The organism is Alkalilacustris brevis (assembly GCF_003350345.1).
Classification (GTDB): Bacteria; Pseudomonadota; Alphaproteobacteria; order Rhodobacterales; family Rhodobacteraceae; genus Alkalilacustris; species Alkalilacustris brevis.
In genome coordinates this window covers 1-45,672 of sequence record NZ_QNVJ01000028.1, presented here as the reverse complement: position 1 = coordinate 45,672, position 45,672 = coordinate 1, and the positions used below count along the sequence as shown (strand labels likewise).

At 64.2% G+C, this 45,672-nt stretch carries 40 protein-coding genes; 16 read left to right on the top strand and 24 right to left on the bottom strand.

What is annotated here, in order from left to right; all coding sequences use genetic code 11:
• Window positions 1–153: 153 nt before the first annotated feature.
• A complete protein-coding gene (locus DQ229_RS04210) occupies window positions 154–834 on the bottom strand; it encodes an ArsR/SmtB family transcription factor (RefSeq protein WP_114965024.1) in 681 nt (226 codons plus the stop codon).
• Between the two features lie 79 nt (window positions 835–913).
• On the opposite strand from DQ229_RS04210, the gene DQ229_RS04205 reads away from it, so the two are divergent.
• Window positions 914–2,209: an MFS transporter gene (locus DQ229_RS04205; protein ID WP_114965023.1), complete on the top strand. Its 1,296-nt coding sequence runs from the start codon at window positions 914–916 to the stop codon at window positions 2,207–2,209.
• Between the two features lie 181 nt (window positions 2,210–2,390).
• On the opposite strand, the gene DQ229_RS04200 is transcribed toward DQ229_RS04205, so the two are convergent.
• The 4 genes from DQ229_RS04200 to DQ229_RS04190 all read right to left on the bottom strand — a co-directional run bounded on the left by DQ229_RS04200 (window position 2,391) and on the right by DQ229_RS04190 (window position 5,936).
• Window positions 2,391–2,777, bottom strand: a complete 387-nt coding sequence (locus tag DQ229_RS04200) for a DUF302 domain-containing protein (protein WP_114965031.1) — start codon at window positions 2,775–2,777, stop codon at window positions 2,391–2,393.
• Window positions 2,778–2,794: 17 nt separating this feature from the next.
• Window positions 2,795–2,935, bottom strand: coding sequence for a hypothetical protein (locus tag DQ229_RS16455; RefSeq protein WP_162300737.1), 141 nt, complete (start codon window positions 2,933–2,935; stop codon window positions 2,795–2,797).
• Window positions 2,936–2,969: 34 nt separating this feature from the next.
• The gene (locus DQ229_RS04195; RefSeq protein ID WP_114965022.1) at window positions 2,970–5,474 is read right to left on the bottom strand and encodes a heavy metal translocating P-type ATPase; all 2,505 of its coding nucleotides are present in this window, start codon (window positions 5,472–5,474) and stop codon (window positions 2,970–2,972) included.
• 90 nt (window positions 5,475–5,564) lie between these two features.
• On the bottom strand, window positions 5,565–5,936 hold the full coding sequence (locus DQ229_RS04190) for a hypothetical protein (protein WP_155326439.1): 372 nt from the start codon (window positions 5,934–5,936) through the stop codon (window positions 5,565–5,567).
• 245 nt (window positions 5,937–6,181) lie between these two features.
• On the opposite strand from DQ229_RS04190, the gene DQ229_RS04185 reads away from it, so the two are divergent.
• The 3 genes from DQ229_RS04185 (at window position 6,182) to DQ229_RS04175 (ending at window position 8,759) form a co-directional block, all read left to right on the top strand.
• Window positions 6,182–6,553, top strand: coding sequence for a hypothetical protein (locus DQ229_RS04185; RefSeq protein ID WP_114965020.1), 372 nt, complete (start codon window positions 6,182–6,184; stop codon window positions 6,551–6,553).
• 74 nt (window positions 6,554–6,627) lie between these two features.
• Window positions 6,628–8,214, top strand: a complete 1,587-nt coding sequence (locus DQ229_RS04180) for a multicopper oxidase family protein (protein WP_114965019.1) — start codon at window positions 6,628–6,630, stop codon at window positions 8,212–8,214.
• Between the two features lie 65 nt (window positions 8,215–8,279).
• Window positions 8,280–8,759 (top strand): DUF411 domain-containing protein, encoded by a 480-nt coding sequence (locus DQ229_RS04175; RefSeq protein WP_114965018.1) that lies wholly within the window; start codon window positions 8,280–8,282, stop codon window positions 8,757–8,759.
• A 130-nt stretch (window positions 8,760–8,889) separates the two neighbouring features.
• Here the strand turns inward: DQ229_RS04175 and DQ229_RS04170 are convergent, their stop codons facing one another.
• Both DQ229_RS04170 and DQ229_RS04165 read right to left on the bottom strand, forming a co-directional pair.
• On the bottom strand, window positions 8,890–9,807 hold the full coding sequence (locus tag DQ229_RS04170) for a calcium/sodium antiporter (protein WP_114965017.1): 918 nt from the start codon (window positions 9,805–9,807) through the stop codon (window positions 8,890–8,892).
• A gap of 21 nt (window positions 9,808–9,828) precedes the next feature.
• Window positions 9,829–10,146, bottom strand: a complete 318-nt coding sequence (locus tag DQ229_RS04165) for a tryptophan synthase subunit beta (RefSeq protein WP_114965016.1) — start codon at window positions 10,144–10,146, stop codon at window positions 9,829–9,831.
• A 574-nt stretch (window positions 10,147–10,720) separates the two neighbouring features.
• On the opposite strand from DQ229_RS04165, the gene DQ229_RS04160 reads away from it, so the two are divergent.
• Window positions 10,721–11,956: a metallophosphoesterase family protein gene (locus DQ229_RS04160; protein WP_114965015.1), complete on the top strand. Its 1,236-nt coding sequence runs from the start codon at window positions 10,721–10,723 to the stop codon at window positions 11,954–11,956.
• The gene (locus tag DQ229_RS04155; RefSeq protein WP_114965014.1) at window positions 11,956–15,390 is read left to right on the top strand and encodes a YhaN family protein; all 3,435 of its coding nucleotides are present in this window, start codon (window positions 11,956–11,958) and stop codon (window positions 15,388–15,390) included. Before DQ229_RS04160 ends, DQ229_RS04155 begins: the two co-directional genes overlap by 1 nt.
• Before the next feature lie 296 nt (window positions 15,391–15,686).
• Here the strand turns inward: DQ229_RS04155 and DQ229_RS04150 are convergent, their stop codons facing one another.
• The 15 genes from DQ229_RS04150 to DQ229_RS16735 all read right to left on the bottom strand — a co-directional run bounded on the left by DQ229_RS04150 (window position 15,687) and on the right by DQ229_RS16735 (window position 29,957).
• Window positions 15,687–17,063: an L-serine ammonia-lyase gene (locus DQ229_RS04150; RefSeq protein WP_114965030.1), complete on the bottom strand. Its 1,377-nt coding sequence runs from the start codon at window positions 17,061–17,063 to the stop codon at window positions 15,687–15,689.
• A 177-nt stretch (window positions 17,064–17,240) separates the two neighbouring features.
• On the bottom strand, window positions 17,241–17,969 hold the full coding sequence (locus tag DQ229_RS04145; protein WP_114965013.1) for a GntR family transcriptional regulator: 729 nt from the start codon (window positions 17,967–17,969) through the stop codon (window positions 17,241–17,243).
• A gap of 17 nt (window positions 17,970–17,986) precedes the next feature.
• A complete protein-coding gene (locus DQ229_RS04140) occupies window positions 17,987–18,679 on the bottom strand; it encodes a DUF2848 domain-containing protein (RefSeq protein WP_114965012.1) in 693 nt (230 codons plus the stop codon).
• Window positions 18,680–18,772: 93 nt separating this feature from the next.
• Window positions 18,773–19,471, bottom strand: coding sequence for an ABC transporter ATP-binding protein (locus DQ229_RS04135; protein WP_114965011.1), 699 nt, complete (start codon window positions 19,469–19,471; stop codon window positions 18,773–18,775).
• Window positions 19,471–20,223: an ABC transporter ATP-binding protein gene (locus DQ229_RS04130; RefSeq protein ID WP_114965010.1), complete on the bottom strand. Its 753-nt coding sequence runs from the start codon at window positions 20,221–20,223 to the stop codon at window positions 19,471–19,473. Before DQ229_RS04130 ends, DQ229_RS04135 begins: the two co-directional genes overlap by 1 nt.
• Window positions 20,220–21,185 carry a branched-chain amino acid ABC transporter permease gene (locus tag DQ229_RS04125; protein WP_202909502.1) on the bottom strand — a complete coding sequence of 322 codons (966 nt, stop codon included), beginning with the start codon at window positions 21,183–21,185 and terminating at the stop codon, window positions 20,220–20,222. Before DQ229_RS04125 ends, DQ229_RS04130 begins: the two co-directional genes overlap by 4 nt.
• Window positions 21,185–22,084: a branched-chain amino acid ABC transporter permease gene (locus tag DQ229_RS04120; protein ID WP_114965009.1), complete on the bottom strand. Its 900-nt coding sequence runs from the start codon at window positions 22,082–22,084 to the stop codon at window positions 21,185–21,187. Before DQ229_RS04120 ends, DQ229_RS04125 begins: the two co-directional genes overlap by 1 nt.
• A gap of 111 nt (window positions 22,085–22,195) precedes the next feature.
• Window positions 22,196–23,506: an ABC transporter substrate-binding protein gene (locus tag DQ229_RS04115; RefSeq protein WP_114965008.1), complete on the bottom strand. Its 1,311-nt coding sequence runs from the start codon at window positions 23,504–23,506 to the stop codon at window positions 22,196–22,198.
• 265 nt (window positions 23,507–23,771) lie between these two features.
• Entirely contained in the window at window positions 23,772–24,152 is a 381-nt protein-coding gene (locus DQ229_RS04110; protein ID WP_114965007.1) for a cupin domain-containing protein, read from the bottom strand.
• Window positions 24,153–24,168: 16 nt separating this feature from the next.
• The gene (locus DQ229_RS04105) at window positions 24,169–25,656 is read right to left on the bottom strand and encodes a 4-hydroxyphenylacetate 3-hydroxylase family protein (protein WP_114965028.1); all 1,488 of its coding nucleotides are present in this window, start codon (window positions 25,654–25,656) and stop codon (window positions 24,169–24,171) included.
• A gap of 65 nt (window positions 25,657–25,721) precedes the next feature.
• Window positions 25,722–26,258, bottom strand: a complete 537-nt coding sequence (locus DQ229_RS04100) for a flavin reductase family protein (protein WP_202909501.1) — start codon at window positions 26,256–26,258, stop codon at window positions 25,722–25,724.
• Complete coding sequence (locus DQ229_RS04095) at window positions 26,255–26,809, bottom strand: MarR family winged helix-turn-helix transcriptional regulator (protein WP_162300738.1); 555 nt, start codon at window positions 26,807–26,809, stop codon at window positions 26,255–26,257. The genes DQ229_RS04100 and DQ229_RS04095 overlap by 4 nt, the downstream gene beginning before the upstream one ends.
• Before the next feature lie 116 nt (window positions 26,810–26,925).
• Complete coding sequence (locus DQ229_RS04090) at window positions 26,926–28,329, bottom strand: amidase (RefSeq protein WP_114965005.1); 1,404 nt, start codon at window positions 28,327–28,329, stop codon at window positions 26,926–26,928.
• Between the two features lie 333 nt (window positions 28,330–28,662).
• On the bottom strand, window positions 28,663–29,160 hold the full coding sequence (locus tag DQ229_RS04085; RefSeq protein WP_114965004.1) for a hypothetical protein: 498 nt from the start codon (window positions 29,158–29,160) through the stop codon (window positions 28,663–28,665).
• The gene (locus DQ229_RS16735) at window positions 29,160–29,957 is read right to left on the bottom strand and encodes a response regulator transcription factor (RefSeq protein ID WP_238380954.1); all 798 of its coding nucleotides are present in this window, start codon (window positions 29,955–29,957) and stop codon (window positions 29,160–29,162) included. The genes DQ229_RS04085 and DQ229_RS16735 overlap by 1 nt, the downstream gene beginning before the upstream one ends.
• A 607-nt stretch (window positions 29,958–30,564) precedes the next feature.
• Between DQ229_RS16735 and DQ229_RS04075 the strand changes: the two genes are divergently transcribed.
• From DQ229_RS04075 to DQ229_RS04060, 4 genes are all read left to right on the top strand, one after another.
• Window positions 30,565–32,115, top strand: a complete 1,551-nt coding sequence (locus DQ229_RS04075) for a hypothetical protein (protein ID WP_114965003.1) — start codon at window positions 30,565–30,567, stop codon at window positions 32,113–32,115.
• Window positions 32,116–32,212: 97 nt separating this feature from the next.
• On the top strand, window positions 32,213–34,264 hold the full coding sequence (locus tag DQ229_RS04070; protein WP_155326438.1) for a hypothetical protein: 2,052 nt from the start codon (window positions 32,213–32,215) through the stop codon (window positions 34,262–34,264).
• A 24-nt stretch (window positions 34,265–34,288) separates the two neighbouring features.
• On the top strand, window positions 34,289–36,289 hold the full coding sequence (locus DQ229_RS04065) for a type I secretion system permease/ATPase (RefSeq protein WP_114965001.1): 2,001 nt from the start codon (window positions 34,289–34,291) through the stop codon (window positions 36,287–36,289).
• 1 nt (window position 36,290) lies between these two features.
• Window positions 36,291–37,634 carry an HlyD family type I secretion periplasmic adaptor subunit gene (locus DQ229_RS04060; protein WP_114965000.1) on the top strand — a complete coding sequence of 448 codons (1,344 nt, stop codon included), beginning with the start codon at window positions 36,291–36,293 and terminating at the stop codon, window positions 37,632–37,634.
• 192 nt (window positions 37,635–37,826) lie between these two features.
• Here the strand turns inward: DQ229_RS04060 and DQ229_RS04055 are convergent, their stop codons facing one another.
• The gene (locus DQ229_RS04055) at window positions 37,827–38,495 is read right to left on the bottom strand and encodes a GntR family transcriptional regulator (protein WP_114964999.1); all 669 of its coding nucleotides are present in this window, start codon (window positions 38,493–38,495) and stop codon (window positions 37,827–37,829) included.
• Between the two features lie 188 nt (window positions 38,496–38,683).
• Here DQ229_RS04055 and dctP point away from each other — a divergent pair, with 188 nt between their 5' ends.
• The 6 genes from dctP (at window position 38,684) to DQ229_RS04025 (ending at window position 45,441) form a co-directional block, all read left to right on the top strand.
• Window positions 38,684–39,676, top strand: coding sequence for a TRAP transporter substrate-binding protein DctP (dctP, locus tag DQ229_RS04050; RefSeq protein WP_114965025.1), 993 nt, complete (start codon window positions 38,684–38,686; stop codon window positions 39,674–39,676).
• A gap of 78 nt (window positions 39,677–39,754) precedes the next feature.
• On the top strand, window positions 39,755–40,303 hold the full coding sequence (locus DQ229_RS04045) for a TRAP transporter small permease subunit (protein WP_114964998.1): 549 nt from the start codon (window positions 39,755–39,757) through the stop codon (window positions 40,301–40,303).
• Complete coding sequence (locus tag DQ229_RS04040; RefSeq protein WP_114964997.1) at window positions 40,303–41,619, top strand: TRAP transporter large permease; 1,317 nt, start codon at window positions 40,303–40,305, stop codon at window positions 41,617–41,619. Before DQ229_RS04045 ends, DQ229_RS04040 begins: the two co-directional genes overlap by 1 nt.
• Window positions 41,616–42,899 carry a malonyl-CoA decarboxylase gene (locus DQ229_RS04035; RefSeq protein ID WP_114964996.1) on the top strand — a complete coding sequence of 428 codons (1,284 nt, stop codon included), beginning with the start codon at window positions 41,616–41,618 and terminating at the stop codon, window positions 42,897–42,899. Before DQ229_RS04040 ends, DQ229_RS04035 begins: the two co-directional genes overlap by 4 nt.
• A 50-nt stretch (window positions 42,900–42,949) precedes the next feature.
• On the top strand, window positions 42,950–44,464 hold the full coding sequence (locus DQ229_RS04030; RefSeq protein ID WP_114964995.1) for a malonate--CoA ligase: 1,515 nt from the start codon (window positions 42,950–42,952) through the stop codon (window positions 44,462–44,464).
• Complete coding sequence (locus tag DQ229_RS04025) at window positions 44,461–45,441, top strand: quinone oxidoreductase family protein (RefSeq protein ID WP_114964994.1); 981 nt, start codon at window positions 44,461–44,463, stop codon at window positions 45,439–45,441. Before DQ229_RS04030 ends, DQ229_RS04025 begins: the two co-directional genes overlap by 4 nt.
• 36 nt (window positions 45,442–45,477) lie before the next feature.
• Here DQ229_RS04025 and DQ229_RS04020 read toward each other — a convergent pair.
• A partial coding sequence (locus DQ229_RS04020; RefSeq protein WP_420796853.1) for a hypothetical protein occupies window positions 45,478–45,672 on the bottom strand: 195 nt, incomplete at its 5' end.

Here is a 45,672-nt window from a genome sequence, read left to right as displayed (position 1 = left end):
GTTCCAATGCGCCCTCCCAGGGTCGGGCGCGTCCCTCTTCGCCCCGTTCGGATGGTGGGACAGAAACAGTTTCCTCGCCGAGAACTGCCCGGTTTCCTTTTTCAGAAGCCTGTTAGAACGCGGATGCGCCAGCGCGATACGCTCCCCCGCCGGCTACGCCGACTTGCGGGGCGAGGCGTGAACCTGCACGGGCCGCCCGTCTTCACGCCATTCCGGCAGCCCACCGTCCAGCCGCCTTGCGTCGAGCCCACATTTGCGAAGGGTGGCGACGGCCTGATGTGCGAAAATGCAGTAGGGGCCGCGGCAATAGGCAACAATCTCGGCCTCGGGGCCAAACCTGGACGCCAGGCGCTCAAGATCAGCCAACTCGATATTCTGCGCGCCCGGGATATGCCCGATCGCAAACTCGTCTGCCGGGCGAACATCCAGAATCGTGACCGATCCCTGCGCCATGCGCGCGGCCAGTTCCGCCCGGCTGACGGCTTCGGGCGCATCAGTGCCACCCGACAGCCCGCGCAAGATGCGCCCGACCTGATCCAGGTTGCGCTCGGCAACCTTGCCGAGCAGTTCCATGAGCGAGAGCGTAACGGCGTCGCTGAGCCGGTAGAGAACGGATTTTCCGTCACGACGGCTGGTGACCAGCCCGGCGCGGCGCAGCTGCTGCAGGTGCTGCGAGGCATTGGCGATGGTCAGGCCGGTCTTTTCTGCCAGGCCTTCAACCCCGCGCTCACCCTGCGCAACCTGCTCCAGCAGCATCAGCCGGGCGGGGGCGGAAAGGGCACGGGCGATCAGCGCATATTCCTTGAGAAGCGCGGCCTTGGGGCTGATTGACATTGGGCGGCTCCTGCAGATATATCATTCAAGCGATCACTTGAATATCTCCGATCCCGCCCCTTTCCGCAAGGCCCCGGTCATGCCCGACACCACGCTCGCCCTTGGCATCCGCGAGAACCTGACGCAGTTCTCGCATCAACTGATCCAGGTGCTGCTGGTCGGTTTTGCCATCGGCATGACGCGCACGGTGATCCCGGCGCTGGCCGAGACCGAGTTCGGCGTGGCGCGTGGCTCGTTCCTGCTGCTGTCCGCCTTCGTCCTGGCCTTTGGCGTCGTCAAGGCGGTGATGAACTTCATCGCCGGGCGCTTGTCGGAACGCATCGGGCGCCAGCGGGTGCTGTTCTGGGGCTGGGTAATCGCGCTGCCCATTCCGGTGATGATCTGGGCCGCGCCGAACTGGGGCTGGATCGTTGCGGCAACGGTCCTGTTGGGCGTCAACCAGGGGCTCTGCTGGTCGATGACGCAGACCGCCAAGCTGGACATCACCCGCGCCGACCAGCGCGGGCTGACGATGGGCCTGAACGAATTTTCGGGCTATGTCGGCGTGGCGCTGGCGGGCATCATCACGGCCTATGCCGCCGAAGCACTGGGGGCGCGGCTAGGTCTTCTGGTTTTCGGCATGGCGGTGGTGGTGCTGGCGCTGGCGCTGACCGTGGTCTGGGTCAAGGACACGCTGCCCTGGGCCAGGGCCGAGACGGCAGCGCACAAGCGCAGCGCGCCGAAATTCCCGCCGCGCTATCCGCAAGGCGTGCCCGAGCAGCCCTCAACGCGCGAGGTCTTCGCGCTGATGAGTTGGCGCGACAAGCGGCTGGCGGCGCTGTCACAGGCGGGACTGGTCGAGAAATTCGTCGATGCGCTGGTCTGGGTGATCTTTCCGGTATTTCTGGTGGCGCAGGGCGCAAGCCTGACCGAGATGGGCTGGATCGTCGGGGTCTATGGCTTTGTCTGGGGCGGGTCGCAGTTGTTCACCGGGCGGCTGTCGGATCATGTGGGCCGGTTCTGGCCCAACGTGCTGGGGATGTGGACCTGCGGCGCGGGGGTGGCGATGGTGGTGCTGGGCAGTGGCGCGCTCTGGTGGTCGTTTTCGGCGGGCATTGCAGGCTTGGGCATGGCACTGCTCTATCCCAATCTGAGCGCGGCCGTGGCCGATATCACGCCCCCCGCCTGGCGGGGTTCGGCGATCGGCATCTACCGTTTCTGGCGCGACCTCGGCTATGGGGTCGGCGCACTGGGCCTTGGGATCGTCGCGCACCTGACAGGCGCGCTGGAGGCCGCCTTCTGGTTCGTGGCGCTGTCGATGTTCGCCTCCGGGGCGGTGCTCCTGATCTGGGGCGAGGAAACCCACCCGCGCCTGAACCCCGCACACGCCCTGTGACACGCCCCTGCCACATCCGGGCAAGCGTTTTCGCCCCCCCGGACAGGCCCGGCGGAAACTAGGAAGGGATAGGCGCCTGCCGGGTTCACTCCCCCCGTAAGCGCCCAAGCTCGTCGCCGGGCGCCAGTAAAGCACATTTCCAACAGACAGGCGCGCGCGGTTGTCTCGCTGTCCTGTCCGATCAGGCGGCCTCGACCACCTCCACCAGCATGGTGCGGACTTCGGCGGCGATCTTGTCGAGTTCGGCGTTTTCAATGGCCTGCATCGATGCAACCGGGTCAATGGCGCTGATTTCCACGCCGCCCTCCACCGCGCGCAGGATCACGTTGCACGGCAGCATCGCGCCGACCCGTGGCTCGACCTGGATGGCCTTGTAGGCCATGGCAGGGCTGCAGGCACCGAGGATGCGATAGTCATCGACCTCGGCGCCGATCTTGGCCTTCAGGGTCGCCTTGACGTCAATCTCGGTCAGCACACCGAAGCCCCGCTCGGCAAGGGCCGCACGAACCCGCGTGTCCACATCGTCGATCGACGCATCTTCGATGATCCGGTCATGTGTATAGCTCATGGTCTGTTCCTTTTGGTTCATTTCATCAAGTACTTGATCAGCGCGGCTATCACGAGGATCACGAGCACGAGGATCAGGATCGACCAGATCCCACCAAAGCCCATGCCCCAGCCATGCATCGTTTCCCATCCGTTCCACATGGTCGTTTCTCCTCTCATGTCCGGCATCTGGCCGGAAGTTGCGGGTGTTCCGTCATTTCTTCACCTCCAGCCTCGCGCGCTTGAGCAGCAGCGAATTGCCGATGACCGAGAGCGAGCTTGCCGTCATGGCGATGACGCCGATCATCGGGTGCAGCAAGCCGATGGCGGCGATGGGGATGGCGGCGAGGTTGTAGAACCACGCCCAGAAGAGGTTCTCCACGATCTTGCGGAAGGTGGCTTTCGACAGCCGGATCGCCTCGACCACGCGCGTGAGTTCGCCGGTGACCAGCGTCACGTCAGCGGCCTCGATCGCCACATCGGCGCCGGCACCGATGGCGATGCCGACATTGGCCTGTTTCAGCGCAGGCGCGTCGTTGATGCCGTCGCCGACCATGGCAACATGCTGGCCGTGTTTCGCCTGCAATTCGCGGATGGCCTCGACCTTGCCTTCCGGCAGCACCCCGGCCCTGACTTCGTCAAGCCCGACCTGCGCGGCGACATATTTCGCGGTGCGCTCGTTGTCGCCGGTGACCATGACGACATGGATGCCAAGCGCGTGCATCTCGGCGATGGCGGCCTTCGAATCCTCCTTGATCGTATCGGCCACGGCCACCAGCCCCGCAGCCCTTTCGCCAATGGCAACCAGCATCGCGGTCTTGCCTTCGGTTTCCAGCGCGCGCAGTTTCTCATCGAGATCGCCCAGGCTGATCCCGATCTCGTCCAGCAGGCGCCGGCTGCCCACGCGCACGGTTTCACCGTCAAGCTCGCCTTGCACGCCGCGTGCGGTGAGGGATTTGAACTGCGTCACCTCGGGCACATCGAGCCCGCGCTCGCGCGCGCCCATCACGATGGCCTGCGCCAGCGGGTGTTCCGACCCGGCCTCCACCGCAGCGGCGGCGCGCAGCACCGCATCCTCATCGAAACTCGGCAGGGCATGGACATCGGTCAGCGCGGGCTTGCCCTTGGTGATGGTGCCGGTCTTGTCGAGCACCACGACCTTGATGTCCTTCAGCGTCTGGATCGCCTCGCCCGAGCGGATCAGCACGCCGCGCTCGGCCCCCATGCCGGAGCCCACCATCAGCGCCGTGGGCGTGGCCAGACCCAGCGCGCAGGGGCAGGCGATGACCAGCACGGCGATCATCGCAAGGATCGCGCCCATCAGCGGCGAGATTTCGGGGTTGACCCAGGGCAGGAAGCCCGCGCCCCAGTGAAGGATCGGGCGGAAGATGTCGGCAAAGCCCAGCCAGACGCCGAAGGTCGCCAGTGCGATCACCAGCACGGCGGGCACGAAATACCCGGTCAGCTTGTCGGCCAGCTCCTGGATCGGCACTTTCGAGCCCTGCGCCTCCTCCACCAGCTTGATGACCTGGCTGAGGAACGTATCGGCGCCGACGCGGGTGGCGCGGACCTTGAGCACGCCCTCCTTGTTGATGGTGGCACCGATCACCGCATCGCCCGGCCCCTTTTCCACCGGCACCGATTCTCCGGTGGCGATGGATTCGTCGAGATGGCTGTTGCCCTCCACGATCTCGCCATCGGTGGGCACCTTGGCGCCGGGGCGCACCACCATGACATCGCCGGGCTGCAACTCGGCCACCGGCACCTCGACCTCCTCGCCGTCGCGCAAAACCGCGGCGGTCTTGGCGCCCATGGTGATCAGCCGCTTGATCGCCTGGCTGGCCCGCCCCTTGGCGCGGGCCTCAAGGTATCGGCCGACAAGGTGGAAGGTCATGATCGTGGCGGCCATCTCGATGAACGAGGTCATCGGCCAGATGAACCCCGCCAGCCCGATCAGATAGGGCGGCAGGCTGCCCATGGAGATCAGCACGTCCATGTTGGCGGTGCGGTTGGTCAGTGACCGCCAGGCAGAAACATGCGTGGCCCAGCCGCCGAACAGGAACACCACCGGAAAGGCCAGCACTGCAATGATGCCCAGATAACCGGGGATCGGCTGCCAGAACATGTGCGGCCCCATCAGCACCATGATCAGCGTGGTCGGGATGGCGGCGATCCACAGCCGCTTCCAGGCGCGGGCGAGGTAACGATCCTCCGACGCGGCATCACGGGCATGATCGGGCGCCTGGCCTTCCTCGGCCGTGTCCACCTCGTAGCCCGCGCGCTCAATGGCGGCGCGGATGGCCTGCGCATCGGTCTGGCCCGCGTCAAAGGACACGCGCACCCGGTGATTACCGATATTGGTGTCGAGCTTCCCTATCCCCGGCAGGCGGCGGATGGAATCCGCCACGATCCCGGCGCAATGATCGCTGCCCATGCCGGGCACCGTCAGCCGCACCTCGCGCGGGCCGCCCGCCCCTTCGACATCATCGACCTCGTAGCCGGCCCGCTCGACGGCGGCTTTCAGATCGGCCGGGGTCACGCTGCCCGCATGATACGTCACGCGGGCGCGATGGGCGGCGATATTGGTCTGGATCTCCTGCACCCCCTCCAGCCGCTCGAGCGATGTGCGCACGATCCCCGCGCAATGGTCGCTGCCCATGCCGGGAATGGTGAGCGTAGCGGTCGCGTCATCGCGCTGTGTCTTGGCTTCGGTGGTCATGTCGCTTCCTCCCGATCCGTGGTGGATTCCGGCCTTCAAGGGCGAAGACCGGGTGCTGGCGTCCCGCGCGGGGCGCCGGTTACCTCAGGATCAGATGGCGATCGGAGGATGCAGGATCGGGGGGCAAGACAGGCTCGCGAACCCCATCGGGCCTATCAGGGGCCTCATTGATGCGGTTGCCAGCGGAACATCGTGCGCGCCAACTTCGGCCAACACTGACAGGCTGCAACATATCGACAGGGCGCAGGCGGTATGCTGCGCACTCTGATCCGCCGCATGGCAGCACTCGTTCAGGGAGGCGATCCCGGAGGCCTGCGCGGCGACGGGTGAAAACGCGTCCCCCTGATGCGCCTGTGCGGTGGACGCGCTGGAAATGCCGACAAGCACGAACAGCACGAAGGCCCGCGTCAGCATGGCGAACGCGTTGGGCAGAAGCCGTGTTATCCGGATGGGCGCTTTCAACAGCGGGGTTTCCTCTCAAGACGATCTTAATCAATTGTCCCGAATTCACCAAATCCGGAATGACGTGGATCAAACACCGGAACCGGCATTCGGGCTACCATGTATCGCAGATGTGGGGATTCCAGTAACAGGAAGGTCAAGCCCCCGCCGCCAGATTTCTCCTGCGATCTGCCGGGCGATCAAATCTGCGCGCGCGGCATCAGGCCGCGTTGGACGTGGCCCGCGTTCGGGCATAGAAGGGACCAATGGCAAAGCTGCGCAACATGCTGGCGTTGATGGCGGTGGTTCTCCACCTCGCGGCACTGTTGGTGCCGGCGACCGCCCATGCCGCCATGGACCACGCGGCCGGCCCGCATGGCGAAGCACATGCCCAGGCAGACCGTCACGCGCTGCCCGATGACGCGTGTTGCGAAACCGTTGGGAGCGCCGCGCCGCACGCATCTGAGGGCTTCTGTGCCGTTTGCGCGCTGTCTTGCGCCGGGTTGCAGGCAACGCTTTCAACCATGGCGCCGGCGCCATTGCTGCTTCCCTTGACGCGCCATCTTGCGCAAGCGGACCGGACGCTGCGAAGCGCCACGCCCGAGGCGGCGCTTCGACCGCCACGAACACGCTCCTGAGCTGATCGAACCCGGCCCTGTCGCGGCCGGGCAGTCAACACCCGGCCACAGGCCGGATTTCAGGAGCTATCGCAATGACACGTTCATTCTCACGTCGCCGCTTTCTGGCGACCACCACGGCGGGCCTCGCGGCCACATCCCTCCCCCGCTGGGTGATGGCCGAGGGGCAGCCGCGCAGCCTTGTGGCCGGCACCCGCACACTGGAAATCAACGGCCGCGCCGCCACCGCCTTCGGGCTGGAGAACGCCGCGGGCGGTCAGGGGCTGATCCTTGAACCAGGCGAACGCTTCCGCGTCGCGCTGACCAACCGGCTGGAGGAGGACACCATCATCCACTGGCATGGCCAGATCCCGCCCAACGCGCAGGACGGCGTGCCAGATGCGCCCATGCCCGCGCTGACACCGGGCGAGACGCGGAACTATGATTTCGAGCCGCTGCCCGGCACATTCTGGATGCACAGCCATTTCCCGGTGCAGGAGATGCAGCTTCTGGCCGCACCGCTGATCGTGCGCTCGCGCGCCGATGTGGCCGCCGACCGGCAGGAGGTGGTGATGATCCTTCAGGATTTCTCCTTCACCTCGCCCGAGGAGCTGATGGAAAACATCGAGCACGCGCATGGCGATGGCGGTCATGGCGGGATGAATCATGGCGACATGGGTCATGGCGACATGGGGCGCGGCGCAGCGGACCATGGCAATGGCGCGATGGGCAACATGATGGATCGCATGATGGGCGGCATGGGTCATGGTGACGGCGATCACGGCACCATGCCCGGAATGGGCGGAATGCAGGGCATGGGGCAGATGCCCGGCATGCAGGGCATGGAGATGGATCTCAACGACATCGACTTCGACGCCTATCTGGCCAATGACCGCACCCTCGCCGACCCCGAGGTGATGCGCGTCGAACGCGGCGGCCGGGTGAAGCTGCGGATCATCAACGCCGCCGCGGCCACAGTGTTCTGGATCGACACCGGCACGCTTGAGGGCCGGCTGGTGGCGGTGGACGGGCACGACATCGAGCCCCTCACCGGCCGCCGCTTCGGCTTCGCCATGGGCCAGCGCCTGGATATCGAGTTGGACCTGCCCGCAGGCGAAGGTGCATGGCCCATCCTCGCCCTGCGCGAGGGCGAGCGCGAGCGCACCGGGCTGATCCTGGCCACATCCGGCGCGCGGGTCGAGCGGATCGCCGATCTGGGCAACGACGCCGCCCCGGCCTTCGACTATGACCTCGCGCAGGAATTGCGCCTTCGCGCCTTAGCGCCACTGCCCGCGCGGCAAGCCACCCGGCAGGAGAATGCCATGCTGGGCGGCACCATGTCGCCCTATGTCTGGACGATCAACGGCCGCACATGGGGCGAGCATACCCCCCTGCACGCCACCAGCGGCGAGCGGGTGGAGATCACCTTTCACAACATGTCGATGATGGCGCATCCGATGCACCTGCACGGCCATGTGTTTCAGGTGGTCGGCATCGGCGGGCGGAACATCGGCCCGCCGCGCCGCATCAACGGTGCCGCGCGCGATACGGTGCATATCCCGCCCATGTCGATGGTCACCATCGCACTGGACGCGGGCGAGGCAGCGCGCTGGATGCTGCACTGTCACCACATGCCGCATCTGATCACCGGCATGATGACCGAACTGGTCGTCGCATCGTGAACTGGTCCGGATGCGCGGATCGGTCCGGGCATCCGCATCACCTTTCTTGAAATACGGAGAACACCATGACCATCCTGACGCATCACCGCCCGATCCTGGCCGCGCTGGCGGTTGCTGCCGGCATCGCGCTGTCGCCGGCGGCCCATGCAGGGGCTATCGATACGCGCGCCGATGTCCTGCATGTCACCCTGACCCCCACCTGCGGCTGCTGCGGCGCCTGGGCCGAACTGGCCGAGGCGCATGGCTTTGAGGTCGAGATCACCGTCATCGAGGATTACGTCGCCATGAAGGAGGCAGGCGATGTCCCCGAGGCGCTCTGGTCGTGCCACACGGCCAGCATCGGCGGCTATACCGTCGAGGGCCATGTGCCGTTCGCGGCCATCGACCAGTTGCTTGCCCTGCGCCCCGATGTCACCGGCATCTCGGTGCCCGGCATGCCGGTCGGCTCGCCGGGCATGGGCGAGGATCCGAACGCCTCCTATGAGGTGATCGCCTTTGGCGGCGCGGCGGGCGACGGCGCGCTGTTTCACCGCGTCGGCGATTGATCGCGGCCCGCATGGGGCGCAGATATTGCTGAAAGAATGCCGGCGCCGGTCCCCTCCGGCGCCGGCGCGTTTCAGCGGGCGGGGTGCAACCCGTGTTTCATCCACCCCGGCGACCGGGCGCGGCGCGCCCTCATGCTTGCGCCGCCCAGACATAGGCCGCATAGGCCAGAAGCAGGCCAATGCCCGTCAGTCGGCCGATCCGGGGCCGCAGGAGCAGCAAGCCCGTCAGCACCAGCGAGGCCGCAATCATCACCGGCAGGTCGAAGATCAGGAAACGCCCGGCCACCGGGATCGGTGCGATCAGCGCGGTCACGCCGAGAATGCCCAGTACGTTGAAGATGTTCGAGCCGATGATATTGCCGATGGCGATTTCCGATTGGCGGCGAAACGCGGCAATCAGCGAGGTTGCGAGTTCCGGCAACGAAGTGCCCACCGCGACGATTGTCAGGCCGATGAAGGCCTCGGACACCCCGTAGCCGCGCGCGATGTTGACCGCCCCGTCAACCAGAAACCGTGCCCCGACCATCAGGGCGGCAAGGCCGAGCGCCACCCACAGCGCCGCCTGCCAGAGCGGCAGCATGGGCGCAGGGTCATCCTCGGCCGGTTCGGCTCCGGGCTTCAGGTAGGCCCAGACCAGATAGGCGATCAGACCCGCCACCAGAACCGCGCCCGACAGCCGCCCCATCGCGCCTAGCCAGAACACGGGGATCAGCACCAGCGCGGCGGCCATCATCACGCCGGTGTCGCGCTGCAAGGTGCCGCCCAGAGTGCGGACCGGCCAGACCAGCGCCGACAGGCCCACGATCAGCATAATGTTCCCGATGTTCGAGCCGACGATATTGCCGATGGCGATGTCGGGCACGCCGCGCATGGCCGCATCGACCGACACCAGCAACTCCGGCGTGGAGGTGCCGAACCCCACCACCGTCAGCCCGATCAGGAGCGGCGGAATGACCAGCCTGCGGGCGACGCCAACCGCGCCGCGCACCAGCGCCTCGCCGCCGAAAAACAACGCCACGAGTCCGCCAAGAAGAAACAGCCAGTCCAAATCGACATCCTGTTCGATAAATCAGTGTCTGTCGCGATTTCGGAAATTACGCTGCCAGAGCGCCCATTTGCGGCGCAGGCGTATGATGGCCGCCGAAACGGAAGGCCGCAACAGCGGCAGGTCGATGGCCAGCACGAGCAGCCCCAGCGGGATCATCCAGAGCCCGAAGATCGGCAGAATCGCGAGAAACCCGCCTGCGATCAGCATGAGGCCCAGCGGCAAGCGCAAAACGACACCCGGCCTGCCCTGAACGGCCGTGACGAGACGGCGCAGCCCAGGGGAACGGCTGGTCAGGGCGGCGAACTGGCGGTTGAGTCTGCGCCGATGCCGTTCGCTCATGATATGCGGCTTTCGCGGACCAGGGCGGAGATGCACGTTTCAGGACAAGGGGTTGCAGGACGGGATGGCGAAGATACCAGCAGCATGATGACGTGTCCGAAAAGGGCCGGGCGCTGTCTCGTCACGGGCGGCAATGCGGCCAGCACCCAGCACGCACGAACCGGTCCGACACCGCAACACCATGTTGCCAGAGAAACCCGCCCACACCGCCGACATGGGTGTTCCGCGCAGGCGTTCAATCCGGTCGGGCAGGTATATTTTCAGGCAAGGGATGAAAACCACAGTTGGCGCAGGTGAAGCGTAAGCCGTGGCTGTCATTTCACCCATGATCGATGCGATCCATCTCCCCACAGCCGCCACTTGACCGCCAAGGTGCGGATGCCGGTCGATTTTGTGGCCGGGCGCCATCGCGGCACACCGGCCTGCCCCGCGCACCTGCAACCCGGTGCGGCCACGTCGCTCGGGAAGGTCCCGATAGCGTTTACAGGGGCGTGAGGAAAAGCAGATCGCAATTGTCGGGTCGCGCTTGAGTTAGCCTCGCGCCAATGACATGTTTTCAACGGAAGGTAACGCATTGATCAGAATCCTGCATACCGCTGATGTCCATCTCGACGCGCCGCTCAGATCGCTGGCGCTGCGCGACGAGGACTTGCGCGCGACAGTCGAAGCAGCCACGCGCGCAGCTTTTATGCGGATCATCGATATTGCCTTGTCGGAAAGCGTGGCGGCGCTGCTGATCGCGGGCGATCTTTTTGACGGCAAGGAGCGCAGCGCACGCACCGCCGCGTTCCTGACCGGACAGCTGGACCGCCTCCGCGCTGCAGATATCCGGGTCTTCTATATCAAGGGCAACCACGACGCGGAAAACCCGATCACCGGCACGCTCGATCTGCCGGACAATGTGCATGTTTTCGACGCGCGCGGCGGCAAGGTGCAACTGGCCGAGGATATCTGGGTTCACGGCGTCAGCTTTACCGACCGCCATGCGCCCGAAAGCCTTCTGCCGCGCTTTTCGGCGCCGGTTGGGGGGGCGGTCAATATCGCCATGCTGCACACCTCCCTGGCCGGGGCGGCGGGCCATGACATCTATGCGCCGTGCAGCCTGGGCGATCTGCTGGGCATGGGGTTCGATTACTGGGCGCTCGGGCATGTCCACAAACGCAAGGTCCACGCAAAGGCCCCGTGGGTGGTGATGCCCGGCATGCCGCAAGGGCGAGACATCGGCGAGGTCGGGCCCAGATCGGCAAGCCTGCTGAGCATTGCCGATGGGAATATCCACGTCGAAGAGGTGCCAAGCTCGGTCGTCGAGTTCTCCACCTCCTCGCTTGATATCACAAGCACGGAGGGTGACGACGCCCTGCGCGCCCTGCTGCGCGATCATCTGAGGGCCACGGCCGAGGCATTGACGGCCGCCGCCGGGGTCTTGCGCCTGACCCTGAGAGGCGCGCCGGAGCGCCATTGGCATATCCTGCGCGACCGTGATTACTGGAGCGCGCAAATCGCAGAGCTTGCGCGGGAGACGGGGAACCTCTGGCTCGACAAGGTGATCTTCAACCTCGATGCGCCGGCTGTCGCTGATGGCACCGCCAGTGCCACCAATGAGCTGTCCGCACTCATTGCGGCCATCCGGGGTGAGCCGGGCTTTGCCAGCGCCGCGCGTGCCGAGGTCGACGAGATGATCCTGGATCTTCCTCCGGCGATCCGGGCACGCCTTCTGCCCGACCAGGCCACGGCCGAAGAGCTGACCCGGCGCCTGGCCGAAGCCGGCGCACAGCGTGTGCTGGCGCGGATGAAGGGATCGGAAAGCTGATGCGGTTGCGCAGCCTGTCCCTCGACCGGTTTGGCCATTTCACCGATCGGCAATTCGATTTCGGCAAGGCCGGGGACACGCCCGATTTTCACATCATCTACGGGCCGAACGAGGCGGGAAAGACCACCATTATGGAGGCTGCGTTACGCCTCTTCTACGGGTTTGCGCACCGCGAAGGCTATGCCTTCAAGCATCAGCGCGCCAACCTGCAGGTCTCGGGCCAACTGGAGATCGACGGGCAGCTGCGCCAGTTCACGCGCCTGCCCAAGCGCAGCGGTTCACTGGTGGATGCGGCGGGCACTGCCTTGCCGGAAACCGCGCTCTCGGCGCATCTGGCAGGCCTCTCCGAGGAAGATTACCGACAGCTGCTCTGCCTTGATGACGAGACGATCGAGCGGGGCGGCGAGGAAATCGTACAGGCGCGCGGCGACATTGGGCGTTTGCTGTTTTCCGCCGCGGCCGGGGTCGCGGATCTGAGCACCGTGCTGGAGGGGGTGCGGGACGACGCCGACGCGATCTGGCGCAAGCGGGCCAGCAAGACGCGCGTAGCCGAATTGAAGCGTGAACTGACACAGGTGGAAAAGGACATCCGCGAAAGGGATGTCTCGGCCAGCGCCTGGCGCGGGCTGAAAAAGGCGCTCGCCGATACACGAACCACCGAGGGCGCGGCAAGAGCCGCCCGCGATGCGTTGCATGAAAGGGCCGCGCAGATCGCCGCCATGCGCCGCGCCCTGCCGATGCTGGCCGGGATCGACGATCTCGCAGGGCGTATCGCGCCATTCGCGGCCTATCCCGAGCGGCTGGATTTCGACCCCGAAAGCCTCGTCAGGCTTCTTGCCGAGGAAACTCAGGCAAAGGCCGATATCCAGCGCCTGACCGGAGAAATCGAAGAGTTGACGGCCACCCGCGATGGTCTGGACCGAGCGCCCGGGCTGGTGGCATTGGCCGGGCATCTCGACGCTCTGGACGATTTGCGCAGTCGTGATGTGACCGCCGGGCTGGACCTCGATCGCAGACGCGAACAGGTGCGCGAGGCTGAGGCCGCAATGGCCCGCGCGGCGCGCGACCTTGGGGTGGCGGCGAATGCCGATCTGCAAAACCTCGTTCTGTCACCTGCCGAGATTGCGCGGCTGGACGCCGCGCGCGAGGCGTTGCGCAACGCTAGAGCCGCCGTAAAGGCCGAGGCGCACGAAGTGGGTGAACTCACCGAGCGACGCGACAGGGCAAAGGCCGCTTTCGACAGCACGGCATCAAGAACGCCTGCCGGGCACGGGGTCGGTGACATTCTGGCCCGCCACGATGTGGATCGTCTTGCCCCTGCGCAGGCCTTGGCCCGGCAGGCCATCGACGCGGCTGAAACGGCAGTGCGCCACGCGCTCGAGGCCCTGACGGTCGGAGCAATGCGGTTCAGGGCGCTTCCCGACTGTCCCACCAGCCTGATCAAGGCGCAGGCGTGGGCAGGCAGTCACGCCGACTTCACCGTGAAAATCAACAAGGCCGAAGACGCGCTCGCGCAGCATATCGTGGATGTCGCCGCCCGCCGCGCGCAGGCCGATCAGGTGATGTCAGGTGGCCGCCTTGTCCCGGACGCCGAGGCCGAAGCCCTCAAGGCCGAGCGCGACCGCCTGTGGCAGGCGCATCGGGCGACCTTGAGCGAAGAGACCCTGCGCCCGTTCGAAACCGCGATGCAGGCGCTGGATGCGACGATGCAGGCTCGTGTGGCCCATGCGCGGGATCTTGGGCAGTTGCGTCAGATCGAACAAGCGCGCGCCGAGGCCCAGGCGCGTGCCGATCAAGCCCAAACCCGCCTGACGACACTTCGTGACCAGCAAGCGGCGCTCGAGGACGCGGTAAATGCGGCCGCAGCCGCTGTCGGCCTGCCCGTCCCGCAATCGCCCGCGGAATGGTTGGACTGGGTGCAGCGCCACGGGGCCGCCGCCGAGGCGTCGAGAAAACTCGCGCAAACCCGAGATACCCATCACCCCGAAACGGAACGGGCCAGGCGGCTGCTCGCGGCGCTGGAGCCGCATCTGAACCTCGAGGCGCCGGATTTCGACGGCGCGCTCGCCGCCGCACGCGCTCTGGCCGAGGCCGAGCGCGAGACGGTTGCCGCCACCACCAGGGCACGCGATGCGCTTGCCGCACTCGAAGTCGATCTGACCCGGCGCGTGGAAAAGCACGAGACCGCGCAGCAAGAAGCAGAGCGGGCCGAGGCGGCATGGCGCAGCCTGGTCTCTGACGTCCTTGGTGATGCGGTCGCGCCATCGACCCTGCTTGGATCGCTCGACCCTTTGCGGACCCTGCGCGAACATGATGAAAAGCGCGCGGACGCCGCACAGCGCGTGGGCACCATGGAAACCGACCAGGCGCAGTTTGCCGAAAACGTCGCTGGACTCGCCGCCGCCCAATATCTGCCTTTGGCCGACACCACCGCCGCAACTTTCGCCATGCTGCGCAAACGATCCGACGCGGCCAAAGCCGCAGAAACGCAGGCGGAAGAACTGACAGCAGCCATCGAAAAAGCCCGGGATGCGCTGACGGAAAAACAAAGGCGCCTTGACGAGATCGGCCGCGAGATTGAGGCCATGGGCCAGTTCTTCCCGGACGAGGTGCCGGTTGACACGCTCGATGCGCTGCGGCGCGCCGCGACCCAGGCGCAACAGGTCATCGCCGACCGTAAGGAACAAGCCGGATTGCAGCGCGCGATCCTCTCCGAGCTGAGCGCCGGGAACATGACGCTCGCCCGCGAGATGCTCGAAGGCGCCACGGTGGCGGAACTGGAGGCCGAGGCCGAGGCCGTCAAAGCCGATCTGGCACGAGCGGAGGATCAACTGACAGAGGCGACCGAGGCGCGGGTAACCGCCAGTCAGGCCCTGTCCCGGGTCACCGGAGATGCGGATATCGCCGCGCTGACGGAACGCAAGGCCACGCTGGGGCTGGAACTGGAAGAGGCCGCGCTGGAGCATCTGGAACTCTCAATCGGCCACAGGCTGGCCGAAGAGGCAATCCGCCGGTACCGGGATACCCATCGAAGCGGCATGTTGGCCGCGACCGAACGCTGTTTTGCCGCGCTGACCCGAGGCGCCTACGCGCGCCTCACCACCCAACCCGATGGCGCTGATGAAACCTTGCTGGCGGTCGATGGTGATGGCACCGCCAAACGGGTGGCCGAAATGTCCAAGGGCACGCGTTTCCAGCTTTACCTGGCCCTTCGCGCCGCCGCCCATGAACAACTGGTTGCGCAAGGTACCCGCCTGCCCTTTTTCTGCGACGACATCTTCGAGACCTTCGACGAGGATCGCACCAGTGCCGCGTGCCGTATCATGGAACAGATCGGGCGGAGCGGCCAGGCAATCTACCTCACACACCATCGCCATGTCGTGGATATCGCACAGCAAGTTTGCGATACGGCACCGGTCATACACGAGATATGACCGAGAATTCGGAGTGGCCGCCCCGGATCAGCAATGGCAGGAGGCGGTCGGTATCGCCATACCCGGCGGCGCTGAGGCGGGTGTCATTTTCTGACACAGGGCACCATGGGATTTTTCCTCCACGCTCGATTAGAGTCCGGCCCAACCTGAGCACGGACAATGAAGCGAGCGAGATTCACGGACGAGCAGATCTTCGGCATCCTGGCCGAGCATGAGGCAGGCGCGAAGTGCGCCTGAACAGGGCCGCGAGCCAGTCGCACGCACGATTAGCTGTCGAGACTGGGAAAGCGAGCACCTCAGCAGTTCGGCACGTTCACGGCCAGCCCGCCCAGGGCGGTTTCCTTGTATTTCTCGCTCATGTCGGCGCCGGTCTGGCGCATCGCCTCGATGCAGTTGTCGAGCGGCATGAAATGCACACCATTGCCGCGCAGCGCGAGGCTCGCGGCCGAAACTGCCTTGATCGCGCCCAGGCCGTTGCGCTCGATGCAGGGCACCTGCACCAGCCCTTTCACCGGATCGCAGGTCATGCCCAGATGATGCTCCAGCGCGATCTCGGCGGCGTTCTCCACCTGCGCGGGCGTGCCGCCCAGCACGGCCGCCAGCCCCGCCGCCGCCATGGCCGCCGCGCTGCCCACCTCGGCCTGGCAGCCGCATTCCGCACCGGAAATTGACGCGTTGTGCTTGATCAGCCCGCCGACGGCCGCAGCCGTCAGCAGGAACTCCCCCACACGGGCGCGGCTGGCACCCGGCACATGCCCCAGCCAGTAGCGGATCACCGCCGGCACTACGCCCGCGGCGCCGTTGGTGGGTGCCGTGACCACCTGCCCGCCGGCGGCGTTTTCCTCGTTGACGGCCATGGCGTAGATGCTGATCCAGTCATTGATCACATGCGGCGCGGTCAGGTTGCGCCCGGCCTCGGCCTCAAGCGCGCGGCGGATCGCGGCGGCGCGGCGCGGCACATTCAGGCCGCCGGGAAGTGTTCCCTCGGCCTCGAGACCGCGCTCAAGACAATCCGACATCACCTGCGCGATCCGGCCCAGCCCCTTGTCCAGTTCGGCGGCACTGCGGCTCTGCAACTCGTTGGCGCGCTTCATCGCGGCGATGCTCTTGCCGCTCTCGCGCGCCATTTCCAGCATCGCGGCGGCGCTTTCGAAAGGGTAAGGCACGTCGCGACCCGGCGCAGAGCCACCCTGCTGCGCGGCCAGTTCCTCCTCGGTGACGACAAAACCGCCGCCGACCGAATAATAGATCTGCTGGTCGATCGTATCGCCCTGGGCGTCGACCGCCATCAGCCGCAGGCCGTTGGCATGGCCAGGCAGCGGCGGGCCGTAATCGAAGACCAGATCGCGCGCAGGGTCGAAAGCCAGCCGGCCAAGGCCCGGCGGCGAGACCAGCTTCGACTCGCGGATTTCCTTGAGCGCCGCCTCGGCGGCCGCCGCGTCGTAATCTGCCGGCGTGACCCCCGCAAACCCGAGTATCACCGCCCGGTCGGTCGCATGCCCCTGCCCGGTAAAGGCCAGCGACCCATGCAACGAGGCACGCAGCCCATGCACCGAAAAGGGCCTGCTCCGCAGCCGCTCCAGAAAGCGCGCGGCAGCGATCATCGGCCCCATCGTATGCGACGAGGAAGGCCCGATGCCAACCTTGAAGATATCAAATACCGACAGGAACATGCTGCGTCCTTTCATCCGGCCCAGCGACACCCTGACCGCAGGCCCCCGGAATTGTCCTGTCTGAATACGACCCTTCGCAACTCGTCGGGGTCATGGCGCGGCGGCTTCCCTGCAGCATGGTGCTTCTTACCATTTTCACGAAAGCGCCACAGCCGCAAACCAGCAGAGCGGCACATCTCAGGCTGAACGAACGCTCCCTGCGGGACGATTGCGCAGCACCTGATTGGTTATGTTGTGCTGGAAATCGGAGATATGGGCGCGAATCGCGGCTTCGGCCAGATCGGGATCATGCGCCTTGATCGCGGCAACTATGGCTGCGTGCTGCTCACACACGCGCGCATTGTGGTCCGGCGCGCGCAGCGACACGAACCAGAACCGCACCGAACGGTCATGCAGGTTGCTCATGAATTCGGCCAGCACCGGGTTACCGGCCGCTGCGCTGATCAGGCGATGAAACTCGCGATCGAGGTGGATCAGCCGCTCGATATCGCGCCCCTCCGAGGCAGCGCACATGGCGGTCAGATTGGCCTCCATCGCGGCGATATCACGCGCGGTGGCCTTGTCGGCGGCCCATCGCACCGCCTGACATTCGTTGAGGATACGCACCTCGATGATGTCGAAAATCTCATTAAGACTGATGGGCGAGACGACGATCCCCTTGCGCGGCATCACCTCGACCAGCCCGTCCGTCACCAGCCGGTCGACCGCCTGGATCACCGGCGTGCGGCCCAGGTCCAGATCCTCGGCCAGACTTGCGACGGTCAGCGCCTCACCCGGGCGCAACTCGCAGTTGATGATCTTGGTCTTGAGCGCCTCATAGGCCTGGTCCCGCAAGGACACATGTGCATCCGCACGGGTGCGCGCCTTGCGGCGGGACTTGCCGGTTTCGGCCGTCGTGGCGGGCATCGGCGGGTTATCTCCTGTCAGGGTTGTTCCTCCACGATTGGTAGAACGTCAATGTTGTAAGCCAGCATGATCGTTCGTGAAAGCACCGGATCGTGCAATTCGCATTCAAAACGCGCCGCCGGGCGGATTCCACCAATCGCTGGCATGGTGCCACACAACATCGCGGTGCCGTCCGGCAGGCCCCGGCCTTCTGAGTGGCCCTCAATCAGCGCGGCAGGAGGCAAAAGCTCGGCCAGCGGCCCCTCCTGATAGAGCACACGCTGCCCGTCGATCACCGCCCAGGCGCGCAGCATCAGGCTGTCCCAATGGGCGGCAACCTCGTCAAAAAGCCAGAAATCGCTGGAAATCGGCTTGTCGCACATCTGTTTCGAAACAGTGACTCCATAGCCCTCAACACGCCGGTCGGTGTGGTCGGACCCAAGCCCGACATAAAGCACCCCGTCCTGCGCCAGAAGGACCGCCTCGGCCTCGCCCGAGGAGGTGTCGCCGGTGTGCTGGATGGTGGCGTTCTGGTTCAACCGCGCCGCCGAGACGCGGTAATAGGTGGGCGTCGCGCGCGGGCGGGCCACGCCGAGCTCTTCCAGCTCGCGGATATGAGCCTCCATCTTTTCACGGTCGCGGCCGGCCCAACCGGCGATCACCAGCGAATCGACTGAGAATGCCCGCTCCTCCTTGCCCTTTGCGCTATCGATACGCGCCTTGATCTGCATGATGCCTGTCTCCTTGAAGTCGGTTGTCGGGTCGGGCGCAGGGGCATGGATGCCCCCTGCCCGCCAAGAATCGTGCCATCGGGTGCGCCGCGATCAGTGGTCCGGCGCCGGATCACGTGCCAGATTGCCCTCGGTTTCGGCCGGCTCGATCGCCCCGCGCTCGATGCGCAGCGTTTCATCGGCGATGGCGTCAAGCAGGTTGGGGCTCGATTCCGTGATGAGCAGCGCAAGGCCCGTGCGCGCCTGGCGCAACTGGGCCAGCGTCTTGGCATAGTCGAGCGCCAGCGCCGGCGCGAGGCCCTGAAATGGCTCGTCCAGCATCACAACCTTGCGCCCCACCATCAGAGCGCGCCCAAGCGCAACCATCTTGCCCTGCCCGCCCGAGGTCGCCCCGCCTGGCCGTTTGCGCATGTCGGCCAGCTGCGGCAGCAGGGTATAGACCTCATCCAGCCGCCGTTGCCGTTCGGCCGCATCGAGATTCAGCGCCAGCGCCGGCAGCAGCAGGTTCTCCTCGATCGTGAACCCGCTTATCAGCCGCCGGTCCTCGGGTGCATAGCCCAGCCCCAGCCCCGCGCGGGCATAGCTGGGCTGCTCGTGCAGTGGCAGACCTTCAAGGGTGACCGCCCCTGTCTTGATCGGCACCAGCCCCATGATCGCGCGCAAGGTCGTTGTCTTGCCCGCCCCGTTGCGGCCGATCAGCACCGTACAGATGCCGGGCCTGAGCGACAGGCTTACATCCCGCAGAACACGCACCCCGGCGATGGCCACATTCACATCCCTGAGTTCCAGCATCACATCGCCCCCAGCACGCTCTTGATGACCCGTTCATCGGCAAAGACCGTCTCGGGCAACCCGTCGGCGATGACCTGGCCAGTATCCCAGACCAGCACACGGTCGGCATAGCGGCGCACCACATCCATGTCGTGTTCGACAAAAAGCGCGGTGGTCTTGCTCTCACGCAGGGCGTTCATCAAGGTTTCCATGATCTCGAACCGTTCCAGCGCGCTGACGCCGCTGGTGGGTTCGTCCAGCAGCAAGAGCCGCGGCTTGAGCGCCAGTGCCAGCGTCACATCGGCCAGCTTGCGCAGCCCCTCGGGCAAGGTGCCGGTCAGGCTCTCGGCGACCTGCTCCAGCCCCACCAACGCCATCAGTTCATCTGCCTCGGCACGGTACTCGGGCCGGTCGAGCGGAGTGAAGCCCTGAAAGACCCCCTCGCGCGCGGCAATCGACAGCATCAGGTTGTCGCGCACCGTCTGGTCGGTAAACAGCTGCGGTATCTGGAATGACCGCGCGATGCCCTGCCGGGCGATGTCGCGCGGCGGCAGGGCGGTGATCTCGTGCCCCTCCAGATAGACAGCGCCGGCCTGCGGCTTCACATAGCCGGTGCATATGTTCAGGAAGGTTGTCTTGCCCGACCCGTTCGCCCCGATAATGGCCGTGAAATCGCCCTGATGGATCGACAGCGTCACATTGTCGGCTGCCTTGACCCCGGCAAAGGACACCTGGATGCCGCGGACGCTCAGCAGGCTTTGATCGTTGCTCATTGGCTGTCCTCCCCGTCCGTCAGCCCCTTGGCCGCGCGGCGGCTGGCGATCAGCCCGTAAAGCCCGCGCGGCAGGAAGAAGATCACCAAGAGCAGCGCGATCCCGTTGATCATGTTCCAGGCGTCGGCGGCATAGCCCACCGCAACGCTGTGCACGAGTTCGAGGAAGATCGAGCCAAGGAACGGCCCCGCGACGCCACCGATCCCGCCAAGAACGGCAGTCAGCACCAGATGGCCAGACTCGGTCCAGTAGGCGTATTCTGGCAGCACATGGCCCACCGCCACCGCGGTCAGCGCCCCGCCCAGCCCCGCCAGCGCGGCCGAAATCGTATAGGCGACCAGCAGCACGCGCCAGGCCGACACGCCCAGATATTCCAGCCGCACCTCGTTGGTGTGCACGGCCTCGAGCGCATGGCCCAGCGGGCTTTTCAGATAACGGTGCAGCAGATACCCCACCGCCACGATCAGAACGAGCGTGAGGTAGTAAAGGATCACGTCGAACTGCGCCTTGTCGAAACTGACGCCAAAGATGCTGGGCACCGGAACGCGCAGCCCGTCAGTGCCCCCGGTTATACGGTAGAGCTTGGCAAGCAGCGAGAACACCACCATCGACACCGCAAGGTTCAGCATCGCAAAGAAGATCGCGCGGTAGCGCACCATGAAGGCCCCGACCAGCGCCCCCACGACTGCCGAAACCGCGACCGTCCCCACCAGGATCACCGCAAGGTCGGTAATGCCGGCGTAGCGGGCGATGAAGGCCGCCGAATAGGCCCCGACCGCGATGAACAGCGCATGCCCGATCGAGATCATCCCCGCCCGCAGCAAGAGCGCCACGCCGAGCGCGGCAAAGCCCTTTGCCATGGCGATTGTCATGACGAACTGCTTCCAGGGCATCACCAACGGCAGCGCGGCCATGACCAGCACCCCCCCGGCCAGCAGCAACATGAGATTGGCAGTGCGCATCAGATCCTCCGTGTCTGGGTGGAGCCGAACAGCCCGAAGGGCCAGATCAGCAGGACCACAAGCATCACCAGATACGGCGCCACCGCATCGAGCGCGGGCACATAGTAGATCGCCAGCACCCGCGCGAGCCCGACGATCACCGCGGCCACCGCCGCGCCCTCGACCTGGCCAAGCCCGGCAATCGCGGCGACAGCAAACGCCAGCACCATCGTCTCGGCCCCAAGGCCTGGCGCGACGCCGGTGGTGGGCGTTGCCAGCGCGCCGCCGAGCGCGGCAAGAAACACGCCGAGCGTGAAAGCCATCATGAAGATCCGGCGGGTGTTGATGCCCAGCGCCTCGGACACCTCGCGATCCTCGACCACGGCCGAGATCAGCTTGCCGTAGCGGGTGTGGCGGATGAACATGCGCAGCCCGATCAGCACCAGCACCGCCAGCCCGATCAGCAGAAGCTGATAATTCAGATAGATGATCCCGCCGATTTCCGAGACACCCAGCAGTGCCATGGGCGTATCGGCATAGATCGAGCGCACGCCAAACACGATACGCTGCAGATCCTCAAGGATCAAAAACAGCCCGAAGGTGACAAGGATCTGCACCGCCTCGCCGCGACCATAGGTCCAGTGGACCAGCGTGCGTTCGATCAGCGGCCCCATCAGCGCCGCGACCAGCGCCGCGGACAGCAATAGCGCCGGAAAGCTCAGCCAGGGGTTCAACCCGCTGCCGATCAACCACAGCCCCATGCTGGCGGCCACATAGGCCCCGATGGAGTAAAAACTGCCATGCGCCACATTGAGGATGCGCAGGACGCTGAAGACGAGGGTCAGACCAACCGCGACAAAGAAGATAAGCGCAGCATTGGCCAGACCGTCTACGACAAGCGGTATGATCGCATAAAGCATCGTTCGGCCTGTTACTTGGGATTAGACTGAGATTGCCGCCCCTTGCGGCATCCTGCGGTCGGCGCGCAGGCCGCCCCCGAACAAGAAGGACAAGCTCGGGGGCGCGCGCAGTTACTCGTAGGACCCGGGCTTGGGCAGAGTTTCAAGCCACTCGGCCGACAAGGTGCCAAGCCAGGCAATCGGGTCCTCGCCCAGCGGCGGCATCAGCGCCTCGCCGGGATAGCGGACCATGTTGGTCATGACCGAAAAGCCCAGTTCATCGTCCTGCGCCGACATGCCCACGACCTGATCGACCAGTGCGTCGTTGTCCTCGCGCAGCACGGCGGTGCCGGTCAGCGACTCGAACGTGCGCCCTTCCATCGCGGCGGCGATTTCGTCGCGGCTGGGCCAGGCCCCGTCGGCATCGGCAATGGCATCCTCGACCGCTTGCTGCATGAACAGCAACGCATTCGCCATCTTCATCGTCGGGAACACCGGATATTCGCCGAACCGTTCGCGATAGGCTTCGGTGAATTCCACAGTCATTTCATTGGCGCGGGCGGTCGGCGTGTTCCACCAGCCATCGCCCAGAACCCCCACGATTACGCCATCCGGCAAGCTGAGCGATTCCAGCACCGTCTCGCCAAGCGCGAGGATCATCTGGCTTTGGTTGAACAGACCGCGCGGCTGCGCCTGGCGGACAAAGTTCTCCAGGTCCGCACCCCAGAGGTTGGAAAAGATCGCATCGGGGCGCGCCGCCGAAAGGCGTGAAATCTCGGTCTGGAAGGTCGAAGACCCAAGGCTGGGATACAGCTCGGCCACGACCTCGATATCGGGCGCGATGGCGCTGAGCGTGGCTTTCACGATCTCGCCGGCGTCATGTCCGAAGGCATAGTCCGGGTTGATGATGGCAATGCGCCGCGCGTCGGGTTTGACCTCCATCAGATAGGCGGCAAAGGCCGCGAATTCCGGGATGGTATTGCCGTTCGGACGGAAAGTGTATTGCAGGTCTTCATTAAGGAACAGCTGGTGCGTATCGCAGTTCCAGCTGATCGTGGGCATGCCGATCTGCTCGGCCACCGGCGCGAGAGCCAGACAGTTGCTCGAAGACAGCGCCGCGATCATCACCTGCGTGTCGGGGTTGTTGGCCAGCCGCCGATACTCAGAAATCACCCCCTCGGCGCCCTGGGCCTCGTCGACATAGGTCGCACGCACCGGCACGCCGCCTATCCCGCCGGACTCGTTGATCATGTCGATCATCAACTCGGCGCCCTGCCGGCCTGGCATCCCGTAGGCTGCGGCAGGACCGGACGAGAATGTGAAGACCCCGATGTTAAACTCTGCCGGGGCCTCCTGCGCGAGCGCGGCGCCCCCCATGGCCAGCGCCGCCGTGGCTGCCAGGCCGATCCGCGCCAACGCGCGACGATTGAACGTATTCTGCATTTGATTCCCCTGTCGTTTGGTTATTGATCTTTTGGTCTTTCTGGCTGATCCGGGCCAACACCGCTGGGCGTCGCCCCGATGAGTTTGTGTGAAATTTCACAGAAACATTTGAACAGCGTCCTGTCAAGAAGACCTATGCCGAAAATACGTGTTTTTTCTGGATAAAAGCCGTTTTAACAACTCTGCACAGCAAACAGGCCGACACCGCCATCGGTGCCGGCTCTGACGCCGCTAATAGGCTGGCAAAGCGCGAATGCCGGGCGATTCAGATGTCGTAGTAATGAATTTCGAGCAACACGCAGCCACCCTCGGACTTGAATGGCCCGTGATAGGCCCCCGGCGGGCGGCAGGCATAGGTGTGCGGCGCAAAGGATTCGCCCCCCCTGCCCTCGGCATCGTTGCCTACGGTCAGGTCACCTTCGACCAGATAAACCTCTTCCCAGTAATCATGCACGAAGGGCGCGGTGGTGTAGACACCGGGCGCAAAGCGCAACAGCCGGGTGCGATTGCCGATCTTGCCCTCCTCATCGAGATGGCCCGCCAGGATCTTCTGCTCGATCCCCGCAGGATAGCCGGGCGGCGTGTGCCAGCCCTCACTGCCCATGTCGACGGGGAAGAACTCGAGATGTTCCTTGTCAATCGTCATTATCCGTTTCCCTTCTTCACTCGGCTGCCACGTTCAGCGCGGCCAAATCATCTTCCAGGCTGTAGCTGTCCAGCATCCGATCGACGAGCCCGGTGCAGCTGTCCCAGTCATAGGTGCGGAAGGAATGCCCCTTGGTCACGAAACTCGCCCCGGCATAGAACATCTCGTATTGCGTATGCCGCGAGGCGAACTCCGACCCGATCACATCCCAGGCCAGCTTGAAGAACTTTACCCGCCCCTCGGACGAGGCCGTCGGCGATTGTTGCGTCTTGCCAATCAGCTCGCGCAGCTCAGGGTTGGCGAAATCCGACACTGACGACGGCAGCATGATCAGCCCACCGCCCGCAAGATCGCGCAAGGTGGTGATGACCTGCGCATACATCTGCTGTGTGAGCACCTGCGCGGCATAAAGCGTGTGGCGATCGGGGATGAAATATTCACCCCGCTGCTGGCCCTTGATCTCCATCGCATGGACCAGCGAATCGACCATCGCGCTTTGCGCCGCCAGCGTGCCCAGGGTCTCGCGCACCTGCGGAAATTCGATCACGCCGTTGGTCTCGGCGATCCGCCGGGCCACGCCCATCAGGAAGCGCATCTTCACCATCAGCCGGATCTGCGCCTGATAGTTCTGGTGCACATGGGCAGGCGTGGACTGGAACTGCTTCATGCACATGGCCGTGTCCTGATTCACGAACACCCGGTCCCACGGCACCTTCACATCATCGAAATAGACCACCGCGTCATTCTCATCAAAACGGCTGGCCATCGGGTTGTCATAGACGCTGGGCGCCGCCGCCTCATAGGATTTGCGCGACAGCAGCTTCAGCCCCGGCGTGTTCATCGGCACGGCGAAAGACACGGCATAGGGTTCCTCGCCCGGGCGCAGGGGCTGGATGCAGGTGACGAACACCTCGTTGGCCATGATGCCCCCGGTCGCCAGCATCTTGGCCCCGCGGATGGTCAGCCCCTCGCTGTCCTCATCCACCACGCCGGCAGCCAGGAACTGGTCCTTTTGCTCATGCGCCCCTTTGGAACGGTCCGCCTGCGGGTTGATGATGACATAGGTCAGGTACAGCTCGTTGTCGCGGGCATAGCGGTAATAGTCTTCCAGCGCCTTTGCCCGTTTGGGGTCGTAGTCGTGAAACACCTCGCTGCCCATGTACATCCCGGCGATGCACGAAGCGACGTGATCGGGCGATCGACCAAGAAAACCGCCGTGCAACTCGGTCCAGGCCTCCAGCCCCTTGCGGCGCTCGACCATCTCGGCATGGCTGCGCGGCAGCTGCCAGATCCGATTGGCCCGCGCGCCCCCGCCATCGGGGATCTCGAATGTCATCAGCTCGCGGTTTTCCTCGGCCGACTGAAAATCGTAGAGCCGGGCCACCGACTCTATGCTGCGGCGAAACGCTGGATGCTGTGTCACATCGCCGGCCAGCGCACCGTCGATATAGACTTGGCGACCGTCGCGCAGCGACTCGGTATGCTGGGCACCTGTCTTGATCATGGTCATCACTCCTGGGCTTGTCGTCAGGGGCCGGCTTATGCGCGCACGCCCTGATCGGATCGGGGTCAATAATGGATATCCAGCGGCCACGAGGGTTGCTCGGGCCGCCCCGGATCGAGCTGCATGTAACGCCCCTGCCAGAACACCAGTGGTCGGCGCTCGGGATGGGTGCGATAGCCTGACACGCGCACCACGAACAGCACATGGTCACCGCCGTCATGGCAGGCATGGGGCACACATTCATAGGAGGCCACGACACCCGGCAGCACCGGCGCCCCCTGCGGGCCAAGGTGGTAATCCACCCCTTCCCATTTTCGGCCGCGCGGATTTGCAAACCGATTGGAAAGCTCGGTCTGCCCCTCGGCCAGAACGTTGATCGCATAGGCGTCGGCGCGCTCCCACTCGGGCAAGGACAGCGCCCGGCGGTCGATGCTGAACAGCACCAGCGGCGGGTCGATCGACAGTGTGTTGAAGGAACTCATCGTCATGCCATGCGGCACGCCCCCCGGCGCACAGGTCACGACACAGACACCCGTCGGGAACTGCCCCAGCGCATGACGAAAAGCACGCGGATCGGCCACAGGATGCATGTGCAGACTCATTGCCCCGGCTCCTCGGCTTGCGAAAGGTAATCCGTCAGCATCAACGCGCGCTCTGAACTGTGGCGCAGCCCCTCGGCCAGACGGCACACCAGCGCCATGTCCAACCCGTCGAGCGGCTCGAACAGCACGTCGTTGATTTCGCGCTGCACAGGGGCCAGCCCATCGAGCAGCTGCGCCGCCTTGGGTGTGATCGACAGCAGCACGCGGCGCGCGTCCTCGGGATTGGGCCGTTTCGTCACCAGCTCAAGTTTGATCAGCTTGTTGGTTTCCGAGGTCACGAACGCGCCCGACAGCGACAGATGATCCGCGATCGCCTTGATCCCCACCCCGCCGGCCTTGACCTGCAGATGCCGGATCGAGATCAGCACCGTGTACTGGCTGCCCGACAGCCCCACCATCGCGCCGAACCGGCCGCGCACCTGTTCCAGCCGTGCTGCAAAGGCCAGCAGGTTATGCAGCATCGCGCGGAACCGCGCGTCACTTCCCTCGTGCAAAAGGCCCGGCAGGCTGACCGTCAGCGCGGCCTGATCGACCGAAACGGAAGGGGGCATTGATGTAACCTCCATATAGCTTTTCAACGAAGCTAACTTACGAAGGTATTTCACACAAGTTTTTTGTGACCCCCTGCACCCCCGCGACTTTTCGATGCCGTTTCAGTGCCTTGCGCCTATCCCGCCGCCACGCCGCGCCAGGCGTCAAGCACCGCCTCCACCGCAGCGGCCCGCTGCAATAGGCGCGAATCCGCGCCCCCCGCCATGGCCAGCGTCAAGCCCACCGGCGCCTCGCCGGAGCGGTGCACGGGCACGCTGATCGCGCAACCATCCGCCAGGTTGATTGTAGTGGAATTGCGTAGCACCAGCAGGTTCGTTGCCCCGTAAAGCGCGTCATCCTCTTCCAGCGGCGCCAGCGCCGGCGGCACCATCGAGACCGTGGGAAAGGCCAGAAGATCAAACTCATCCGCCTCCGCCGAGAAGGCATCGATCAGCCGCCGACGCAATGCCATCTGGTCGATATAATCGGCCGCCAGCAACCCGGCGCCCCGCTCGATCCGCCCGACCACGCGCGGGTCATAGGCCGCCCGGTGGCGCTCGATCAATCCGCGATGCCATGCATGTGCCTCGGCCGCAACCGGACCGCCACCGGCCAGAATATCAGGAATGCTCGTGAAGGAGGCCATCGGCGTCTCGACAATCTGCGCACCTGCCTTCGAAAGCGCAGCAAGCACGCCCTCAAAAACCTCTGCAACTGTGGCGTCCATATCGTCCAGAACCATGGCCTGCGGCACCCCGATGCGCAGCCGCAATTGCCCCTCGGGCTCAAGCGCCGGCCGCATCGCGGGAGCCTCGCCACCCGCCATGATGGAGGCCAGCGCGGCGCAACACGCGACCGTGGGCGCCAGTGGCCCCGCACTGTCCAGAGACTGCGAGAGCGGCACGACCCCTTCGCTCGGCAAGCGGCCCACCGTGGGCTTGTAACCGGTGATGCCGCAAAACGCCGCCGGAATCCGGCATGAGCCGCCCGTGTCAGTGCCAAGCGCGGCAAGTGCCATGCCCTCGGCGACCGACACGGCCCCACCTGAGCTGGACCCCCCGGCGATCCGCCCGGTTGCCCTGTCCCAAGGTGAGAGCGGCGTGCCGTGATGCGGATTCAGGCCCAGCCCCGAGAACGCGAATTCGGTCATGTTCGTGCGGCCGATCACGATGAACCCAGCGCGCCGCAAGCGTGCGATGGTGGTCGCGTCGTCCGTCGCCGGCGGTGTATCCGCCAGCACCCTTGACCCGGCGGCCGTCACCTCGCCTGTGATGTCGAAAAGATCCTTTACAGACACCGGCACACCCAGAAACCGCGACGGCACCATACCCTGTGCCCGCATCCGGTCGGCAAGATCGGCCTCGGCGCGCGCAGCGTCTTCGCGCAGTTGCAAAAAGGGATGGCCGGCAGCAGCATTCCCGCTGACGATACGGTCAAGACATTGCTCCACAAGCGCACGAGACGTGGTCCGCCCTTCGGCCAGAGCGCGTGCGGCGTCCTCCAGCGACACCGGTATACCTGCCTCAGTCGTTTGAACCATTTGCGCCAACTCCTCTGCTACGCATTGCCCCTGACCGTCGGGCTTCACCGCGACGGGCGTATCCAAAACCTTGATACGAACTGGAAAGGCTCAAGGCAATTTTGAAATTTCACGCGCGTTTCAGATGTGCCTTTGGGCCGCCCCGAACACAGAGCCAGGATTGCCGGGCAGAGCGCCCGGACGGCGAACTGGCGGTTGAGCTTGCACCGATGCCGTGCGCTCATGCGCGGATCGTGATCGCAGCCCGGGCCGCCGACTAACCGGACTCCGGTCGCGGTTGGATGAAAGTTCAGTGGCAGGTCACCGCCCAAAGGCAAAACTTTGCGGCCCAACTCAGGCCGGATACCCGAAATCTGCGATCAACTGCCAGATCGTCCGGTTAAGATCGCCCAAGCGGGCGATCGCCTTGTCGATTTCCCCGCGCGCCTCGGCGTCAAGCACCTCGGTCTGGCCGATCTTTATCGCGTCGCGCCGATCGGCAATCCGCATCTGGATCGTGCGCGGCGCACCGCCATCGGGATCAAAGGAATATATGCAATGGTTGTAGCGGTTGCGCAGCCCCGAAAGCCCGATCAGCTGGCGCGTCAGCGTCAGCACGCGTGCCTGCTCTATCGGGTCGCGCCCTTCCATCTTGGCCAGCCGTTCGATCAGATCAACCCGCGCCCGGGTGGTGTTGAGCGTCAGGAAGATGATGACCGCAGTCTCCTTGCTGGTGCCCGCCAGCCCGGCGATCAGATGAATCAGCAGGCTCTCGGTGTTCGTCCATGAATAGTTCAGCCGCCCGACCAGAATCATGATTTCGTCGAAATCCGCTGGCGGCAGCGTTTGCATCACTCCGCCTCGCCATGCGGGCGCGAGAAATACCATTGCGCAGCCTGTGTCCGGTTGCTCACGCCGATCTTGCCGATCAGATTGTGCAGATGCAGCTTGACCGTGTGTTCGGACAGTCCAAGATTGTGGGCGATCATCTTGTTGCGCATTCCCTTCGCGACCATTCTCAGCACTTCGCTTTCGCGCCTGGTCAGGGCTCTGTTGCCAGCTGACACCTTGTGGTCAGGCGGTGCTGGCCCCGTCTCTGGGTCCAGCAGCTTTCCCGGCACGACAAAGTCGCCCGACAGGATCAGCCGAAACATCAGCGTCCAAAGGCCGACCGACAGGTTCATGGGCAGCAGGCCGATCCCGGTCAACTCAGGGCGTTCGCGACGCAGCGCCAGCAGACGGCGGGCGAGGTTGTCACTTCGGTAGGCGAGGATCCACCGAGCGCCAACGTACTCGCCGGGATTGAAGTCCGGATTGGCAAGGACTTCGTCAGCCACAGTGTCATCGAAAAATATGCAGCACTGCTTGCCCTTTGACCGGTCCAATCCGTCCCGGTTGTCGACCCTGACGACACTAGCTCTGGATTCGGATTCCGCGATGCGAAGAACCCAGTTTGAAAATGCGATCGGGCCGCCCCAGAATATGATCGATCCCTGACCTTCGCACTGCGGCGGCTGCCTTGAATCTTCGCCCTGTTTGGAACTGATATCCCCCACCATCCAAGCACCCCAAATTTTTTTGGCTTCCAACACTACAAAAATTCGCAAGGTGTAATCCTCGAATGCACCCCCCATCCGAAAGATGTTCATTCAAACGTGGAGAATAGCACAAATTATGTTCTGCGGTAACTAGCCAAACGATTAAGTAGACGGGCTACATATCGGCTGAAATGTGATGACACGCATCAATCCAGCCTGTAACACATTGTTTTTATTTATTATTTTTAAGGCAACCTGAGGGCGATCTGGACGCCACCACAATCCCGCAAAAAGTGTTCTGCGTGCTGGCTACATCCACCGACTAGTCCATATTGATTGATTCTGTCCGCCTGACAGCGGCTGAGAACCAACTTTTTCGAAACTTTTCATTCCGGATCAATCAGCTGAAGGCGCGAAAAAGATTATGGTCTTTTGTCTAGCTTACAGCGCACCCCCCTGTGATGCGAGCATGTTCAGGTTGCAGTATTTGCAGCGACTTCTGAACCGTCAACCTGAGGCCGCCGGAACAGAACCACCTGGTGGGCAATCCGGCGCCGGAATTGGAAAGGGGGGATGCCGAAAGACTGCAGGATCGTGCCGTCTGAAGGCTCATCAATGGGCCGGTCGGGCGGTAAAACAATCAACCTTACAGACGCAAACGGTATGTTGCCTTTGAAATGACTGGCAATCCCCGCTGCGTCGCAGCAGGAGATGCAAGATGTCTAAACGTCATGGTTCAAACCAGAACACCAACAACAACTATGTCTTCGACGATGTGAAGATCAAGAATCTCGATGCCGAGTTCAACACCGACATCGAGATCAAAAATGCCGAAATCGATGTTGACGCTCAGCAGCAGCAACAAAAGCAGAGCGTCAGCAACGAACAGGGCCAGGGCCAGGATCAGGGCCAAGGTCAGGACCAGGGCCAAGGCCAGCACCAAGGCCAAGGCCAGGATCAGGACCAGTCGATCAAGCACTCTGGTAACAGCAGCAACGAGATCAACATCGACTTCGGCGAGGGGGAATGGATCCCCCGTGATGACGACTTCATCGATATCGACATTTCAAAAGGCGGGTCGATGGGCGACGTCGTGGCTTCGAACGGCAACATGAAATACGATCCCGGCGACGATGTGAAGCTCGATAACGTCACCTTCGGCGACGGCAACAGCACTGCCTTTGCGCTGTCGCAGTCGAACTACCTGAGCGACGATGACAAGCTGATCAACCCGGTCGTTCAGAACAACGACAAGTTCATCCAGAAGGGTGATGCTAACGGTGGTTTCGCCAAGTCCGGCGATGGCATCAACGCAGGCTCCGACGGCGGCAACGGCGGTGGCAGTGCCTCGGCCGATGGCGGCGACGGTGACGGCGGAAAGGCAACCGGCGGACTGGCCATGGGTGGCAAGGCTTTCGGTGGCGATGGTGGCAATGGTGATGCCGAGTCTGACGACGGCGGCGATGCCTCGGCCAACAGCACCGGCTTTGGGCTTGGACTTGGCGCTGCCAAGGCCAAAAGTGAAGCCGACGGCGGCAACGGCGGTGATGCCGATGCTGAATCCGAAGCCGAAGTCGAGCTCGACTCCGACCATGATGTCGAAAGCGAAGGCGGTTCGGGCGGCGATGCCCATGCCCATGCCAATGCCGGAGGCGGAAGTGGCGGAAAAGACTCTGGCGGTAAGCACGACAAGGGTAAGGGCAAGTCCGACAAGTCCGACAAGTCCGACCAGTCGGGCGACGCCGATGCTGATGCCGATGGCGGGGATGGCGGGCTGTCCTCCATCTTCTCGAAGTCGGAACTTGACGGCTCGGCAGATTCCATGGCCCAGGCGATTGCGGGCTATGGTGGCGGTGCCGGCTCGTCCGCGGATGCCGACAACACGTCCGTGGGCACCGGCCAGTCTACCGCAAATGGCGGCACCGGTGGCGCCAGCGTAGCTCATGCTGTCGGCGGTGACGGCGGCATGGCCTGGGGCGGTGGTGCCGGTGTTGGTGATGCTGTCGGTGGCGCCGGTGTCGGCGGTGCGGGCGGAACGGCCAGCACGGGCGATGGCGGCAACGGCGGCAACCTGGGTCACTGGGGCTCCGGCAACGGCGAGAGCGGTCATGTGACGGGCGAATCCTTCGCCTCGGCCGCAGCGCAGGTCACCACTTCGGCGTTCAACATGAACGTCGTCATGGGCGCCAACGTGCTGGGCAACTCGGTCGACATGACCGTGGTTGGCGGCTCGCTTACCTCGTCCTTTGTCGGGCACGACGACGCCTGAGACATGGTAGGTTCCGGGGCCGGTTGACCGGCCCCGGGATGCGGGCGGCATCGCGAAAGCGGAGGCCGCCCGTTCCTTCTGACCAATGGAACAGACCATGCCCCTGGACCGCATAAGCGAAGAGATTGCCCATTTCATCGGCCTCCTTCATCTTGAGGTCGAGGGGCACAGGCTAAGGCTCGAATATGACGCCTTCGCGCATGAGCGCGAAGATACCGCACTCGACCCCGGCGAGGTGCCGGACCTTGCCATCACCATTCCCGGTTTCGAAAAAGGGTTCAACCCGGGGGTGGTCTACCTGCCCCCGCCGCCAGCGGCGCCGCCGGCATATCTTCTTGCGCCGGAAGGCCTGTCTGCCTCGATCACGCTACGCCCCGTTCAACCGCCGCGCCCGCCCGAGCCCGACCAGGACATTCCCTGGCAGATGACAGGCTGGCAGTTCAGCTGGCTGCCATTCGTGCCGTTGCCGAACTCGATCCTCGTCTCGATCCGCCAGACCTCGGAGCTATGGGACAACGACCTGCTGCTGGTCACCGGTGAGACCGTATTCATAGACCCCGAGGTGCTGACCGCCGACTTTCTTCGGCTGATTGAGGTGGCGCGCAGCCATAGCGTGCTGGGCCACGCGGGCACCGAGATCGAGGCCGTGCCGCAGACCGAGGCCGCCTTGGCGCTTGCCTCGCGCATCGCCGCCTTCACGCCGCAAGATGGCGATGCAGATGTGCAGCTCTTGCTGCGCGGCGAGGCGGCGCAGGGCACGCATCTCAACGGTGAAGAGTGGTTCTTTGCAACGGAAGAGATCGACGCGCCGGACGATGAAGACACCACTGCAGAGTTCCTGAGCCTGCCGGATTTCATCGACCTGCTGCCCGCGCATCTTGCCGAAAAGCACGCCGCGCGCGACGGCGAGGATGAAGAGGATGAGTGGGATGCGTTCTTAATCCCTCCGGACGGCACCATAACCGCCCGCGATACCAGGTTCGATGTTGACCCCGGCCACAAGGTGGTGACCGGCGCCAATCTCTCGGTCAACGAGACCATGATCATGCAAGCCTGGGTCGACGCGCCAGTGATCGCGGTGGCGGGTGATGCGATCCGGCTGGACGTTGTCAGCCAGGTCAACGTGATGGTGGGGGCGACGGCCCCCTTCGGGGGCGCCGCCGCGCTACCCTCGCAGCTGCTCAACGCCGTGTCGATCGAGTTCGAAAGCGCCTTCGGTCCTGACGGGCCACCGCCGCTCGAGCATCCCGGCATGTTCCCCGAGGACTGGACCGTGGTCAGGGTCTCCGGCGACCTGATCTCGGTCAATTGGGTCAAGCAGTATGTCTTTGCCACCGATTTCGACCGCGCCGAGATCACGATCACGGCTGCCGCAACCTATATCGGCACCGGGGAAAACGTCATCGTCAACGATGTCCGCCTTGCAGAACTGGGGTTCCACTACGACCTGATCCTCGTTGGCGGCAGCTTCATCACGCTCAACGTCATCGATCAGATCAACGTGCTTGTGGATATCGACCAGGTTCTCGGCGCGCCAGGAAGCCTGGCAATTCACCACGCCGGGGACAACCTGCAATACAACCTCGCCGAGCTGAAACAGACCGGCACGGACGAGATGACCGAACTGCAGGACAACTTCCGCACCGCACTCGACGACATGGCCGAGGGCGCGAACACCATATCGCACGATGTCGCAAAAGATGCCCGCTTCGAGGGCAAGTCGGACCTCAAGGTTCTGTATATCGAGGGCGACCTGATAAAAGCGAACATCATCGAGCAGCATAATTTTCTGGGCGATTCCGACCAGATCCAGCTAATGCTCGACGATTTCCTGGCCGGGGGTGCGCCGGTGGAATTGGTCAGCGGCTCCAATGCCCAGCTGAATGCGGCGCGGATCCATGACATTGGCCTCGACTCCGAGGTCATGGTGGGGGGCGAGGCCTATAGCGACGCGCTGATCTACCAGGCCCAGCTCATGGATCCCGACGCGCCGCCATCCGGCGTCGGACTTGTCCCGCTCGCCAATGAGGCAGTCGCGTTTCTGGCCGACGACATGCTGAGCCCCACCCCCGAGACAGAGCACGGTGCGCCGCCGATGGCCACCGACCACCCCGCCAGCAGCGACCTGCTTCACGCCATCATCACTTAACAAGCAAGACCCAGGAGAGGTGCAATGAGGGATGACGTCGATCCACCGGTGCTGAAGCTTAAGTCCGAGCATCGGGTGGATCCCGATCAGCCCGGTGCACCGCCCAAGCCGAAAGCGGACATGCGCGAGCGCAGCGAGGGGACCCCGATGGGCGCCACTGTCGAGGTGCGCACCGGAGAGCCGATCCCCCGGCGCCCGAAGCAGCCGCCATCGGGCGATGGGGGCGGCGGACGCGGGCCCGGCTTTCACAAGCGAGTCGGACCCGAGGATTTCAATGCCAACCTTCAGGAGGGGCGCAAGGCTGTCTGGAGCAACATGAGCTTCGTGCTGGTGCTGACCTGCGTCACCAACCTGCTGATTCTCGCAATCCCCATCTACCTGTTCCAGATATCGGACCGCGTGCTGACCAGTCGATCGACAGATACGCTGATCATGTTGACCATCGTCATCGGCGGCGCGGTCGTGCTTTATGCGGTCTTCGACGCGATCCGCCGTTTCATCCTGATGCGCACCGCGGTCGAGGTGGCGGCACAGCTCGGCGCGCCAGTGCTCAGCGCGGCCGCCGCTGCCTCGCTGCACGGAACCGGTCGCGAATACCAGACACTGGGCGACCTGCAGCAGGTGCGCTCCTTCCTGGTGTCCGGCACGTTGCTGTCGATCCTGGACGTGCCCTTTGCGCCGCTTTTCGCCCTCGTGATCTATTTCATTCACCCGCATCTCGGAATGATCGTGGTCCTTACCGCGCTGGTGCTTCTTCTGATCGGCATGATCAACCAGAAGCTCACCGAACGCCCCTTTGCCGAGGCGAACTTTGCCCAGTCAAAGGCGAACCAGCACCTCGACTCGATGTCACGCAACAGCCAGATCATCAACGCGCTGGCGATGATCCCCGAGGCGGTCTCGATGTGGGGGCGCGATACCGCCGCATCGTTGATCGCACAGGTGAAGGCGCAAGATCGCAACATCGTCAGCGCCTCGATCTCGCGCGGGATTCGCCTGCTGACCCAGGTAGCGATGCTGGGCTGGGGCGCCTATCTGGCAATCGACGGGCAAATCACCGGCGGCATGGTCATCGCGGCCTCGATCATCGCGGGCCGCGCGCTCGCCCCGATCGAGGGCTCGATCGAGGGCTGGAACGCGCTGCTGCTGTCACGCGCGGCCTATGGCCGGATCGCCGGCCTGCTCGGCAATTCGCGCCTGCAGTTCGAACGGCTGCGGCTGCCCAACCCCGAGGGGCGGCTGGACGCGGAGCGGCTGCTGTTTGTGCCCGGCGGCACCAAGCAGGTAGTGCTGAATGGGATCAGCTTCTCGCTCAATCCCGGAGAGACGCTTGCGGTGATCGGCAACTCGGGTGCAGGCAAGACAACGCTTGGCAAGATGTTGGTGGGGTCGATCCTGCCGACATCAGGCAATGTCCGGCTCGATCTGATGGATCTGCGCAACTGGGATCCGCGGCAACTGGGCGAAAACCTTGGCTATCTGCCGCAAGACGTGCAGCTGTTTCCCGGAACGATCAAGGACAACATCGCCCGCATGCGCGCCGATGCGACCGACGAACAGGTCCACCGCGCCGCTGTGCTGGCCGATGTGCACGAGATGATCGCCCAGCTTCCGCAGGGCTACGAGACTGTCGTCTCGGCCGATGGCGCGCCGCTTTCGGGCGGCCAGAAGCAGCGCATCGCGCTTGCCCGCGCCTTCTACGGCCATCCGCGCCTCGTGGTGCTGGACGAGCCGAACTCGAACCTTGACACCGCTGGCGACCGCGCACTGGCCCGCGCCATTGAACATGCGCGCGACAGTCGCATCACAGTCGTCGTGATCACCCAGAAGCCTGCGCTCCTGAGCGTGGTGGACAAGATCATGGTGTTGGCCAACGGGGCGGTGGCGCTGTTTGGCACGCGCGAGCGGGTGCTCGCGCAACTCAACGGCGCGCCACAGACGTCAACGCAGGTGACCGCTACCGACACGGCGCCCCCGCGGCCCGCCGGCGACACGACCGGCAAGGAAGGACAGAAGGATAACTGACATGGAACCAAAAACCTTGCCAGCCCCGACGGCGGCCCAATGGTACCGCGATGTGCCGCGTTCGATCGCGAAGCTGGTGGTGGCCGGAACCCTGCTGCTGGTCGCCAGCCTGGGCGGGTTCTCGATCTGGGCCTTCGGAGCGCCGCTTGCCGCCGCTGTCATCGCGCAGGGCAGTTTTGTCGCCACCGGACAGAACAAGATCGTGCAGCATCTTGAAGGCGGCATCATTAAGGACATCCTGGTCAAGGAAGGCGATCATGTGGTCGAGGGCGACGTTCTGCTGCGGCTGGATGAAACCTCGGCGCGGGCCACCAATCGTGAACTGCTGCTGCGCCGCGCCCGGCTGGAAGTAACCGAGGCGCGCCTGATCGCAGAACACCAGGGGCAGGAAAATCTGGTCTTTCCCGAACATCTTGAGGCGCTGCGCAGCGACCCCGAGGTCGCGGTCATCCTGGATGGCCAGGCTGTCTCGTTCCTGGTGTCCCGGTCGGGTCTTGCCAACGACCTTTCGCTGATCGACCGTAATGTCGACGCACTGGAGTTTCGCAAGACAGGATACGTATCGCAGCGCGAGGCGCTGCGCCAGCAGATCGAGCTGCTGGAGGAGGAACTCGAAGCCAAGGAGACGTTGTTCGAACGCGGCCTGGTGCAGCGCGGCGACCTGCTGGCGTTGCGCCGCGCCATGCTTGAGGGGCAGGGGCAGATCGCCCGCCTCGACGCCGAACTCGGCGAGATCGCCGAGATGCGCGCCCGCGCCCTGACCCAGCGTGACCGTACGCTGGACGAATACAGCCGCAACGCGCTCAGCCAGTTGCAGACGGTCCAGAGCGAGCTTGAAAGCATTCGCGAACAGGCCCGGCGCTCGGAAGGCGTGCTGCACCGCATCGATGTGACCGCGCCGGTTGGCGGCATCATCGTCCGGCTGTATTATCACACGACCGGCGGTGTGATCGAAACCGGCCGCGCCATCGCCGAAATCGTGCCCTCGGATGCGCCGCTCATCATCGAGACGCTGGTCGCGCGCTCCGATATCGACAGCGTGCAGGTCGGCCAGCACGCCGTGGTGCGGCTGACGGCGCTAAACCAGCGCACGACGCCGGTGTTGAACGGGGCCGTCGACTATATTTCGGCCGATGCCGTGGCCGACAGCGCCGAGCGGTCCAACCGGGAGGTCTATGTGGTGCGCATCGCACTCAGACCAGAGGAGCTTGCCCGTGTCAGCGGCTTCGCGCCCACCCCCGGCATGCCGGCAGAGGTGATGGTCCAGACGGCAGAACGCACCTTCGCGCAGTATATCGCAAAGCCGATCGTGGACTCTATGTCGCGCGCGTTCCGCGAGCAATAAAGCGCTGTGGTGTCACCAAGCATCCAGTCGGACCCCTGGCAGCGAAACAAACGCCAAAGCAAACGTTCGGCCCCATGTACAAGGGTCCGGCACCGCAGTCAGCCGTGAACTTGCGCGCGCGGCTTCTGGCCAGACGATAGCTTGCACCGTTCATCTCGAGGATGTTGACGCGGCGGTGCCGCCTCGGCCCGGTCAGGACCCGGCGTGCAGATGCGAGTTCTTGTAACTGGCCATCAGGTCATTGAACTTTCCGCCCTGCACGGCGACATGCGAGCGCAATGCGTCTGCTGCTTCCTGCGCATCGCCGTTTTCAAGGGCGGCAAGAATGGCGCGATGCTCGGCCAGTGACTGCTGCAACCGCCCCCGGACACGCAACTGCAAGCGACGAAAGGGCTTGAGCCGCCGGTGAAGCTTCTTTGCCTGATCGGTCAGAAAGCCGTTGCCGGACGCCTTGTAGAGAAGATGGTGAAAGCGTTCGTTTTCAATGTAATAGAGATCATGGTCATTGTTCGCGACAGCGTCTTCGCAGGCAATGACCGTCTCCAGAAGATCTGCCAGATCCTGCGGGGTCACACGGCGTGCGGCCAACCTGCCGCAGAACGCTTCCAACTCGGCCATGACCTCGAACATCTCGATCATCTCGCTCAGGCTGGGCAGGCGAACAAAGGCCCCGCGATGCGGCACCAGTTCCAGCAATCCGGATGCGGCAAGGTTCTGAAACGCCTCCCGCAACGGGGTGCGCGAACATCCGAAATGCTCTGACAGGGACATTTCATCCAGACGTTCGCCATTCACCAATTCTCCGGTGACGATCATCTGTTCGAGCGCCTCCCGGACGCTATCGGCTCTACGCGACTGCATGGCATTTCGGCTCAAAAAGGATTCCCGGAGAACGATAGAGCGGGATTCTGTATTATGCAACCGCCAGCTTGTATACAATTACCGTTGACTCCGTATTCAGAATGGCTTTCTCTGTGCGCACCGTTGTTGAGGAGCAATGGATCGGCGCAAACGGGAAAAGCCCGGCGCGCACACTCAGGGAGGAAGACATGAGAGTTTTTTCAATGGTTGCCGCCTCGGCGCTGGCAATGTCGGCCACGTTCGGGGCCGTAAGCGCGGAAGCACAACAACTTCGCCTGTCGCATCAGTGGTCCACGGCGGATGTGCGCCATCAGGTCGCGCAGATGATCGCGGATGAACTGGACGAGGCCGATGTCGGGCTGTCGATGCGCATTTTTCCCTCGGCCTCGCTGTTCTCGGCGACCGAGCAGTATCTGCCGCTCAGCCGCGGCCAGCTGGACATGACGGTCTATCCGCTGTCCTACGCCGGTGGTCAGCGGCCCGAATTCAACCTGACGCTCATGCCCGGTCTTGTGCGCAACCACGACCATGGCGCGCGACTGAACAATTCGCCCTTCATGGAAGCGCTCGAAGATCTGATGGCCGAAGATGACGTCATGGTGCTGGTCCATGGCTATCTGGCGGGCGGTTTCGCGTCGAAAGGCGATTGCATCACGCGGCCGGAACACATGGAAGGCCGCACCGTGCGCGCCGCCGGGCGTGCCTTTGAGCAGATGCTGGCGGCTGCCGGCGCGTCGATTGCCTCGATGGCCTCGTCCGAGGTTTATAACGCGATGCAGACCGGCGTTCTGGATGCGGTCAACACGTCGTCGTCGTCCTTCGTGTCGTTCCGGCTGTATGAGCAGGTGGATTGCTACACGCCTGCCGCCGATGTCGCGCTGTGGTTCATGTATCAGCCGCTCCTGATGAACAAGAGCACCTTCGAAGGGCTAAGCGCCGAACAGCAGGAGGTTCTTCTGGCCGCTGCCGAGAAGGCCGAGACCTGGTATCTGGAGCAGGCCAAGCATGATGATGTGCGTTCGGTCGAAGTGTATCGCGATAACGGCATCGAGATCGCTGAAATGACCGAAGAGGATTTCGCCGCCTGGCGCGAGCTGGCGATGGAATCGGCCTATGCCTCGTTTGTCGATCAGGTGCCCAACGGTCAGGAACTGCTTGATCTGGCACTCGCTGTCGAGTGATCGTTCACAGTTCGGGGCGCGGCAGCTGTCGCGCCCCTGTTGGGCTGTTCTCCAATCAGAATTCAGGAGTGGCTTGCCATGGCCTCGACAAGTCCTGACGCCCCGTGGCGTCGTGGCGCCGATGCGCTGATTCGCGGCATTGGCTGGATTTCGACGTTTTGCGGCTGGGCGGCAGCCTCGATGATACTGGCGTCTGTCCTGATTACCTGCCAGATGATTTTCGTCCGGTTCGTGTTGCGCCAGTCCACGGTCTGGCAGACCGAAACCGTCGTCTACCTGATGATCGCTGCGACCATGTTGGGCCTTCCCTATGTGCAGATGATGCGCGGGCATGTGAATGTCGATCTGCTGCCGATATGGTTGCGCCCCTTGCCGCGCAAACTGCTGGCGGTCGTGGTGCTTGTCGCTGGTATCGTGGTGCTGTCCATCATGGGCTATTACGCGTTCGAGCATTGGCACATCACCTTTCAGCGCGGCTGGCGGTCGCCCAGTGTCTGGGGCCCGCAGCTCTGGATCCCCTATCTCGCGCTGCCACTGGGGTTTGCGCTTTTCATCCTGCAACTGCTGGCCGATCTTCTGGCCTTGCTTTCAGGTCGTGACAAACCCTTCGGGCTGGAGGCTGACTGATGGATCCGCTTGTTCTGGGCGGCCTCGTCGCCGTCATCACGATCGCCGTGCTGTTTTCGGGCGTTTCCGTTGCCACCGGCCTGTTGATCGTCTCGGCCCTGTTCCTGGCAGTCTTTGACGGACTCTGGGCGCTGGAGCTGATGCCCGAGAAATTCTTCGGCAAGCTGAATTCCTTTGCGCTGCTGTCCATTCCGATGTTCATCATCATGGGCGCGGCGATTTCATCGACCCGTGCCGGCGCGGACCTTTACGAGGCGCTGGAACGCTGGCTGACGCGTGTGCCAGGTGGGCTTGTGATGTCCAACCTGGGGGCCTGTGCGCTGTTTTCGGCGATGTCCGGCTCCAGCCCCGCCACCTGCGCGGCCATTGGCAAGATGGGCATCCCCGAGATGCGCAAGCGCGGCTACCCCGAGACGGTGGCCTCGGGCTCGATCGCGGCGGGCGGCACATTGGGCATCCTGATCCCGCCTTCGGTCACGATGATCGTCTATGGCATCGCTACCGAGACGTCCATCGGGCGGCTGTTTCTGGCGGGGGTTCTGCCCGGGTTGATGCTGGTGTCGCTGTTCATGGCCTGGTCGGTGTGGTCCACATGGCGCAACACAGGCCTGTCGGTCATGTCGGGCAGGCGCTATTCGCTGCGCGAAAAGCTGGAAATCCTGCCGCGTGTCCTGCCCTTCCTGCTGGTGATCCTGGGGGTGCTGTATGCCATGTATGGCGGGCTGGCCACGCCGTCGGAAACCGCCGCGGTCGGCGCGCTGATGTGCCTGCTGATGGCCGTGATCATCTATCGCATGTGGTCGCCGAAATCCCTTTGGCTGGTGCTGCGCGATTCCACGCGTGAAAGCGTCATGATCCTGTTCATCATCGGCGCGGCGGGCGTGTTTTCCTACATGCTCTCCTCGCTGTTCATCACCCAGTCCATTGCCCTCTGGATCTCGGATCTGGACGTGAACCGCTGGGTTCTGATGGGCGCGATCAATGTGTTCTTGCTGATTGCCGGGTTCTTCCTGCCGCCGGTGGCGGTGATCCTGATGGCCGCGCCGATCCTGCTGCCCATCATCCTTGCGGCGGATTTCGACCCCTACTGGTTCGCCGTTATCCTGACCATCAACATGGAGATCGGGCTGATCTCTCCGCCCGTAGGGCTGAACCTCTATGTGATCAATTCGATCGCGCCGGATATCAAGCTCAAGACCATTCTGAAAGGCTCGTTGCCCTATGTCGCCTGCATGGTCCTCGCCATCCTGATCCTGTGCATCTTTCCCGGCATCGCAACCTGGTTGCCGGACATGGTCATGGGGCCCGTTCGATGACGCGGACGGGGTATCTGGGTGATCTGCTCAGCCAGCTTGTGGAGCGGCGCTTCGTTCCCTTTCCCGGCGGGTCCGACAAACCGATGCGCGAGATGTGCGCGGCCCTTCTGGCGGGTGAGGGCGAGGTCTCGACCATGCGGCTCGCGCGCGAGATCCTGGCCTCGTATGCGCGGCTTGACGAGGGCGGGAAGCGCGAGTTCTTCGCGCTTCTGGCCGAAGAATACGATACCTCGCCCGACGCCGTGACCGAAGCCGCCCGGCGCGATGGCGAGGCGCGCGACGCCCACACGCTGCGCCAGCTGCTGCAAGTCGCGGAACCCAGGCGGCAGGAGTTGTTGCGCCGCCTGAACCACGCCCCCGGGGCCACGGCGGAACTGGTGCGTATGCGCTGCGATCTGCTGAAGCTGTTGCCCCAAATGCCCGAGCTGGCGCGGGTCGATCTGGATTTCGGGCATCTGTTCCAGTCCTGGTTCAACCGGGGCTTTCTGGTGCTGCGCCAGGTGACCTGGGAAAGCCCCGCGCGGCTGCTGGAGAAGATCATCGAATACGAGGCCGTCCATGCCATCGGCGATTGGGAAGCCCTGCGCGCCCGTGTCGACCCCAGGGACCGGCGCTGTTTCGCTTTCTTTCACCCGGCCATGCCCGATGAGCCGCTGATCTTCGTCGAGGTGGCGCTGGTCAAGGGTGTGCCAGGCTCGGTGCAGGCCCTTCTTGCCCCCGATCGCAGCCCGCTGGACCCGGCACAGGCCGATACCGCGACCTTCTATTCCATCTCGAACTGTCAGGCCGGGCTGAAAGGCATCAGCTTCGGCAACTCGCTGATCAAGAAGGTGGTCGAGCTGTTGAAGCAGGAACTGCCGCATCTGCGTAAATTCGTCACCCTTTCGCCGATTCCCGGCCTGACGGCATGGCTGAACGAGCAGGCCGAGGCAGGCGACAATGCGGCGCGCGCGCTTCTGGCAGTGACCGGCCCGATGGAGGAGCAGGCCGCTGTCAGCCTGCGCCGGGTGGCCGCGCGCTATCTTCTGGAGGCGAAGGACAGTAAGGGCCGCCCGCGCGACCCGGTGGCGCGTTTTCACCTCAACAACGGGGCCCTGGTGCTAGAAATCCACGCGCAGGCTGATATGTCGGCACGCGGGTTCAGGCAATCTTGCGGTGCAATGGTGAACTATCTTTATGACCTGGGTCAGGTCGAGGCCTATCACGAAAACTATGCCGCCAATGGCAAGGTTGCCGCCACCCGCAGCGTGCGCCAGCTGGCCCGCGCCGCGCAGGAGTGAGCCGAAATGCCCTCCACCACAATAGCAGGCCCGGACAGGAGTTTTGTCAGATGACCAACCCGCTCTTTGACGCTTTGTTTGCCCCCCTTGCCGGACAGGATCGCCCATTACTGATCTTGCCGGATGGCGAGAGCGTGAGTGCAGGCGCCTTTCACGGCATGATCGCAAGCTACGCCCATGCACTAGGCGCAGCAGGTGTCACAGCGGGCAAGCGCGTTGTGGTGCAAGCGGCAAAGAGCCCCCAGATGCTTGCAGTCTATGGCGCGGCTGTTGCGGCGGGGGCGGTGTTCCTGCCGCTGAACACGGCCTATACGGCGGAAGAACTGGAGTATTTCGTGGAGGATTGCGGGGCCACGCTATTGCTGGTGGATCCTGACCGTATCGCGGCCCTTGCCCCGCTTGCGCAAAAGCTGGGCGTGCGGCTGGAGAGCCTGGGCGAGGGCGGCAGCTTCGACGCATCGGCCAAGGACATGCCCGACAGTTTCGAAACCGTTGCCCGCGGTGAGGACGACCTGACCGCACTGCTATACACCTCTGGCACGACAGGCCGCTCGAAGGGCGCGATGCTGACCCAGCGCAACCTGCTTTCCAACGCGCAGGCGCTGGTCGATCTGTGGCGCTTCGGCCCGGATGATGTGCTGCTGCATGCGTTGCCGATATTTCACACGCACGGGCTGTTCGTGGCCAGCAACGTGGTGTTTCTGTCAGGCGCGCGCATGATCTTCCTTCCCAGGTTCGATATCGAGCAGGTCACCGCCTTCCTGCCACAGGCCACCACGATGATGGGTGTGCCCACATTCTACACGCGGCTGCTCGACGACCCGCGGCTCGATCGCGGCCTGGTCGGTCACATGCGGCTGTTCGTATCCGGCTCTGCGCCGCTTCTGTCCGAAACCCATGTGGCCTGGTCCGAGCGCACAGGCCACGCGATCCTTGAACGCTACGGCATGACGGAAACCAACATGCTTACCTCTAACCCTTATGAGGGTGCGCGCCGCCCCGGCACCGTGGGCATGCCGCTGCCCGGCGTCGAGCTGCGCATCGCTGATCCCGAGACGGGTGCAGAATTGCCGCAGGGCGAAACCGGCATGATCGAGGTGCGCGGCCCGAACGTGTTCAAGGGGTATTGGCAGATGCCCGAGAAGACGGCCGCCGAGTTTCGCGCCGACGGGTTCTTCATGACCGGCGATCTGGGGCTGATCGACGATCAGGGCTATGTCAACATCGTGGGGCGCGCCAAGGATCTGATCATCTCGGGCGGCTATAACGTCTACCCCAAGGAGGTCGAGCTGGTGCTGGACGATATGCCCGGCGTGCTGGAAAGTGCCGTGATCGGCCTGCCGCACCCCGATTTCGGCGAAGCCGTGGTCGCGGTGCTGGTGGACAACGGCAAGGGCATTGACCTGGCGCAGATCGAGTCGACCCTGCGTGACCGGCTTGCCCGCTACAAACAGCCCAAGCGCTACATCATCTTGCCTGAATTGCCGCGCAACACCATGGGCAAGGTGCAAAAGGCCGCGCTGCGCCAGCAATATGCCGACCAATTCAAGGAGGAAGTCCAGTGAGTGACGCAAGAACAGTCATCTTCGAACAACCCGGCGGGCCCGAGGTCATGAAGATCGTTCAGCGCCCCGTGGGAGAGCCGGGGCCGGGAGAGGTGCGCATTCGCCACCATGCCTGTGGCCTGAACTATATCGACATCTACCAAAGGTCCGGCGTCTACCCGCTGCCGCTCCCCCATGCGCTGGGCATGGAAGGCGCCGGCGTGGTCGAGGCGGTGGGCGAGGGTGTCACGCATCTGTCAAAGGGCGATCGCGTCGCCTATGCCACGGGCAAGGCAGGGTCGTACTGCGACGCACGGGTCATGCCGGCGGCACAGGTCTGCCCGCTGCCTGACAGTATTGATTTCCGCACCGGCGCGGCGATGATGCTGCAGGGGCTGACCGTCGAATACCTGTTTCACCGCACGGTCCCGCTGAAGGCCGGGGACACGGTGCTGTTTCATGCTGCGGCCGGGGGCGTGGGGCTGATTGCCTGCCAATGGGCGCGTTCGCTGGGCATCCGGCTGATCGGCACCGCCAGCACCGACGAAAAATGTGCGCTGGCGCGCGAACATGGCGCCGCCGAGGTCATCAATTACGAACGCGAGGATTTCGTCGCTCGCGTGCGCGAACTGACCGATGGCCGCGGTGTCGATGTGGTGATGGATTCCATCGGCGCCGCCACGTTCGAGCGCTCGCTCGACTGTCTGCGGCCGGTGGGCATGATGATCAGCTTCGGCAATTCCTCAGGCAAGGTGCCCCCGTTCGATCTTGGCATTCTGGGGGCGAAAGGGTGCCTGCAGCTGACGCGCCCGACGGTCTTCGTGCACATCGCCCAGCAGGAGAAATGCCAGGAAATGGCGGCCCATCTGTTCGAGATGGTGGAAAGCGGCAAGGTCACCATTCGTATCGGCCAGGAGTTCGCGCTTGAAGATGTCGCCGAGGCCCATCGTCAGATGGAAGCGCGGGCCACAACCGGGAGTTCGGTGCTCCTGCCATAGGCGCCGCTAGCCGAGGGCGCACGAACGGCCAGGCCGTCAGGGCGCGCCAGCGCCCTGCCCCGCGCCCTGCGGCAGGCGTTCCAGATAGGCTTCAATGACGATGGCTTCGTCAAAGGCGGCCTCGGCGCGGGCACGGGCCGCCTGCCCCATGGCTGCGCGTGCATCACCCGACAGATCGATGAAACGCGCCATCGCCTCTGCGAGCGCCCGGGCATCGCGCGGCGGGCAGAG

Coding starts and splice junctions, on each gene's coding strand:
- DQ229_RS04210 (WP_114965024.1), bottom strand. CDS start 834: ATGTCAATCAGCCCCAAGGCCGCGCTTCTCAAGGAATATGCGCTGATC.
- DQ229_RS04205 (WP_114965023.1), top strand. CDS start 914: ATGCCCGACACCACGCTCGCCCTTGGCATCCGCGAGAACCTGACGCAG.
- DQ229_RS04200 (WP_114965031.1), bottom strand. CDS start 2,777: ATGAGCTATACACATGACCGGATCATCGAAGATGCGTCGATCGACGAT.
- DQ229_RS16455 (WP_162300737.1), bottom strand. CDS start 2,935: ATGAGAGGAGAAACGACCATGTGGAACGGATGGGAAACGATGCATGGC.
- DQ229_RS04195 (WP_114965022.1), bottom strand. CDS start 5,474: ATGACCACCGAAGCCAAGACACAGCGCGATGACGCGACCGCTACGCTC.
- DQ229_RS04185 (WP_114965020.1), top strand. CDS start 6,182: ATGGCAAAGCTGCGCAACATGCTGGCGTTGATGGCGGTGGTTCTCCAC.
- DQ229_RS04180 (WP_114965019.1), top strand. CDS start 6,628: ATGACACGTTCATTCTCACGTCGCCGCTTTCTGGCGACCACCACGGCG.
- DQ229_RS04175 (WP_114965018.1), top strand. CDS start 8,280: ATGACCATCCTGACGCATCACCGCCCGATCCTGGCCGCGCTGGCGGTT.
- DQ229_RS04165 (WP_114965016.1), bottom strand. CDS start 10,146: ATGAGCGAACGGCATCGGCGCAGACTCAACCGCCAGTTCGCCGCCCTG.
- DQ229_RS04155 (WP_114965014.1), top strand. CDS start 11,956: ATGCGGTTGCGCAGCCTGTCCCTCGACCGGTTTGGCCATTTCACCGAT.
- DQ229_RS04150 (WP_114965030.1), bottom strand. CDS start 17,063: ATGTTCCTGTCGGTATTTGATATCTTCAAGGTTGGCATCGGGCCTTCC.
- DQ229_RS04145 (WP_114965013.1), bottom strand. CDS start 17,969: ATGCCCGCCACGACGGCCGAAACCGGCAAGTCCCGCCGCAAGGCGCGC.
- DQ229_RS04140 (WP_114965012.1), bottom strand. CDS start 18,679: ATGCAGATCAAGGCGCGTATCGATAGCGCAAAGGGCAAGGAGGAGCGG.
- DQ229_RS04135 (WP_114965011.1), bottom strand. CDS start 19,471: ATGCTGGAACTCAGGGATGTGAATGTGGCCATCGCCGGGGTGCGTGTT.
- DQ229_RS04130 (WP_114965010.1), bottom strand. CDS start 20,223: ATGAGCAACGATCAAAGCCTGCTGAGCGTCCGCGGCATCCAGGTGTCC.
- DQ229_RS04125 (WP_202909502.1), bottom strand. CDS start 21,185: ATGCGCACTGCCAATCTCATGTTGCTGCTGGCCGGGGGGGTGCTGGTC.
- DQ229_RS04120 (WP_114965009.1), bottom strand. CDS start 22,084: ATGCTTTATGCGATCATACCGCTTGTCGTAGACGGTCTGGCCAATGCT.
- DQ229_RS04115 (WP_114965008.1), bottom strand. CDS start 23,506: ATGCAGAATACGTTCAATCGTCGCGCGTTGGCGCGGATCGGCCTGGCA.
- DQ229_RS04110 (WP_114965007.1), bottom strand. CDS start 24,152: ATGACGATTGACAAGGAACATCTCGAGTTCTTCCCCGTCGACATGGGC.
- DQ229_RS04105 (WP_114965028.1), bottom strand. CDS start 25,656: ATGATCAAGACAGGTGCCCAGCATACCGAGTCGCTGCGCGACGGTCGC.
- DQ229_RS04100 (WP_202909501.1), bottom strand. CDS start 26,258: ATGAGTCTGCACATGCATCCTGTGGCCGATCCGCGTGCTTTTCGTCAT.
- DQ229_RS04095 (WP_162300738.1), bottom strand. CDS start 26,809: ATGCCCCCTTCCGTTTCGGTCGATCAGGCCGCGCTGACGGTCAGCCTG.
- DQ229_RS04090 (WP_114965005.1), bottom strand. CDS start 28,329: ATGGTTCAAACGACTGAGGCAGGTATACCGGTGTCGCTGGAGGACGCC.
- DQ229_RS04085 (WP_114965004.1), bottom strand. CDS start 29,160: ATGCAAACGCTGCCGCCAGCGGATTTCGACGAAATCATGATTCTGGTC.
- DQ229_RS16735 (WP_238380954.1), bottom strand. CDS start 29,957: ATGAACATCTTTCGGATGGGGGGTGCATTCGAGGATTACACCTTGCGA.
- DQ229_RS04075 (WP_114965003.1), top strand. CDS start 30,565: ATGTCTAAACGTCATGGTTCAAACCAGAACACCAACAACAACTATGTC.
- DQ229_RS04070 (WP_155326438.1), top strand. CDS start 32,213: ATGCCCCTGGACCGCATAAGCGAAGAGATTGCCCATTTCATCGGCCTC.
- DQ229_RS04065 (WP_114965001.1), top strand. CDS start 34,289: ATGAGGGATGACGTCGATCCACCGGTGCTGAAGCTTAAGTCCGAGCAT.
- DQ229_RS04060 (WP_114965000.1), top strand. CDS start 36,291: ATGGAACCAAAAACCTTGCCAGCCCCGACGGCGGCCCAATGGTACCGC.
- DQ229_RS04055 (WP_114964999.1), bottom strand. CDS start 38,495: ATGCAGTCGCGTAGAGCCGATAGCGTCCGGGAGGCGCTCGAACAGATG.
- dctP (WP_114965025.1), top strand. CDS start 38,684: ATGAGAGTTTTTTCAATGGTTGCCGCCTCGGCGCTGGCAATGTCGGCC.
- DQ229_RS04045 (WP_114964998.1), top strand. CDS start 39,755: ATGGCCTCGACAAGTCCTGACGCCCCGTGGCGTCGTGGCGCCGATGCG.
- DQ229_RS04040 (WP_114964997.1), top strand. CDS start 40,303: ATGGATCCGCTTGTTCTGGGCGGCCTCGTCGCCGTCATCACGATCGCC.
- DQ229_RS04035 (WP_114964996.1), top strand. CDS start 41,616: ATGACGCGGACGGGGTATCTGGGTGATCTGCTCAGCCAGCTTGTGGAG.
- DQ229_RS04030 (WP_114964995.1), top strand. CDS start 42,950: ATGACCAACCCGCTCTTTGACGCTTTGTTTGCCCCCCTTGCCGGACAG.